This window comes from Saprospiraceae bacterium (assembly GCA_016712145.1).
Classification (GTDB): domain Bacteria; phylum Bacteroidota; class Bacteroidia; order Chitinophagales; family Saprospiraceae; genus Vicinibacter.
This window is the reverse complement of record JADJRO010000001.1, coordinates 1,672,472-1,730,142: the sequence shown is the minus strand read 5'-3', so window position 1 is coordinate 1,730,142 and position 57,671 is coordinate 1,672,472. Positions and strand designations below refer to the sequence as shown.

38 protein-coding genes (1 of these 38 cut by a window edge) are annotated in these 57,671 nt (G+C 37.8%); 28 read left to right on the top strand and 10 right to left on the bottom strand.

Features of this window, described 5'->3' with window-relative positions; genetic code table 11:
* A protein-coding gene (guaB, locus tag IPK91_07350; GenBank protein ID MBK8297081.1) for an IMP dehydrogenase crosses the window boundary here: on the bottom strand, positions 1 to 409 show its 5' end (the start). Its footprint begins 1,073 nt before the window's first position; the window shows 409 of its 1,482 coding nt (coding positions 1–409); the start codon lies at positions 407 to 409; the stop codon falls past the left edge of the window.
* A 41-nt stretch (positions 410 to 450) separates the two neighbouring features.
* Between guaB and IPK91_07345 the strand changes: the two genes are divergently transcribed.
* The gene (locus IPK91_07345) at positions 451 to 903 is read left to right on the top strand and encodes a nucleoside deaminase (protein MBK8297080.1); all 453 of its coding nucleotides are present in this window, start codon (positions 451 to 453) and stop codon (positions 901 to 903) included.
* Between the two features lie 140 nt (positions 904 to 1,043).
* Positions 1,044 to 1,586, top strand: a complete 543-nt coding sequence (locus IPK91_07340; protein MBK8297079.1) for a hypothetical protein — start codon at positions 1,044 to 1,046, stop codon at positions 1,584 to 1,586.
* Positions 1,587 to 1,630: 44 nt separating this feature from the next.
* Here IPK91_07340 and IPK91_07335 read toward each other — a convergent pair whose 3' ends face one another.
* Positions 1,631 to 2,974 carry a 4Fe-4S binding protein gene (locus IPK91_07335; protein ID MBK8297078.1) on the bottom strand — a complete coding sequence of 448 codons (1,344 nt, stop codon included), beginning with the start codon at positions 2,972 to 2,974 and terminating at the stop codon, positions 1,631 to 1,633.
* Positions 2,975 to 2,977: 3 nt separating this feature from the next.
* Complete coding sequence (locus tag IPK91_07330; GenBank protein MBK8297077.1) at positions 2,978 to 4,345, bottom strand: NAD(P)/FAD-dependent oxidoreductase; 1,368 nt, start codon at positions 4,343 to 4,345, stop codon at positions 2,978 to 2,980.
* A gap of 129 nt (positions 4,346 to 4,474) precedes the next feature.
* On the opposite strand from IPK91_07330, the gene IPK91_07325 reads away from it, so the two are divergent.
* On the top strand, positions 4,475 to 6,448 hold the full coding sequence (locus tag IPK91_07325; GenBank protein ID MBK8297076.1) for an Omp28-related outer membrane protein: 1,974 nt from the start codon (positions 4,475 to 4,477) through the stop codon (positions 6,446 to 6,448).
* A 177-nt stretch (positions 6,449 to 6,625) separates the two neighbouring features.
* A complete protein-coding gene (locus IPK91_07320; protein ID MBK8297075.1) occupies positions 6,626 to 7,318 on the top strand; it encodes a T9SS type A sorting domain-containing protein in 693 nt (230 codons plus the stop codon).
* Positions 7,319 to 7,368: 50 nt separating this feature from the next.
* Here the strand turns inward: IPK91_07320 and IPK91_07315 are convergent, their stop codons facing one another.
* Complete coding sequence (locus IPK91_07315) at positions 7,369 to 7,776, bottom strand: 6-carboxytetrahydropterin synthase (GenBank protein ID MBK8297074.1); 408 nt, start codon at positions 7,774 to 7,776, stop codon at positions 7,369 to 7,371.
* Between the two features lie 123 nt (positions 7,777 to 7,899).
* Here IPK91_07315 and IPK91_07310 point away from each other — a divergent pair, with 123 nt between their 5' ends.
* From IPK91_07310 to lpdA, 17 genes are all read left to right on the top strand, one after another.
* The gene (locus tag IPK91_07310) at positions 7,900 to 8,286 is read left to right on the top strand and encodes an NADH-quinone oxidoreductase subunit A (protein MBK8297073.1); all 387 of its coding nucleotides are present in this window, start codon (positions 7,900 to 7,902) and stop codon (positions 8,284 to 8,286) included.
* A 36-nt stretch (positions 8,287 to 8,322) separates the two neighbouring features.
* Positions 8,323 to 8,865, top strand: coding sequence for an NADH-quinone oxidoreductase subunit B (locus tag IPK91_07305; protein ID MBK8297072.1), 543 nt, complete (start codon positions 8,323 to 8,325; stop codon positions 8,863 to 8,865).
* Positions 8,865 to 9,371: an NADH-quinone oxidoreductase subunit C gene (locus tag IPK91_07300; protein MBK8297071.1), complete on the top strand. Its 507-nt coding sequence runs from the start codon at positions 8,865 to 8,867 to the stop codon at positions 9,369 to 9,371. The genes IPK91_07305 and IPK91_07300 overlap by 1 nt, the downstream gene beginning before the upstream one ends.
* A gap of 5 nt (positions 9,372 to 9,376) precedes the next feature.
* Positions 9,377 to 10,603 carry an NADH-quinone oxidoreductase subunit D gene (locus tag IPK91_07295; protein MBK8297070.1) on the top strand — a complete coding sequence of 409 codons (1,227 nt, stop codon included), beginning with the start codon at positions 9,377 to 9,379 and terminating at the stop codon, positions 10,601 to 10,603.
* Between the two features lie 89 nt (positions 10,604 to 10,692).
* The gene (locus IPK91_07290; GenBank protein ID MBK8297069.1) at positions 10,693 to 11,181 is read left to right on the top strand and encodes an NAD(P)H-dependent oxidoreductase subunit E; all 489 of its coding nucleotides are present in this window, start codon (positions 10,693 to 10,695) and stop codon (positions 11,179 to 11,181) included.
* A gap of 7 nt (positions 11,182 to 11,188) precedes the next feature.
* Positions 11,189 to 12,520 carry an NADH-quinone oxidoreductase subunit NuoF gene (gene nuoF / locus IPK91_07285; protein ID MBK8297068.1) on the top strand — a complete coding sequence of 444 codons (1,332 nt, stop codon included), beginning with the start codon at positions 11,189 to 11,191 and terminating at the stop codon, positions 12,518 to 12,520.
* A gap of 11 nt (positions 12,521 to 12,531) precedes the next feature.
* Positions 12,532 to 13,500, top strand: coding sequence for a (2Fe-2S)-binding protein (locus IPK91_07280; GenBank protein MBK8297067.1), 969 nt, complete (start codon positions 12,532 to 12,534; stop codon positions 13,498 to 13,500).
* Positions 13,497 to 14,513 carry an NADH-quinone oxidoreductase subunit NuoH gene (gene nuoH / locus IPK91_07275; protein MBK8297066.1) on the top strand — a complete coding sequence of 339 codons (1,017 nt, stop codon included), beginning with the start codon at positions 13,497 to 13,499 and terminating at the stop codon, positions 14,511 to 14,513. Before IPK91_07280 ends, nuoH begins: the two co-directional genes overlap by 4 nt.
* A 53-nt stretch (positions 14,514 to 14,566) precedes the next feature.
* The gene (gene nuoI, locus IPK91_07270) at positions 14,567 to 15,022 is read left to right on the top strand and encodes an NADH-quinone oxidoreductase subunit NuoI (protein MBK8297065.1); all 456 of its coding nucleotides are present in this window, start codon (positions 14,567 to 14,569) and stop codon (positions 15,020 to 15,022) included.
* On the top strand, positions 15,022 to 15,540 hold the full coding sequence (locus IPK91_07265; GenBank protein MBK8297064.1) for an NADH-quinone oxidoreductase subunit J: 519 nt from the start codon (positions 15,022 to 15,024) through the stop codon (positions 15,538 to 15,540). Before nuoI ends, IPK91_07265 begins: the two co-directional genes overlap by 1 nt.
* Positions 15,537 to 15,866, top strand: coding sequence for an NADH-quinone oxidoreductase subunit NuoK (nuoK, locus tag IPK91_07260; GenBank protein MBK8297063.1), 330 nt, complete (start codon positions 15,537 to 15,539; stop codon positions 15,864 to 15,866). The genes IPK91_07265 and nuoK overlap by 4 nt, the downstream gene beginning before the upstream one ends.
* Before the next feature lie 16 nt (positions 15,867 to 15,882).
* Positions 15,883 to 17,769 (top strand): NADH-quinone oxidoreductase subunit L, encoded by a 1,887-nt coding sequence (gene nuoL, locus IPK91_07255; GenBank protein MBK8297062.1) that lies wholly within the window; start codon positions 15,883 to 15,885, stop codon positions 17,767 to 17,769.
* Positions 17,770 to 17,772: 3 nt separating this feature from the next.
* The gene (locus tag IPK91_07250) at positions 17,773 to 19,227 is read left to right on the top strand and encodes an NADH-quinone oxidoreductase subunit M (GenBank protein MBK8297061.1); all 1,455 of its coding nucleotides are present in this window, start codon (positions 17,773 to 17,775) and stop codon (positions 19,225 to 19,227) included.
* 7 nt (positions 19,228 to 19,234) lie between these two features.
* Positions 19,235 to 20,593, top strand: coding sequence for an NADH-quinone oxidoreductase subunit N (locus IPK91_07245; GenBank protein MBK8297060.1), 1,359 nt, complete (start codon positions 19,235 to 19,237; stop codon positions 20,591 to 20,593).
* Positions 20,594 to 20,772: 179 nt separating this feature from the next.
* Positions 20,773 to 21,936, top strand: a complete 1,164-nt coding sequence (locus tag IPK91_07240) for a hypothetical protein (GenBank protein MBK8297059.1) — start codon at positions 20,773 to 20,775, stop codon at positions 21,934 to 21,936.
* A gap of 12 nt (positions 21,937 to 21,948) precedes the next feature.
* A complete protein-coding gene (locus tag IPK91_07235) occupies positions 21,949 to 23,109 on the top strand; it encodes a hypothetical protein (GenBank protein ID MBK8297058.1) in 1,161 nt (386 codons plus the stop codon).
* 29 nt (positions 23,110 to 23,138) lie between these two features.
* The gene (gene lpdA / locus IPK91_07230) at positions 23,139 to 24,542 is read left to right on the top strand and encodes a dihydrolipoyl dehydrogenase (protein MBK8297057.1); all 1,404 of its coding nucleotides are present in this window, start codon (positions 23,139 to 23,141) and stop codon (positions 24,540 to 24,542) included.
* Between the two features lie 89 nt (positions 24,543 to 24,631).
* On the opposite strand, the gene IPK91_07225 is transcribed toward lpdA, so the two are convergent.
* From IPK91_07225 to IPK91_07215, 3 genes are all read right to left on the bottom strand, one after another.
* A complete protein-coding gene (locus IPK91_07225; protein MBK8297056.1) occupies positions 24,632 to 25,519 on the bottom strand; it encodes a hypothetical protein in 888 nt (295 codons plus the stop codon).
* A gap of 155 nt (positions 25,520 to 25,674) precedes the next feature.
* Positions 25,675 to 27,849, bottom strand: coding sequence for a hypothetical protein (locus tag IPK91_07220; GenBank protein ID MBK8297055.1), 2,175 nt, complete (start codon positions 27,847 to 27,849; stop codon positions 25,675 to 25,677).
* 59 nt (positions 27,850 to 27,908) lie between these two features.
* On the bottom strand, positions 27,909 to 30,185 hold the full coding sequence (locus IPK91_07215; GenBank protein ID MBK8297054.1) for a hypothetical protein: 2,277 nt from the start codon (positions 30,183 to 30,185) through the stop codon (positions 27,909 to 27,911).
* 554 nt (positions 30,186 to 30,739) lie between these two features.
* On the opposite strand from IPK91_07215, the gene IPK91_07210 reads away from it, so the two are divergent.
* From IPK91_07210 to IPK91_07190, 5 genes are all read left to right on the top strand, one after another.
* Complete coding sequence (locus IPK91_07210; protein ID MBK8297053.1) at positions 30,740 to 37,132, top strand: SprB repeat-containing protein; 6,393 nt, start codon at positions 30,740 to 30,742, stop codon at positions 37,130 to 37,132.
* Positions 37,105 to 39,405, top strand: a complete 2,301-nt coding sequence (locus IPK91_07205) for a hypothetical protein (GenBank protein MBK8297052.1) — start codon at positions 37,105 to 37,107, stop codon at positions 39,403 to 39,405. The genes IPK91_07210 and IPK91_07205 overlap by 28 nt, the downstream gene beginning before the upstream one ends.
* Positions 39,402 to 48,467 carry a DUF11 domain-containing protein gene (locus IPK91_07200; protein ID MBK8297051.1) on the top strand — a complete coding sequence of 3,022 codons (9,066 nt, stop codon included), beginning with the start codon at positions 39,402 to 39,404 and terminating at the stop codon, positions 48,465 to 48,467. Before IPK91_07205 ends, IPK91_07200 begins: the two co-directional genes overlap by 4 nt.
* Complete coding sequence (locus tag IPK91_07195) at positions 48,416 to 50,392, top strand: T9SS type A sorting domain-containing protein (GenBank protein MBK8297050.1); 1,977 nt, start codon at positions 48,416 to 48,418, stop codon at positions 50,390 to 50,392. Before IPK91_07200 ends, IPK91_07195 begins: the two co-directional genes overlap by 52 nt.
* 246 nt (positions 50,393 to 50,638) lie before the next feature.
* Complete coding sequence (locus tag IPK91_07190; GenBank protein ID MBK8297049.1) at positions 50,639 to 50,992, top strand: four helix bundle protein; 354 nt, start codon at positions 50,639 to 50,641, stop codon at positions 50,990 to 50,992.
* Positions 50,993 to 51,294: 302 nt separating this feature from the next.
* On the opposite strand, the gene lon is transcribed toward IPK91_07190, so the two are convergent.
* The 3 genes from lon to IPK91_07175 all read right to left on the bottom strand — a co-directional run bounded on the left by lon (position 51,295) and on the right by IPK91_07175 (position 56,098).
* Positions 51,295 to 53,712 carry an endopeptidase La gene (lon, locus tag IPK91_07185; protein ID MBK8297048.1) on the bottom strand — a complete coding sequence of 806 codons (2,418 nt, stop codon included), beginning with the start codon at positions 53,710 to 53,712 and terminating at the stop codon, positions 51,295 to 51,297.
* Between the two features lie 218 nt (positions 53,713 to 53,930).
* Positions 53,931 to 54,554, bottom strand: coding sequence for a pyridoxamine 5'-phosphate oxidase (pdxH, locus tag IPK91_07180; protein MBK8297047.1), 624 nt, complete (start codon positions 54,552 to 54,554; stop codon positions 53,931 to 53,933).
* Positions 54,555 to 54,718: 164 nt separating this feature from the next.
* Entirely contained in the window at positions 54,719 to 56,098 is a 1,380-nt protein-coding gene (locus IPK91_07175; protein ID MBK8297046.1) for a TolC family protein, read from the bottom strand.
* 142 nt (positions 56,099 to 56,240) lie between these two features.
* On the opposite strand from IPK91_07175, the gene IPK91_07170 reads away from it, so the two are divergent.
* Entirely contained in the window at positions 56,241 to 56,576 is a 336-nt protein-coding gene (locus IPK91_07170; protein MBK8297045.1) for a cytochrome c, read from the top strand.
* Positions 56,566 to 57,540, top strand: a complete 975-nt coding sequence (locus IPK91_07165) for an NAD-dependent epimerase/dehydratase family protein (GenBank protein MBK8297044.1) — start codon at positions 56,566 to 56,568, stop codon at positions 57,538 to 57,540. Before IPK91_07170 ends, IPK91_07165 begins: the two co-directional genes overlap by 11 nt.
* The last annotated feature ends 131 nt before the right edge of the window (positions 57,541 to 57,671 follow it).

Here is a 57,671-nt window from a genome sequence, read left to right as displayed (position 1 = left end):
GTTTATGGGCCTCGTCGATGATCGGAATGCCTCCAATACGATGTTGCGACATCAGCAATAAGGCATCACTGACTTTTGCTTTGCTGTCTAAAGTGACCGGATCAATGATCATTCCGCTTTCTGACCGTTTTACACTCCGTACTTGCCTGGCCTGGGCTTCAATGCTCATGTTTTTATGGATGATTCCGACTCCGCCGGACTGTGCCATAGATATGGCCATGTCTTTTTCGGTGACTGAATCCATGGCTGCCGATAAGATGGGAACATTAATTTTAATGTCTGTGGTTAAACGACTGCTAATGTCCGTATCCCTCGGGAGTACATCCGAATAAGCTGGTACTAATAAGACATCATCAAATGTAAGCGCTTCCTGAATCGGAAACTGATTGGTAAAGAACTGGGTTTCCATGTGCAAAGATATAACTTTGTGCGGATTCTAAAAATGATCAGGTGATTAAGGTGTTTGATGACAAAGCTTTTATGAAAATGGCCCTGGATGAGGCTAAAAAAGCAATTGCAGCCGGAGAAGTCCCAATTGGTGCGGTCATTGTTTACAAGCAACAGATTTTGGCAAAAGCCCACAATCAAACCGAATTACTAAAAGACGTAACTGCCCATGCTGAAATTTTAGCCATCACGGCAGCTTCGCAACATGTAAACAGTAAGTATCTGAAAGATTGTACCATTTATGTAAGTCTCGAACCCTGCCCCATGTGCGCTGCGGCCCTCCGGTGGGCCCAAATCGGTCGACTGGTCTATGCAGCAGAAGATGAAAAAATGGGTTACATGCGATTTGGAAACGGCCTGCTTCATCCTAAAACTAAAATAGAATTTGGATTGCTTCGAACGGAAAGTAGCGAAATGCTCAGCGCATTCTTTAAAGCAAAGCGAAAACCCAAATAGGATCTCATGAATTAAGAGATTGATTTGACTCATCAAAAAATCTGTTAAATAAAATAAAACATTTTTTCAAATTAGGTTAAATAGTTTTAAAGTTTCCGAGTCTAATAACTATTTAACATACCTTCGGTAAAATGAAATCTATGAAACCAGTATTGTTCTTTTTTGCAGGACTCTTCCTGATCGGAATGTCTTGTTCACCCAGTTTAAGTCCATTCACCCAAAAATTGTATGATGACTATCATTGGAATGCAGATGATTTAAAGCAAATTCAATTTTACATTTCAGATGACATTGTATTGCGTCGCAAAGCCAGTGAAGGGGAAACCAAAATCCAAAATGGAAAAATTAAAACCATCAATGGTGAAAAAATTGAAGAATTGATTTTTAAAAGGGGCACCCCTTGCGTATATTTATTTTCACCAAAAGAAGAACGCTTTGCAATCAGTTTTGAGCAAGCAGATCCTCCACGGTATTTAATGTTTGGACCCAATCCAAAATACAGCAACCGCTACGTCATTTTGGCAAAAGAATGGGATCGAAATCGGGGGACCATCACCTATGAAGGATCGGAATGGTATACAACCACAGAATCTGCTTATGCTTGTTTATTAATTGACATCAAACGGGCGACCAGTGTTCAAAGAAAATCAACGGTTGTAAAAGGACAAAAAGTAGGGGAGTAATTCCATCCTTTTTTGTAAATTTTAATAATTCATTCTTAAATGACTTATTTAAATTTTTCAGCCAAACTTTGATCGCGGCTAAATAAATCCAGCGTACCATTTTCTAATTTTAGTACACCACGTGGACAAACAGCTGCGCAAATGCCACATCCAACGCATGAAGCGCGCACGATGTTTTTTCCATTTTGTGCATACGAACGTACATCGATACCCATTTCACAATAGCTCGAACAATTGCCGCAGGATATGCATTGTCCGCCATTGGTTGTAATGCGAAACCTGGAAAAGAATCGTTGTTGGATGCCAAGGATTGCTGCCATCGGACAACCAAAGCGACACCACACCCGGCTACCCATTAGGGGATAAAAACCGACACCGATTACTCCGGAAAATGCAGCACCAATTGCAAATCCATACACGGAGCGGATCTTTGCAGTTGAATATCCATAAAGGGTTTCTTCACCCGTTAAGTAGGTATATATTACACCGTAAGTCATTACAATTACAAAAACTAAAATGGAGTAGATTAAAACACGCTCCATGTTCCAGGCTGTTTTTGATTTATTTGAAAGTTGACGAAAGGAATCGCCGGCTGTTTCTGCAAGTCCGCCGCAACCGCAAATCCAGGAGCAATACCAGCGTTTACCAAATAGAAAAGTAAGGATGGGAGATCCTGCAATAATCATTAAGATACCGCCCATTAACATATAATATCCAATTTCACCCTGTGATAATAGTTGATCAATATGCCAGCCATCAAAGAAATAATAGTTCAAAGGCCAAATGTTTTTAAAATCGTGATAGGGTAAATTCATGCGCAACATCAGTTCAGGCAATATAAACGCAAAGGCAGTTTGAAAAAACATAACAGAAAGTGTTCGCAATATTTGATAGCGACTGTGTCTGTACTTTATTATAAATTTAATTCCAAAGAAAAAAATGGCCCAGGTATATAACACCCCATAAACAAACCATTGACTGGCGGGCTGATTTTTTATATAATAACTGAGTGGATCAAAAAATGCAATGAAACCCGTATTGCCTTTTACATCAAAACCCAAATAAGCTGGAAACCAATACAGGATACAATAAAACACGGTGAGCATGCATGCCAATAACCAGGCAAGCCATTTTCTGGAACTGACGGATTTAAACCAAACACCGTCATTTTTAATTCCTGCAGGTTTGCCCCAATACAAACTCAAACAGTATAAAATAAATCCGGCTGAAATATAAGATAAGGCATGTAGGATATAATTGAGATTATTGTATAAGATTTTATTACAAGCCAGGATGATAAGTGTGATTCCAAAAAGAATAACTCCAATCGCAGTAATTTGAATTAAATCACGATGGGTGAAACCAATTTTATTCAAGAGTAATTTCATTTGTTATTGCTTTTTAGAGCGTTTAAAAAATCTGAGTACACTGTCAAAAGAACCCCGTGATCTTAAATAGGAAGCTTTGCCAAATTCTATATTAAATTTTTTCATATACCGCCTCGCAATTCCTTTGTAAAATTCGGGTTCAAAAAAAGCCATTCGAATGGTTGAAACTACAGTTTCAAGCATCATTTTTTGGCTAATCCATTTTTCACAAACATCCTGACGAAATCGGTATCCCATCAATAAAAATCCTTTCACTACTTTGGTATCATGATCATAGGTGATTCGAATGCTTTGTCTGCCATTGGGCGATTCCAAATGTAAGCTGTTCAAGGGGTAATGAATTTGTGCGGGAACAAATCCGTAAACCTGATATTCAATGTCAAAAAATTTAGCTGAATTGTACCAGATGATTTGTTGATACGCAGTAGGTTCTTTGCAAATATGATGTGCGAGCGTTTTACCCATAGCCCGGGCGATGTACCATGCTGTTTCGATAGCTTTTCTGCCTAAGATTGGTTTTCGAAGTTGTGCACAATCTCCGATAGCATACACATGCTCGATATTGGTTTCAAGGAAATCATTTACAAGAATCCCCTGATCACATTCGAGCGTTGTATTTTGAACACACTCGATATTTGGTTTAACCCCAACAGCGATTCCAACAAAGTTGCAGGCTATTTCGTGTCCATTACTGGTGACAACCGCTCTCACACGACCCAAATCATCTGATAAGATTTCGGTTACTTGAGTTTCTAGGTGTAAATCAACGCCATGGTCCTGAATGTGCCTGGTAATCATACGAGCTTCGTCTTCCGGAAGTACCTGCGCCCAATAATCAGATTCACGAACCAACATGCAAACGGGTATTTTACGTGAACTCAACATTTCCGCCAATTCGATCGCAATGAGTCCGCCACCGATGATCACTGCCTGTTGAATCGAAGGTGTCAATTTTTCGATATGCTCCAAATCCTGTTTGTAATACAAACTACAAACCCCTTCCACTTGATTCCCTGGAATTTCGACCGTTTTGGAATTGGAGCCAGTTGCCAGGATTAAACGATCGTAAGCAAGCGGCTTTTCATTTTCAGTATGTACACATTTGGAGTTAAAATCAATGGACAAAACCTTGGTATGCAGTAAATCGATTCCGTTTTTGCTGTAAAAATCATGCGGATAGGGTTCAATATCTTTCCATCGCAAATGCCCCATATAGACATACATCAAAGCTGTACGAGAGAAAAAATAGGCTGATTCTGAGGATATTACACAAATTTTAACCTCGCTGAGTTTACGCAACTCGCGTGCGGCAGTTATTCCCGCAATGCCATTTCCGACTATTACAATTTGCTCCATTTCCTTTTCTGCCAATTTTTCTTTGGATTTATACCAAAATGCTAATTACGAAAAATACTGTAATTTGTTAAATTTCAAAATTAATTGGAATAATAATATAATTTTGTTGCCTTTAAACCTTATTCCACAACAAAACAATTCCATATGAAACAAATTTACATTCTTGTTTTCTTAGGAGTTTTGGCAAGTTCTATCGCATACAGTCAGGCTCCCCGCCGTGTTTTAGTAGAAGAATTTACCCAGGCTTCTTGTCCACCCTGTGCAGTTTACAATCCGGGATTCCATAAAATAATATTTACACCCGGCAATGAATCAAAGGTGACCTTATTGTGTTACCAGACCAGTTGGCCAGGTTCAGACCCAATGAATTCTCAAAATCCGACCGATGTACAAAGTCGTGTTACCTATTATGGTGTGAATGCAGTACCCGATTGTTTGGCAGATGGAGGCGTAACCCAGGCAGGTGCCCCCATTTTTCATGGAAATATTGCAGATTTTACTCAAGGGATAATCAATACCAGATCGGTTGTAACCAGTCCGGTAGAAATTACTGTTAATCATGAATTGGCAACCAAACTGGATTCTGTTACCATGACAGTAAGTGTTAAAAATGTAAGTGCCAATGTATTGCCTGCAGAATATACCATGCACGTAATTTTAATTGAGAAAGTGGTTGAATTTCATATTCCACCAGGTACCAATGGTGAGTTAGAATTTTATTCAGTAACCCGTAAAATGGCTCCAAATGCTTCTGGTACTAAATTAACAGCAATCGATCCAGGAGCAAGTTTGGATTATACCTTTAAAATTGCCATTCCAAGCTATATCTACAACTTGAGAAACTTAGGAGTCATTGCTTTTGTGCAGCATACTGCAAAAAAAGAAGTGATTCAATCAAACGAAAGTTTTCCAAAAGCAATTCCAGGTGCAAGTACCTATGTTGATTTAGGAACCTCAGCAACCTTATCAGGTTTTTCTGGTATTTGTGATAATAACATAGCTTTTAAAGTTGATTTTGAAAACCTGGGTACAGATACAATTCGTACCTTATCAGTTGATTTGATGATCAATAACGTAAAGAAAACCGGACAAACCAATTTGGCAGTAAATATTCCTGCTGGTGGAACTGGATTTTACGAATTTAAAAATGTAAACATTACACCTGGTAAAGCTCAAGTAAACTACCGAATTAACAATGTAAACGGTGCAAGTAAAGACATTGACAAACTGAACAATACCGGTCCACACAGATTTTTATATACAGTTGATCCAACTCCATTTACAGAAGAATTGCACGAATCATTTGAAGTAAGTGCACGCGGTGTCATTCCAATTCATAATTATGTTGAGAATTATTCTACCATGCGTGTATATCCTGCAGATAAAGCATTTTTTGGAGCACCTGAAGAAATTGGAGCCTTTGGAAATTCTGTGTATTCATTATTCTGGGATTTTTATTTCGGACCAGAAAATACAGAAGTAGGTTATTTCTTTGACAAAGTAAACTTAACCAATAGCAAAAACACAGCGTTTATGATGAGCCGTGCATTTGCTACCAAAAATAGTGAAGCAGTAAGTCTGATTGTTGAAGCATCTAAAGATTGTGGAGCCAACTGGACAACGATTTATTCCAAAGTAGGTGATGAATTGGCTACCGTTGCGCCAATACCCGGTACTTATTTTGCACCGAGTTCAGCAGATTGGATCCGGGATACAACAGACATCAGCCAATTTGATGGAGAAGCGGAAGTAATCTTCCGATTAAAAGGATTTAATCCTGCTGGTGGTTCCAATTTATTATTCCTGGACGATATCGATATCGCGCCTTTAACTCCGGTTGGTGTTGAGGATGCAGGAATTTTAACCAGAATGGAAGTATTCCCGAATCCTGTGAAAGATCAAATCAATCTTCAGGTAAATTCACAGGAAAAAGCAACAGCAAGCATTCAATTGTATGATGTTCATGGAAAAATGATCAGCATGCTAGACAGATCGCTGAACTTGTTTGCTGGTGAAAACCAAAAATCTTACAATGTTTCTGCTATACATGCAGGCGTATATAATTTGAAAGTTGTTACAGACAAAGGGGTTAGAAACCACTTTATTCAAATTCAATAAAATACATGACATAAAAGGGAGTTTTAGAGTTCCCTTGAATTTAAAAAAGCCGGTTTCTTTGAAATCGGCTTTTTTTATGTGTTTCAATGAAATTCACGAATTTCCTTTCAAAAAAAAGCCCTTTGAATTCATACTAAAAAAGTATATCTTTACAGATTAATGCTAAGCTTCAGGCCTATGAAATATATATACTTGACAATCAGTTTATTATGTGTTCAAATGCTGTCAGCTCAATCGGCAAAGGTGAGTGTTAACCCTAACCCAAACACCATTTTTTTTGTCCCTGACATGAGCGATCACAATGCGCATGGTAAAATGAAGAACCGCACCAATGCAACCCTTAACGTGCTTTGGACCCGTCAAATTGCTATGTTGCCAAGCGGCTGGAGTACTTACATATGCGATGCAAACAACTGCTACGCAGATTTTGTGGATAAATGTCCTTATAACAATCCCAATGTTATAAAAGCCAATGATTCTGCAACCCTAGATGTGCATATTTTTGATGACGGCAACATGGGTGAAGCGCATATCATCATGTGGGTTTATGAAAAAGAAGACACACTGAATAAGTTTAGAGCAGACTATTCTTTCAATAAAATTGTATCAAATAAAGACGTTAAAAATATAGCTATTAAAGTCTATCCAAATCCGGCATCCAATTCATTTTCAGTTGAATTTAACACCGGACTTACCAGAGTCGATTTATACTCTATATTAGGTAAAAAAGTAACTTCATATCCTGCAATTCAAAAAGGCTATTATGATATCAGCTGGTTAGATGATGGGCTTTATTTTGTAAAATTGATTGGTCCTAATGACCAGATGTTGCGCACCATCAGACTTCAAAAACGTTCTTACAAGCCCTAATTCATTGAATTAGAGGATTCTATAGGATCTGCATCCGTACAAAATACATTTCAAGCAGGGTATTCAACAAAATTCCTGGGTGTTTCTGACAATCTGATGTGAATGTCTAAGTGCTCTGAAATTACTTTTCGAAGAATTTCATAAATCAATATGCATATATTTTCTGCAGTTGGAACCCTGGATTTAAATTCTGGCAAATCCATGTTCAGATTTTTGTGGTCAAAATACAATTCGACATGCTGCTCTAAAATTTCCTTCAAGGTTTTCAGATCCATGAGGATTCCAGTTTCCGGATCCAATTCACCACTTATTTTGACATCCAGTTCGTAATTGTGGCCATGAAAATTAGGATTGCTGCAGATTCCAAAAATACTGCGGTTTTTCTCATCAGACCATTCAGGTTTATAAAGTCTATGGGCTGCATTGAAGTGGGCTTTTCTGATTATTGAAATTCGCATGGTGTGAAATTTAAACAAAAGTAAGAAGTTTCTAAAAAGCCTTGTTTTAATCGTCCAAAAGCACGGAAAATACTATCATTTGTGCTTAAGCGCCGTTATATTTGCGCCAATTATAATGGCCGTATGGAGGCACAACACGTACCTTTTGACTATATACCAATCTTAATCCAGTTGCTAGTTGCAATGGGTTTTGTTGTAATTACCTTAATTGGAACGCATTTATTGGGTCCAAAGCGGTCCGGAAAACGCAAAGATGCCAGTTTTGAATGTGGTTTAGATGCTGTAGGAAATGCTCGAAGCCCTTTTTCGATTCGATATTTTATGACAGCCATCTTGTTTGTACTGTTTGATGTGGAAATTATATTTATGTATCCCTGGGCAGTCAATTTTAGAAAGTTGGGCTGGTTTGGCTTTGCTGAAATGTTTATTTTTCTTGCTTTGCTGATGGCTGGTTTCTATTATGTATTGTTGAAAGGAATTTTGAAATGGGAAACAAACGAAGAACATTAAATTGGTTTCAATACAAGAATTGATTGACAGTTAAAAATGAGTACAGTAAAAATAGTTGAAGCACCGGAAGGAATTGGAGGACAAGGTTTTTTTGCAACCAGCCTGGATTCCGTAGTAGGTTTAGCTCGCAAAAACAGTATTTGGCCACTTCCGTTTGCCACTTCCTGTTGTGGAATTGAATTTATGTCCACGATGTCATCTCATTATGATTTGGCACGTTTTGGATCGGAGCGTTTAAGCTTTACACCTCGTCAGGCAGATTTACTTATGGTGATGGGGACGATAGCAAAAAAAATGGGACCCGTTTTAAGGCAGGTTTATGAACAAATGGCAGAACCGAAATGGGTCATTGCTGTCGGAGCCTGTGCATCAAGTGGAGGGATCTTTGATACCTACAGTGTTTTACAAGGAATTGATCGCATCATTCCAGTAGATGTTTACGTTCCCGGATGTCCTCCCAGACCTGAACAAATTATTGATGGTGTCATGCGCATTCAGGATTTAATTGGGAAAGAATCACTCAGAAGAAGAAATTCCGAAGAGTACAAAAAATTATTAGAAGAATATATTGTGAAATAATGGAACCCATCAATCTCGCAACAATTCAACAGCACATCGATGCGCATTTATCTATTGGAATCCAGATTTCTCAAGATGCATTTGGTGTATATACCTGCGAACTTGATATAAAACAGTTGTATCAGTTTGTTCATTTTTTATACAAGGATGAGGTGCTTGCAATAAATTTTTTAACAGATATCTGTGGCGTTCATTATCCAGATCAAACAGCAAAAGAAATAGGAGTTGTTTATCATTTGCAAAGCATGAAACATCAATTGCGCTTGCGAGTGAAAGTTTTTGTTTCAGAAAGCAAACCGGAAGTTCCAAGTTTAACTGGAATTTATGGATCTGCAAATTGGATGGAACGTGAAACCTATGATTTTTACGGTGTTCAATTTTTGGGTCACCCAAATCTTAAACGCATTCTCAATATGGATGAAATGGTAGCATTTCCCATGAGAAAAGAATTTCCTTTAGAAGACCCTAACCGGGAAGATAAAATTGATTACCAATTTGGAAGATAAGAGGGATGAAGACCAACTTAGAATTTTTAGCAAACATTAAATTGCCCGATAAACCGGAGATTCCATACAATACGCTTAATTTGGGTCCAACCCATCCTGCAACCCATGGTATTTTTCAAAATGTGCTTACTATGGATGGAGAGCGCATTGTACATGGCGAACAAACGGTAGGATATATTCACAGAGCTTTTGAAAAAATAGCAGAGCGCAGGCCTTTTTATCAAATTACACCGCTTACAGATCGATTGAATTATTGCTCTGCACCCATTAATAATACAGGTTGGTATTTAACAGTAGAAAAATTATTAGGAGTTAAAGTGCCAAAGCGCGTTGATTATATGCGTGTTATGGTTATGGAACTTGCTCGCATTGCAGATCATATTGTTTGTAATTCGATTTTAGGCGTTGATACCGGAGCACTTACTGGGTTTACCTACGTATACCAATGGCGTGAATTTATCTATGAAATCTATGAAGAAATTTGTGGTGCTCGTTTGACAACCAATATGGGACGTATCGGTGGATTCGAAAGAGATTTTAATGCCATCGTTTTTGAAAAAACAAATAAATTTCTAAAGGAATTTCCACCGGTTTGGCGGGAGTTTGAAAGCCTGCTTTCACGAAATCGGATCTTTATGGATCGGACCATTGATACTGGTGGACTCAGTATGGAACGCGCATTGAATTATGGGTTCACGGGTCCGAATTTACGTGCTTGTGGTTTGGATTACGATTTGCGTACAGCAGAACCTTATTGTTCTTATGAAGATTTTAAATTTGAAATCCCAGTAGGCACTACAGGGGATACCTATGATCGATTTGTAGTTCGAAATGAAGAAATCTGGCAAAGTTTGAGTTTGGTTGAACAAGCCATGCATAAAATTCAATCGTTGGAACCTGGAGTTTTTCATGCAGATTGTGATAAATATTATCTTCCTCCAAAACAGGAAGTTTATAAAAATATGGAAGCATTGATCTACCATTTTAAAATTATTATGGGTGAAATCGATGCTCCGATAGGTGAAGTATATCAAGCGGTTGAAGGCGCAAACGGTGAATTGGGTTTTTACTTAATCAGCGATGGCGGGAGAACTCCGTATCGTCTACATTTTAGAAGACCTTGTTTTATTTATTACCAGGCATTTCCGGAAATGGTCAGAGGACAATTACTCTCAGATGCCATTGTTGTAATGAGTAGTTTAAATGTAATTGCCGGTGAGCTGGATGCTTGATTGGATCAATTAGTAATTAACAATTAATAATTAAGAATTGATTTAGAAATTTTTTTTAGTTTGAATAATGGTTTTAGTGAAAAATAAATATGCCATTTACAAGTGAACGGTTAAAACAATTTGAGGATATTAAAAAAAGATATCCGGAAGGAAAGCATAAATCTGCTTTGCTGCCAATATTGCATTTGGTACAGGAAGATCATGGTTGGTTGCCGGTGGATGCAATGGATGAAGTAGCTGAAGTTTTAGATATCAAACCCATTGAAGTGTATGAAGTCGCTACGTTTTATACCATGTTTCATGTTAAACCGGTTGGTAAATATGTTTTGGAAATTTGTCGTACCGGCCCTTGCTGTTTAATTGGAGCAGAATCAATGATTCAATATTTGAAAGAAAAACTGAATGTTGAAGAAGGGGAAATCACGCAAGATGGTTTATTTACAATCAAACCCGTTGAATGTCTTGCTTCTTGCGGTACCGGACCTGTATTGCAAATCGGACCGGATTACAAATACCACGAACACCTAACAAAAGAAAAAATAGATTCATTGATTGACGAACTTAGGTCTAAAGGATAATAGAGGAATGAAATTATTATTAGAACATATAGATAAACCTGGAATCCAATCAATTGATGGATATTTAAAAAATGGAGGCTACCGCTCCGTTGAAAAAGCATTGAAACAATTAAGTCCAGATCAACTGGTTGAAGAAGTCAAGACTTCTGGATTAAGAGGTCGAGGAGGAGCCGGATTTCCAACTGGATTGAAATGGTCTTTTTTAGATAAAAAATCAGACAAACCGAAATACCTTGTTTGTAATGCAGATGAATCTGAACCGGGTACCTTTAAGGACCGTTTTTTAATGGAACATATTCCGCATTTGTTGATTGAAGGAATGATTGTTTCATCCTTTGCATTGACTGCAAAAACATCCTACATCTATGTTCGGGGTGAAATGATGTATATCATACGCATCCTCGAAAAAGCAATTGCAGAAGCCTATGCCAAAGGGTATCTTGGAAAAAATATTTTGGGTAGCGGATATGATTTGGATTTATTTGTGCAAGCCGGTGGAGGAGCCTATATCTGTGGAGAAGAAACTGCATTGCTGGAATCGCTTGAAGGCAAACGCGGCAATCCAAGAAACAAGCCGCCATTTCCAGCAGTTTGGGGATTGTATGGTTGCCCAACCGTAGTAAACAATGTAGAAACAATTGCAGCAGTGCCATGGATTGTCAATAATGGAGGCGCGGCCTATGCTGCAATCGGGATTGGCAAAAGTACCGGTACCAAATTAATTTCAGCATGTGGAAACATAAATAAACCAGGTGTATTTGAAATTGAATTGGGATTACCGGTTGAAGAATTTATATACGGCGATGACTATTGTGGTGGAATCGCAAATGGAAGAGAACTAAAAGCGGTTGTTGCTGGTGGTTCTTCAGTACCCATTCTCCCAAAAAATCTGATTTTAAAAACAGCCAATCAGGAAGCTCGTTTAATGAGTTACGAATCGCTGTCGGATGGTGGATTTGTTAGTGGAACCATGTTAGGTTCTGGTGGATTCATCGTGTTCGATGATCAATCCTGCATCGTGAGAAATTTGTGGAATTTCACTCGGTTTTATCATCATGAAAGTTGTGGACAATGCAGTCCATGCAGAGAAGGAACCGGTTGGATGGAAAAAGTATTACACCGCATTGAATATGGTCATGGCAAATTGACTGATATTGATTTATTGGTTGATGTAGCTAAAAAAATAGAAGGAAAAACAATATGTCCCTTGGGTGAAGCAGCCGCATGGCCGGTAGCCAGTGCAATTCGCCATTTTAGGGATGAATTTGAAGCGCATGTCAGGAATCCGGAATCGTGTAATGCCAGGCATTTACATTTTGAAACTGCAATGAGCCATTAAATAAAACTAGAATGGAAAATCTTTTTAAAGTAACCATAGACGGTAAAAGTATTGAAGTTCCACCTGGAACGACTATACTTCAAGCTGCAAGACAAATTGGAGGAACGTATCCACCCGCTATGTGTTATTATTCTTCTTTGAAAGACACAGGAGGAAAATGCCGCGTATGTTTGGTGAAAGTTGCTCAATCCAGTGAAGCCAATCCCCGCCCTATGCCTAAATTGGTTGCAAGCTGTCTTACACGCGTTGAACATGGGATGGTGGTTGAAAATGAAAGTTCTCCAGAAGTACTGGAAGCTCGCAATGGGGTCGTTGAATTTTTATTAATCAATCACCCGTTGGATTGTCCTGTTTGCGATCAGGCAGGAGAATGCGATTTGCAAAATCTTTCATACGAACATGGTACTGAAGGCACCCGATATGAAGAATCAAGAAGAGAATTTAATAAGATAGATATTGGACCTTATGTCCAATTGCACATGACCCGCTGTATTTTATGTTATCGTTGCGTTTATGCTGCCGAGCAACTTACTGATTCACGCGTGCACGGCGTACTAAATCGCGGAGACGTTTCAGAGATTAGTACCTACATTCAACATGCAATTGATAAAGATTTTTCTGGAAATATTATTGATGTATGCCCGGTAGGTGCATTGACAGATAAAACCTATCGATTTAAACAACGGGTATGGTTTTCAAAACCATTTAATGCACATCGTTCCTGTTCTAAATGTTCAGGCAAAACAATTGCCTGGATGAAAGGCGATGATATTATTCGAATTACAGCAAGAAAAAATGCATTTGGGGAAGTGGAGGATTTTATTTGCAACGAATGCAGATTTGAACATAAAGAAACAGCAGATTGGCACATTGAAGGTCCAAGAGACATGGGAGATGATTCTGTTATATCTGCAAATAAATATGAGTTGCCGGTGATTTCACCAGCAGTTAATGTGGACGCCAAATTTGTTTCAGAATGAGCGAACTGATTTTTAAATTGGTATTTATTTCAGTCATATTTGGCTTGTCTTTGTTTATCGCTATGTATTCTACATATGCCGAACGAAAACTGGCTGCCTTTTTACAAGACCGTTTGGGACCCAATCGGGCTGGACCTTTCGGATTGTTGCAACCACTGGCTGATGGGATTAAATTATTTTTTAAAGAAGAATTTATCCCAAGAGCCTCGGATCGATGGTTGTTTATTATGGGGCCTGGTTTTTTTATGATTACCGCATTGATGACAAGTGCTGTAATCCCTTTTGCACCCGATCTGCCGTGGAATGGCCAGATTTTTTCAATGCAAGCCACGGATTTAAATGTGGGCATTTTATATTTGTTTGGGGTCGTTTCTTTGGGTGTATATGGAATCTTGATAGGAGGATGGGCTTCTAATAATAAATTTAGTTTATTAGGTGCAATTCGTGCTGCATCTCAAAATATCAGTTACGAACTAGCTATGGGCTTGTCTATCGTTTCACTGATTATGGTTACATCCAGTTTGTCGTTACGCGATATAGTAGATCAACAAAGCGGCTGGCACTGGAATGTAATTTATCAGCCCCTCGGTTTTTTGATATTTATTATTTGTGCTTTTGCAGAAACCAATCGTGCACCATTTGATTTACCTGAATGCGAAACAGAATTAGTTGGGGGGTATCATACAGAGTTTTCTTCTATGAAACTTGGTTTTTATCTGTTTGCAGAATATATCAATATGTTTGTAAGCAGTGCAGTACTGGCAACTTTATATTTTGGTGCATACCAATTTCCTTTTATTAGTAGTATGGATCCGGGTTTGACTAAAACATTATTAGGAGCTGGTGTCATGTTTGGTAAAATTTTCTTTTTTATCTTTTTATTTATTTGGATCCGGTGGACATTGCCTCGGTTCAGATATGATCAGTTGATGAATTTAGGGTGGAAAGTTTTAATCCCACTGGCTGTATTAAATATTATTTTAACCGGTGCATTTATATTATTTAAATCGTAATAATGATTGAATATAAACTGACGAATAAAAGAAAAATCATGTTTCGTAAACCGATGACGTTTATGGAACGGATTTATCTTCCGGCCGTGTTGAAAGGAATGGCAATTACCTTAAGTCACTTATTTAGGAAAAAAGCTACGATTCAATATCCGGAACAGAAACGTCCGATGAGTGAAGTATTCAGAGGATTGCATATTTTAAAAAGAGATGATCAAGGTGCAGAACGTTGCACTGCTTGTGGGTTGTGCGCATTGGCTTGCCCAGCTGAAGCAATTACCATGACTGCGGCAGAACGGAAACCAGAAGAAAAGAAATTGTACCGCGAAGAGAAATATGCATCTGTTTATGAAATCAATATGTTGCGATGTATCTTTTGTGGTTTGTGTGAAGAAGCATGTCCTAAAGCTGCGATATTCTTGCAAAATGACGTCATGGCTCCGGCAAGTTTTGAACGAGAAGAATTTATATATGGAAAAGATCGTTTGGTTGAACCCTTGAAGTTAAATTGATGCAAAACCTGTTTTATATTTTATCCGGCTTAACCATTTTTGCAGCAATTATGGTTATCATTTCTAAACATCCGATCCGGAGTATATTATTTTTAGTATTTACTTTTTTTCTGATATCTGCACATTATGTGTTACTCAATGCTCAGTTTTTAGCATTGGTTAATGTGGTGGTTTATGCAGGTGCAATCATGGTATTGTTTCTTTTCGTTGTCATGTTTTTAAATTTAAATCAGGAAATTGAACGATTTAAATCCTGGATTCCTTTAAGTGCTGCTGCAATTTCAGGAGCTTGTTTGTTTTTAGTATTCTTCTCAGCGTTCCGAACTGCCGCATTGACACAACATGATAATACCGGTGGGTATCAACACGGTTTAGTAGAAAATTTGGGAGAGGTTTTGTACCGCGATTATTTATTTCCAATGGAAATTTGTTCCGTTTTGTTTTTAGTAGCTATGATTGGCGTTGTTTTATTAGGCCGTAAAGAACGGGTCCAACCAGTTAAAATTAATTTACCATGAATTCAATTCCGGAGTTAATTCGTACAGTTCCATTAGAGCAGTATCTCATGTTGAGTACCTGCTTGTTTTTTATCGGTATGATTGGCGTATTGGTAAGGCGCAATATTATTATAGTGTTTATGTGTATTGAAATCATGTTAAATGCTGTAAACCTATTGATGGTTTCCGTTTCAGCGTATCGGGGAGAAGCCTCCGGACAAATTATGGTTTTATTTATAATGGCAGTAGCTGCAGCAGAAGTTTCTGTCGGGCTGGCAATTATTGTGATGATGTATAAAAATTTAAAAACGACCAACATCGATTTATTTAATCAATTGAAAGGTTGAGCAAGAGGAAAACAGCATGGATGCAACACTAATATTACACATTATACTTTGGCCACCACTTATCGGTTTTCTGATAAATGGTTTATTTGGTAATTCATTTCCTAAATGGGCTGTAAGTATACTCGCATGTTTGGGACCGCTTACCAGTTTCGTTGGAACCGTTTTAGCCTATACCTATTTATCGGGTCCGGCTCATTCCATTCCACTCTACACCTGGTTTATTGTTGAAGGAAGTGCAAAAATTAATTTTGGCTTTTATATAGATCACCTGGCTATTATCATGTTATTTGTTGTGACAGGAGTTGGAAGTTTAATACATGCCTATTCCACTGGATACATGCATGATGATAAAGGCTATTCCAGGTTTATGTCCTACATGAATTTATTTTTATTTTCCATGCTATTGCTGGTCCTTGGTTCTAACCTGGTGGTTTTATTTGCAGGTTGGGAAGGAGTTGGATTGTGTTCGTTTTTATTAATTGGATTCTGGTTTGAAAATAAAGAGTACAATCGTGCTGCTGCAAAAGCCTTTATAATGAATCGAATTGGGGATCTTGGATTTTTAGTAGCTATATTTTTGATAATTAATAAGTTTGGAGGAATAGAATTTACAGACATCCATGAAACCATAATGGAAGAAGGTCAATTGCATGACCCGCAGATTTTATTAATATGCCTCTTGTTGTTTTTGGGTGTTTGTGGGAAATCTGCTCAAATCCCTTTATTTACCTGGTTACCGGATGCAATGGCTGGCCCAACACCTGTTTCAGCTCTTATCCACGCAGCGACCATGGTAACTGCAGGGATCTATTTGATTGCAAGAATGTACTTCCTGTTTGATTATGCACCACAGAGTTTAACCATTATTGCCATTACAGGATGTATTACTGCATTGGTTGCCGCAAGCATTGCATTAAAACAAAACGACATTAAAAAAATATTAGCCTATTCAACCGTCAGCCAATTGGGTTATATGGCTGTTGCCTTGGGTGTGGGTGCTTATATAACAGCAGTATTTCATCTGATGACCCATGCATTTTTTAAAGCTTTATTGTTTTTAGGCGCCGGAAGTGTGATTCATGGTTTACACGGTGAACAAGACATTAGCAAAATGGGTGGATTGAAGTCAAAGATGAAATGGACCTATACCGTTATGTTAATTGGAACCTTAGCCATTGTTGGGTGTCCTCCATTTGCAGGTTTCTTTTCTAAAGATGAAATTTTAGCTGCGGTATATTCTAAAAACTTTTGGTTTTTTCTTGTATTGGCATTTGCATCCGTTTTTACAGCATGGTATATGTTCCGCTTGTTATTTGCCACCTTTCATGGACAATTCAGAGGTTCGGAAGAAAAACTGAACAAGGTGCATGAATCTTCTTATAGTATGATAATTCCTTTGGTTGTGTTAGCTGTATTTTCTATCATAGGAGGCTTTGTCGGATTGCCAGAAATAACCGGAGGTGATCATAAATTATATAAATTTTTAGTTCAATCCATTGCCCATACTCGATTTAAAGTGTCCCATTTATTTGAATACAGTTTATGGGGTGTAACAGTTTTAGCCTTAGTGTCCATTGGTTATATTACTTTTAAAAAATACGCAACATCCGATACTAAAGTTTTTGAACCAGGAAATTCGCTAATTTCCAGAATCATTGTAAATAAATTTTATCTGGATGAATTGTATGCACTGCTTTTTGTTAATCCTTTAAAGAAAACTGGAAGCTGGATTATAAATCAATTTGAATATGGGGTGATTGATCGGTTGATTCGAATACCAGACACCCTTATTGAATCTTCAAGTTTTGCACTTAAAAATTTGCAATCAGGTAAATTGAGTTGGTACTTGTTAAGTACTGTAGTCAGTATATTATTAATTGTCTTAGTGTTTATTTACAGATAAGCTATGAATTCATCAGGAGTCCTTATATTAATTCCATTCATTTTTTCCTTACTGAGTTTTGTATCCGGAAAGAAATGGTCTTCCATAATTGCTTTGATTTCATCTGTTGGAAGCTTATTTTATTTTTTATTGCTATTAAGTGCTTATAATGTAAAAACAAATTACGTTGCTTTTGGATTTTATTACGATTGGATTCCTTCCATCCGTGCTTCATTGAGTTTTGGAATGGATGCTGCCAATTTATTGGTTTTGATGCTAACACAAATCGTAGTGTGTTTAGCAGTATTGGCAACGATGGTAAAGGGGAATGACCGGACCGCAAGTTATTATGGATTGATAGGCCTGACACATACGTTTTTAAATGCTTTTTTTAGCGCCCAAAATCCAATGACGTTTTTAATCTTTTTTGAAGCAACGCTGATTCCGGTTTATTTTTTAATTCTCAATTTTGGTGGGCCAAAACGAAAACAGGCTGTCTTCAAATTTTTTATATATACGGTATTTGGAGGTTTGCTTATGCTATTAGCAATCTTGTTTTATCAGTCCAATATGTTTCCTCAATTGCGATTGGATAGTTGGGCTGATTTTTATCAATACAAACTTTCATTGAAATATCAATATTGGTTGTTTGCAGCATTTTTTATCGCTTTTGCAATTAAAGCACCCCTCTTTCCATTTCATACCTGGCAAGCGGATTTGTATTCACAAGCAGATCGCCCTACATTAATGATATTGGCTGCCCTCTTATCCAAAATGGGCATTTATGGATTTGTTCGATTTAATTTCTTCTTTATTCAGGTTGTGTATGATTGGTTTAATTACATAACCCTGTTGTGTGTGATCGGAGTCGTTTATGGCGCAATCGTGGCATGGCGGCAAAAAGATATCATTCGACTCATTGCATATTCCTCCTTATCACATATCGGATTAATGGCTGCTGGCACCATGACTTTGACAAATATAGGAATGCAGGGTGCAATGTTTGCCATGTTGGCTCATGGTCTTGCTGTAGCAGGTTTAATATTTGTTGCGGATGTGATGATTCGACGTACCAATGAACATAGCGTGGATTCCTTTTCTGGAATTGCCAGAAATAATCCTCGTTTTGCAGTTTATTTTTTCATCATTTTACTTTCGGCTGTAGGCTTGCCACTTACCTGCGGTTTTATTGGTGAGTTTTATTTAATATGGGCATTGGTGGAATTTAAATTTTATATTGGCTTGGTCGCAGCATTGACTTTAATATTTGGAGCTGCTTACATGTTGCGTTGGTATCAAAAAACGATGTTTGGAATTCCTTCCTCTAATATTATAGGTTTCCAAAAATTAAGTCTCTCAGAAGACTATATTTTTCTGATCCTTGTTATGTTAATTCTTATACTAGGATTATTTCCTGCAGACTGGATTGGTTTTGGACAGTTTGCTTATAAATACATGAACTTCATTCCAGATAATTGATGAATCTATGATGCTTGCATTAATCATATTAACCCTCGCCGGATTGCTGATTCTTTTCTTAGGATTTAGCGGAATGCGGAATGTACTATTGCCGGTTGCCATCATTGCAATTTCTGCTGCTATTTTTTCATTGAGTTCACAACAAACCTTCTGGAATCATTATCTGGCAGACATGGTCCAAGTCGATGGACTTTCTAGAAAAATTTCATTGATATTGATGTTTGCTGCATTGGGTTTATTGCCATTTTTTAATTTATTTAAAAATCGGGGCCAGGAAGAGCTTTCTGATTTTTTAGGCATTTATTTATTTGCAATTCTAGGATCGATCTTAATGGTCAGTGCCTTAAATTATATGAGTTTATTTCTTGGGGTTGAAATTCTTTCCATCAGCATGTATGTATTAGCAGGTGCAAATCGAAGGAGTATTCTCTCTAATGAAGCATCGTTAAAATATTTTATCACCGGATCGTTTACCAGTGCAATCATGCTGTTTGGTATTGGTTGGATTTATGCTGAAAGTGGTTCACTTTCAATGATCCAGACCAGTGGAGTTGCAACAAGTATGATGAGTTTTGGATTCATATTTTTGTTTACGGCATTTGCATTAAAAGTTGCTTTGGTTCCATTTCATTTTTGGGCACCCGATGTTTACCAGGGAACGCCTACTTTATTTACAGCCTCTATGGCAACCCTCGTTAAAATTGCTGCCATCGGCGCTTTTTATAGATTGGTGCAATTGAATCACGCTGTATTGCCAGAATGGATCAATTGGTATTTTGTATTACTGATATTAGCCACGTTAATACTTGGAAATATCTTGGCCGTTACACAAGATAGTGTGAAACGATTGTTTGCGTATTCTGGAATCGTTCAATCTGGTTTTATATTAATGGGATTTTTATATCAAAGCGCTTATGTGGATTGGACCATGTTGTTTTATTTTATTGCTTATGCATCTGCTTCACTTGTTGGATTTATCGTGATTCATTTTGTAGAAGCGCAAAGTGGCTCTGACAGTTTGGATTCATTTGCTGGTTTATCAAAAAGCAATCCGGGATTGGCACTCGTTTTAAGCATATCATTAATTTCTTTGGCTGGAGGTCCTTTGACTGCTGGTTTTATGGCTAAAATATTTATACTCAGTCAATCAATTCAAAATAATTTTACAGCTCTTGCTATGGTTGCAGTAATCAGTGCTGTAGTTTCAATGTATTATTATTATAAAGTGATTAACGCTATTTACAGCAAAAGTTCGGACCAACCATGGTCTGTTTCGATCTATTATAGGGGACTTTTATATGTATTTACAATCATTACCCTGGTAGCCGGTTTGCTTCCGTCTGTATTGATAGGACTGCTAAAATAAAGGGAGGCATTTTTTAAAATTTGAATGTAGTGGGGTTTTAATTACCCATGCCACGATGTAATGGCTTGAATCTTAGATCAATATCTATGATAATATTATATTATTTAATATATAAATAACTATAAATCAATTTATTAATTAAATTTATTTTTTCCTAATTTTGTGAATTAGGTATTAGCATGCTTTTTGGTAAAGAAGATATGATTTTGAATGTAAAGCAGGACCGGTGGTCCGACCAACTGGTTTCTCAGCATCACTTGTTTGAGAAGCTCAACCGGTCCATTCAACAAAATCGTTTTCCGCATTTTAGTTTGTTGTTGGGAAGACCTGGCAATGGTCAACTTTTACTAGCACTCTCTGTGGCTCAATCCATTTTATGTATTTCAGATGAAAAGCCTTGCGGAACCTGTGATGCTTGTTATAAAGTTAGCAAACTGATTCATCCGGATTTGCATTTTTCATTTCCACTCAACAGTCCAAAAGAAACGTGTCAACAACATTATAAAGAATGGCGATCCGCAATCCAGGAAAAACCCTTTATGGGAATATCCCAGTGGTTTTCATATTTGGAAGGCGACAGTAAAAATGCTAATATATCTGTAACTGAAATTTCAAATGTATTAAATACGCTTTCCTTAAAACCTTTTGAATCTGAAAATTCAGTATTAATTGTTTGGCTTCCTGAATATCTGGGAAGAGACTCAAACAGATTATTAAAATTTTTTGAAGAACCACCGGATCACGTCTTTATTATTTTAGCTTCAGAGAATCAAGAGTTAATCTTACCAACCGTATTGTCGAGAGCGCAGATCTTTAGAATGAATGCAATCCAAATGGATGATGCAATTCAGACCCTTTCAACCAAAGAACCTTCATACAAGCAAGATGAGTTGGTTTCAGCATGGTTAGCCGGAAATGGCAATATGCAGCAGACCTTGAATGTTTTAGAAAATCAAAACAATCCATCTGTTGAATATCTACGAAAATTATTGCAAAGTGCGTTTACTTATAATGCCATCGAATTAACGGAATGGGTCGAACAATTTGCAGGCTTAAACAAAGAAGAACAGAAAAACTTTCTGCAATGGATTCAGCAATTTTTATCTCTGGTGATCCGGGAGAAATTTAAATTAAATCCAGACCAGGAATTTCAAAACAATCCCGTGTTGCAATATGCAAACAAACTTTCAAATTCTTTGAGTGTTTCTCAAATTGAACATTGGGATGATTTACTTAATGATACTTTATTGTATTTACAGCGAAATGCAAATGTAAAATTGATGATGACAAATTTTAGCATCAAACTTTCACACATTTTAAGAAAAAATAAACCCTTGAATTAAATACTAATTATTATGGGATGTACGAGTTGCGGCACGCAGAAAAATGGAATGCCTACCGGTTGTGGGGATAAGGGCCATTGCGCCAGTGGTGGATGTAATAAAATGAATACCTATGATTGGTTGACTGTATTGGATTTAGAAGATCCACAGGAAGTAAAATTAGCAGAAGTAAGTTTTAAAAATGGTTCGCGTAAAACATTTTATAGGATTCCGGATTTTCAACGCTTTACTACAGGCGACCTGGTAGTTGTAGATACCGGATACGGTGGCTATGATGTTGGGCGCGTCAGTTTGATGGGCGACTTGGTAAAACTTCAAATGCGTAAGAAAAATTTTCAGGAAAACCGGATTACGTTTGATATACTAAGACGTGCAAATCAAAGGGATATTGAACGTATGGAAGAAGCACGAGCACTCGAGCGTACTTTTTTAGTCAAAGCGCGTGTAATTTCAAGAAATCTCAAATTGGATATGAAAATTGGAGATGTTGAAGTACAGGCTGATTTAAAAAAATCCACTTTTTATTATACCGCAGACGGTCGGGTAGATTTTCGTGAATTGGTTCGATCGTATGCAAAAGAATTTAGAACCAAGATTGAAATGTGGCAGATCGGTGCGCGACAAGAATCCGCACGAATCGGAGGGATCGGGTCCTGCGGTCGGGAATTATGTTGTTCAACCTGGCTTTCTGATTTCAAAACAGTCAATACGAATGCAGCACGTTATCAGAATATTGCAATCAATCAATCTAAATTAACAGGTCAATGTGGAAGATTGAAATGTTGTTTAAATTATGAATTGGATTTGTATGTAGATGAGTTAGACAAGTATCCATCAAATGTAGACGAATTGTATTCCATGAAGGGTAAAGCCAGCCTGGTGAAAGTTGATATTTTCAGAGGCGTATTATACTATGCCTATGAACCTGAGAAAGGTCGCTCCATGGTAATGCCTTTGACCCCGGAATATGTTCGTGAAATAAAATCCATGAATGATAAAGGACAGCGTCCGGATGAAATTATTGCAAAGGAAGATACGAGTGAAGCTGCTAAAAAAGTAGAAAATGAATATGTGGATGTGACTGGTGAAATTGAATTGCCAGATAATAAAAAGAAAAAGAAGAAAAAATTCAGAAAAAGACCGTTCGATAAGAACAATCCATCTGCGAAGTAGTTTCTTTTTTATACTGTAAATATTTTAATATGAATGTCGTGATCATCGGATCGGGTCCGGGTGGATATGTAGCCGCTATACGTTGTGCCCAATTGGGGATGCAGGTCAAATTAATAGAAAAGTATGATACCTTGGGAGGTACCTGTTTAAATGTTGGTTGTATCCCATCTAAGGCCTTGTTGGATAGCAGTGAACATTATTACCAGGCTCGCAAAAATTTTAAAGTGCATGGGATCCAATTTGAAAATTTAAAAATTGATTTACAACAATTCATTCAAAGAAAAAACGATGTAGTATCTCAAAATGTAAAAGGCATTTCGTTTTTAATGAATAAAAATAAAATTGAAGTAATCCATGGAGTTGCTTCATTTGAAAATGCTTCCTCAATTAAGGTTTTGAAACAGGATGGAACCACTCAATTGATTTCATTTGATAAATGCATTATTGCAACTGGGTCAAAGCCTCAGGTACCGGCCAAATTTAATTACGATAAAAACCGGATCATTAGTTCAACGGAGGCATTAAACATAACAACCTTACCAGAGAGCATGACCGTGATAGGTGCTGGTGTGATCGGTTTGGAATTGGGATCTGTATATGCCAGATTGGGAACCCAGGTTACAATCGTTGAATACATGGATCGAATTTTACCGGGTATGGATTTAGATTGTGCCAAAGAGCTGCAAAAATCTTTGAGTAAAACCGGAATTACATTTCATTTGAATCGAAGTGTAAGCAAGCTAGATTATAATAAAAAATCTAATAAGGTAAAACTTTCACACCAATCGAAGGATCAAAAGGATACTTCTGAAATTGAATCTGATTATTGTTTAATTGCGATCGGACGTCGTGCATATACCGATGGCTTGAATTTAGATCACATTGGTGTGCAAACCGATGAGAAAAACAAAATTGTTGTAGACAAAAATTTGCAAACCACACATGCTAATATTTTTGCAATTGGGGATGTAATTTATGGACCCATGCTTGCACATAAAGCAGAGGAGGAAGGTGTTTTTGTTGCAGAGTTTTTAGCTGGACAAAAACCACATATAGATTCTCATTTGATTCCAGGTGTTGTTTATACCTGGCCTGAAATGGCTGGCGTTGGATTTACAGAAGAGCAATTAATAGAAAAAAATCGGGCGTATAAAATAGGAAAATTTCCATTCAAAGCACTTGGTAGAGCCCGCGCTAGTATGGATTTAGATGGCCTGGTTAAAATATTGGCTGATAAAACAACCGATGAAATTTTAGGAGTACACATGGTAGGTGCACGCGCTGCAGATTTAATCATGGAAGCTGTTGCCGCAATGACCTATCGGGCCAGTGCTGAAGATTTAGCCAGAATGTGTCATCCACATCCAACCTTTACGGAAGCATTAAAGGAAGCAGCCCTGGATGCGAGTGGCTTGGGTGCTATTCATGTATAGTATGATCAGACCTTCAGATATGCTTTTACTTTTGAATTGATTTTTATTTAATACAAATATCAATTTTAAATCTGTTTATAATTCTATCATCACTTAAACGGTACAGTAATACCCAACCATGGAAGCACAAAAAGACGTTCGATTTCACTGGTTACTGGAATAAATCCTCCAAAATCTATAGCCAGTTTACGACCCATATAGCGGGCGCCACCACTGATAAAGCCAAATGAATCAGAATCACCTACAGCAAGTAAATAATTCTCAGTAAGTAGGGCCCATTTTTTTGAAGTTCGGATCATTGCACTTAATGAAACTGTAGGCGTGCTGGTAATGCCCCCGTTGGATGAATAGCCATATCCTAAACCGAGTGTCAATTGTTTATCACGAGTACCAAAGGTATTCGTTCCATAAAGAATTCCTGCAAATTCTGATGAAGCTCCGAGCACTCCAAAAACAATGGTTCCAACACCGTAAGCGCCTTTTCCATTTTTATAATTAAAATTAAACTTAGGAGTAAGCCATAAAGGAGTTTCTGCAACGCCTCCAAAAATAAACAAGGGGATAATCCCAACACCCAGAGTAAAATGATCAGAAAAACCATAACTCACTTGATTAAAAAAGATCCAGGAATTTTGATAATAGCCTTCTCCTTTTCGCAAACCATACGAACTGGGTCCCCAGAAATGTCGAGTGGAGTGGGGATTTTCAGGCCAGTATTCACCATGTACCAATTGATATTTTTCTGGATGCGTTATGGATCGAATGGTATTTTTTGGAATCTTGAGGATTCCAATTTTTGTATTGATCTCAATTGGATCTGTATTAAAAGTAGAAACAGTTCCAATATAAGTATTTCCATCAGTCGTTTCAATTACCCAAATACTGTCCTTGGACCCGGAAGTTTGAGAATGGCAGGTTGTACTAAATCCAATAAGTAGTAACACAACGAAGTAGTAAAGGAGTATAAGTGGTTTCATGGCTTTCATTTAATTACTCTAAGATAGAGGGAGAATTGCTAATTACATAATGATTGTAATCAGAATGGAATTGAATGAATTTTAAATTGAGAGAAATTGTTTGAATGCATGACTCTAAGCTTGCATGCTTTTATATTAAAGAAGTAGATAGCTGTTTAACGGTTATCTAAAACAATTACTTTAAGTGTTTTCTGAAAACGTGTATTATAAAGATTTAATAAATAAATTCCTGGAAATGGAGGTGATTGTATTTCAAATATTGGTGTACCTTCTAAATTGTTTATGAGTCCATCGAATTTAGAATAATTCACAAGTTGAATCCAGGAATACTGAATCGGCTCAACTTGTTTTTCAGCTGTTGTAAATACAGTGAATACTTCATTCGTTAAAACAGGATTTTTAATTTTATAATCAATTTCAAAATTCAGTTTGTTTTGAACGAACTCCGAATCTTGATTTTTTAATAAGTCTAATGTGGCTTGATTCAGTCTTTTTGGCAAGGTATAAAACTCAACTGCTACCGTATCTTTTCCAATACATTTTGAATTGTCTGTTGCCCATTCAAATAAATAGACTCCTTTTTTTGTTACAGTCACACTGCTGTTGGGATTGTTTTTATTTACAAAAACAGCGAGTCCGGTGCCGGAAATTGTTTTCCAGTTTCCTGATTGATTTGGATCGGCAGCTAATTTTGTTTTTAATCCAAGGATTTTTTGATCTTGACCGGCATTGGAATTTGACTTGACAAAAGTCTGAATGCAATACCGACAGGATAACATGTTGTTTTTAACATACCGAACGCAAATATTTTTTAAACCTCCTGAAGTCCAATGAATATCTATTGAACTTTTCGTGTTTGGATTGGGTGTAAGGATACTTCCCGTTCCACTAATTGTCCATTCATACTGTTTTATATCCGCCGTATCCATTCTATTTAAGTAATAATTGGATTTATCAGAAGCGCAAATACTATCTTTTCCAATAAGAATTGATTTGCCTGGTATGGAATCTAAATTAATTGTGTAACAATAGCTTTTATTACAATAAGCACTTTGGTTATCCAATTCTGCTTTTGTTCCAATATTTAAACAATAACTGCCTGAATGATTAACGTTCAACATAAGATCTGTAGAAAGGGTTTTTTTCAAAGGATCCGATTGGTCATACCAATTGTAGTCAAATTCAAATGTTTCTCCTACAGAACAAATTTTATTATAATCCCAGACCGGTTTGATTTGAACAATTCCATTCGTACAAGCAATGTCCCAATATCTAATCTCGCGATTTATGGTTGCAGTGGTGAGTAAAATCGAACTATCACAATGATAGGGAATTGTTGATTTAGGGAAGTAAATTTCGAATTTTTGACGACAACCAGGCCACGAATGACCCAGCATATCAACATAAGGTTCTTCACCACATGAAATAAAATATACATCTACAGGTTCCGGTAAATCTAAGACATGATAACTTCCCCCATTACAACAAACGATGCTGTTTCGGTTCTCATAACAATAAATGCTTGGTGGAGATGGAAAGGGTTTTGCATCATGCACCATCAATTTAGTACACACCGGACCCGATATACTGCAATTTAGATTATTAAATCCAATAGATTCCCTTACTTCAACACATAAAGTAAAATCACCCTCATTTGGTAAGTCCAATTTAATTTGATTCGAATTCCAGGGGAGATCATCTCCATCTAAAGTCCATAGATATTTAAAATTACACGCATTCTTTACCGGATGTATGTAAAATTCATAACCACAAACGCCACTGCAAATGGGTTGTATTAGCTTGCTGGTATCATTATTAATATAACCTAAAGGATAGGGATCGGGTGGAACTTGTGAATTGGTATTAATAGTGAAATCACAGACATCGCCGGAACAGCCATCTACCCATAAATAATAGGTCTTACAGGCAGTTAAATTAACAGTGATTTTTTGGACAGATTTTGCTGCTACACAGGGATTGTATTTACCGGCAATGTGTTTGCCACAGGGACAATCATCCATAATTCCAAATTCAAGTCCCATATTTTTTTGACATAAGCCAGTCGTAATGCTAATGCTTACCTCACCCCCTTTAGAGTTAAAGGCCCACCAATCTGTATTCTCACCTATATAATCTGGAAGACATTCTGATGCAATCTTGCTATTGTTAGTGCATGCGTACCCATTTAAATCATCGATACTGCAAAGCGTTTCGGATAGGATGCACTGAGTTGCTGTGGGTGGTGTGCATTGTGCTTGGAAGGATTGATGTGCCCCAATTCCAGAAAATAGGGAAATAAAAAAGGATACTAACAGTTTATGTATGTGCAATTTTATTTTTATTTATGCGTACGATTCGAGTTTCTGGATATATTTAGTATAAAATAATATTAATAAATAAGCACTTTTTGTAATCCCCAAACACCATCGGCTTCAATTTGTAGCAAGTATAAACCAGATTTGACCGGAGCCTTGATTTCACAAATCGAATTACAATCAGCATTAAATGCGATTCCATTTAATACAATCGAACCAGTAAGATCAATCCAACGATAGTGGATGCGTTCGAAAAGTAAGGATTCATTGAATTCAATGCTGGTTTGCCCTGTACACTCAATCGGATTGGGTGTTTGAAATTTAATGAATGATTCTTTCGTTAAAATTTGTTGATTGCGTTGATCAAGTTTATCGGTGACGAATGGTGTCTTCTTAACTAAAATTTTAGGATAGGTAAAAAATTCGACTTGTACCGTATCCAGATCACGACATCCATAATTTGTTGCATCCCATTCTAATTGGTAAATTCCAGTTTTACTGACAGTGATCCGAGATTTAGGATCTCTTGGATTGGAAAATGCTACTGCACCCGGACCACTGATTTTCCGCCATAATCCGGAATTCACTTTATTTGCATTTAAATTTGTTTTTAATCCAAATACTTTAAAATCAGCACCGGCTTGAGCGGCTTTAATAACTGTAATTTGTTTGCATAAAAAGCAAGTATTTATAGAGTCGTTTTTAAAACTCAGGCATACTTTTTTTTGTCCTTGAGTAGTCCAGCTGGCTTCAATGGAATTAGATAATTCAGGTATTGGGGAAACGATGTTTCCATCCGGACTTAATTCCCAAAAGAAGTGAAGGATTCCCGGAACTTGTGAGGTATCAAAGGATATCCTGTTTGTTTCATTTATACAAACAGTATCTTCAACTGCAATTATTAAATTTAGGTGACTGGTATCAATTTGTACCTCATAACAAAAAGTGGATGCGCAGGTTTTACTTTGACCTTCAAACAGCGTAGTTAATGATACTTCAATACAATAGGTTTCAGGTTTTGTTATAAAAATACGATCATCTGTCCCAATGCTTTTTTTAGTGGGATCCAACTGACGATACCAAAAATAGGAATAACTAAAACTTGCATTGGAATTACAAGTATCCTGAATCGTTAAATTAGAAGCGATGATTGCGATTCCTTCATTGCAAGTTTGCGTAAAGTGAGGAATCACTGTTGGATATATTGCAGTTAATAACCCGGTACTGTCGCAACGGTAAGGGCCCTGCGTTTTTCCTGCATTGAATTCCGAATTCGTTTTGCAACCGGGAATTGTTATGCCCTGTGGCGATTTATAGACTTCCCCATTGCAGCCGATGTATGTTATTTTTTGTGGTACGGGTCTTGGCAAAACTGTAAAATTGACCACCGAATCAAATTTACAGCAGTTGGCATCTGTAAACTGTTCACGATATTCGCCTGTTTGAAAAATGCGTTGTGAAAACCAGGTGTATCCACCGGGATTTGCCTGTTCATAACAAAGGGTCCTTGGCAAACCTATTCTGTCTGCAATTGGACGAACTTGAACAGTAGCACAAACGGGACCTTCCTGCGAACAAATCGAACCACTTGAAGGATTTCCAATGTATGCTGTAACACAAAGTACAAAATCACCCTGATCCGGAAAATCAAGCCGTATTTCATTTGAATTTCCCCCAAGCTCATCTCCATCCAGAGTCCAAACGTAGGTTGGTTCACAACCTCCTGGCTGCGGATTTACAAAAAACAAATAGTTGCAAGCACCTACACAAACAGGTTTTATTATTCTGCTAGGCACATTATTAATTGGATTTAAAGGTGTTAATTGCGGTGGCCCACCACCAGAAGTATGGAGTGTAAAATCACATATATCCCCCGAGCAGCCGTCCACCCATAAGTAATAGGTTTTACAAGCTGTAAGGGTTACATTAATCGTAGAAGTTGAATTAGGAGGTATACATGGAATCGAGCGACAAACAATTTCCTGACTGCAGAGACAGTCTCCCCAGATTCCATATTGGAGTCCTTGGGAGGTCGTGCATCCACCAATTTCCATGGTTATCGTAATATTGCCACCATTCGTCACAAATCCCCACCAGGAGGTATTATGGCCGACACCACCTTGTGAGCACAGTGGATTGCAAGGACTTGGAACTGTACTTGGATTGTTGCATTCATATCCGTTCAATTCATCAAGTGAACAAAGCACGCTCGATTGATCACATTCTTCTGCCATCGGAGGCGTGCATTGTGCAAAGCCGTTGCGATCAAAATTCAATAGCAGAAATAAAATGAGATGAATTAATAAGAAGAAAGATCGAATGAGATGGAAAGAGGGGAGTGCATTTTTCATAAGCTCGTAGGGTTGGTTAATTAAAATCTGATTTCCAGGGATCTGAGTATGCCTTAATATCAGGAGGCATTAAATCAAGGATTTGTTGCCTGGGGTTAGGGCAGCTACACAAAATCTCCTGTAAGTTAAACGAATTCTCAGATAGAAACGCTGCAAGCAATATAAAAAGCAATGGACTTGAACGATCAAAACTTCATACAAAGCACTCAGGACCAGTCATATACAAATATAATATAATATGTTTATACATTATAATAATAAATAATATAAATACATATAATTATAAATAATTTATAATAAATTGTATATCAATATAATAAAGATATAATTAAAAAATTATATTTAAAATATTAAAAAAATATGTAATATGTATTTATGTTTGCCTGAGTTTGTGGAAACCGACTACGGCAAAGCATTGTATTTGATATTTTTTGATTTCTGGTACAATATTTGATTTTAAGATTTCCGCAGACTGAATTCTGGTGTAGAAGATAGCTTCATGTGCTAAGTGGGTAAGAAGGATTCTCAAGGATCGAATTGTAAAGTCTCAATATATGAAAACTACAACAACGCAATCATTGCGTATGTGGATGCTATGCATCGTATTATTTACTGCTGCTGTCCTTTTAGCAGCAAGTATAAATTATTCGGATTTTAATCTTTCCGGATCTTTTCTAAATCTTTTATTTAATCCCGGCTTATTCACAGCTTTTGTTGCAGGCAGCTTAATCCTATACAGCTGTATGTACCTTTTTAGTTTTCTATTTCAAATAAAAGATGGATTTTATAAACAATGGATTAAACCGGTTTCCTGGGATTCAGGATCTCTAACTGGAAATTCATTTCAATCAAAAGCATCCAATTCAATTAATTCAAACATCAACGTAACTAATAGTATGTCAAAGTTTACATTCTTACTCGTCGGCTTAACAATTTGTATTGTTGGCTTTACTTCAAATTTACAGGCACAACTTGTAGCAGAAAATCCATTGGAAACCAGAGTCAAAGAAACCTTGAAGCAAAATGCAGAGGTATTGCGATTTATGGAAAACAAGGGCCAATTGGAAAATAAAAATATTCTCTATTACCTCAATGGGAAACAAGGTTCCATTTATATAGAGAAGGATAAAATCCGATTTGTAGCCAAGGACTATCTGTTTGTAAAGAATGAAAAAACAAAAGAGACGGATCGTTTCTTTAATGGCGCACACCAATTTACCTTAAACATGGAGAATTCGAATCCGAATGCAAAAGTAGTTTTAGGTAAATCCTTTGGAACGAAATACAATTTCTTTATTGGAGAGGATCAGTCCAAATGGGTTTCCGGTGTTCAGGCGGCTAAAGACATTACGCTGGAAGAAGTATATCCTGGTATTGACATTCGATTATATAGTAATCAAGATGGTTCTTTGGAATTTGACTGGATAGTTGATCCAGGAGCAGATTATAAAAATATTGATCTTCGATTTGAAGGACAAGATAAATTATCTGTATCTAAAGATGGTAGTTTGAATGTAGGTCTTCGCTTTACCGATGTGAAATTTCACATTCCTGAAACATACCAGGTAACAGAAGCAGGTAAAGTACCATTAGACTTTGCTTTTAATGTAAAGAACAATAAGAATGTAAGCTTTAAATCTAAATCAAAAATAGATCCAAATTATCCAACAGTAATTGACCCGGTTTTAAGTTGGGGTACGTTTATGGATGGCAATGATCCGGATTTTGACCAATATCTTTTTGCAATTCAAGTGGATCCCAATAACGGGATGGTGTATTGTGCAGGTGCAACCAATAGAAACATTCCAACCGGTTCTGCACCCTATGATGCTGATGGATATTTAAATTCTATTTCTGGTTTTGGTACAGGTGCAACACCCCGTGTTGCTATTGTGTATCGAATCAATAGCACCGGTTCGGATTTAGTAGACTTAACCATGTACGGTCCAAGTACGGTTTCTGGTACAAATACGGTTGTAGCATATGGATTGAGTCTTTCAACGAATCGTGTATTTATAGGTGGAAGAACCACGGTAGATGGTTTACCTATGGGTGGTAGTCCATTTGATAATAGTTTTGACAATAACGATGGCTTTGTTGCAGTATTCTCAAGGGATTTAGGAACGCTACATTATTCAACATATTTAGGTGGAACGGGTTCTGAAGATTTAGGAGTTACTTCCATTCGGGCTATAGATGACAATACCTTTGTATGCGGTTTGACTGCTGAAGCTGCTTTGCCTGGTGCATATATTTCAGGGGGAGCTGCTCAAACAGGATTTGGAGGTGCCAGCGATATGTGGGTAGGAAAATTTACTACTTTAAATAATTTAAGTTTTGGTACCTATATCGGTGATAGTGGAACAGAAATTTTTAACGACCTGGAATTATTTGCTGACGGTCGGGTTGCATTTGCGGGTTCAGGTACAGGATCTTTGACAGAAGTAAATAGTGCTGCAAGTCGATCAACGGGATCAGATTTTGATGGTATCGTAGGTGTCTTGAATTCTACAGGTACTGGCTTTAATTATTTGGATGAGATTGGAGGCGCAGGGGATGATAAAATTAATGACTGTGGAATAAACAGCAGTACAATTTTTTGGACAGGTTCCTCAGCTGATGGGTTTCCAACCTCTTCAGGAGCTTATGATGCCACTAATAATGGGGGATTGGATGTAGTTGTTGGTTCTGTTAGTGATGTAGGTGGAGCTGCTTCATATAAAGCGACACTTTATGGTGGTGGTGGTGATGATATTGGTAGCGCTATAAAACGAGTCATGCAAACGCAGTGTGATGGTACAGAAGATGCCTTTTTACTCGTATTTGGTACAACTGGTAACAATGCTATTGGGATTCCAACCGTAAATATTAATGGAGATCCATTTTACGATGCAACCAATAATGGTGGTTTGGACATCTATTTTGCAGGTTTTAATGACAATGTAACTTCGCTTGTGTATGCAACCAATATTGGTGGACAGTACAATGACTATTTAGGAGATACAGGTGAGCCTCGGGGTGGAAACCATTTGTGGGTGAAAGGTGCTAATATTTATTGCGGTACTACCACACACAGTGCAACGCATTCACCAACAATTGTTGCGAATACGGGATTTGACCAAGTAAAAACTAACAATGCAAATCCGACATCTGATGATACGCATGTACTTTTTTCAATTCAATTTACCTCATTGTTTGAAACGGATTATTCAGATGCTCCTTCCTCTTATGGTGTTCCATCACATATTTTGGACTGTGCGCATATTCGGATTAATACCTTAGATCCTGAAACAGGTGCAACTCCAGGTGTCAATGCCAATGGAGATGATAATGCAGGGATCGATGACGAAGATGGTATTTCAACATTTCCAATTTATCAATCCGGTGGTCCACAAAATATCAGTGTAACAGTAAACAGTGTAATGAATTCAACAGGTTTTTCAGCTACACTTTACGGATGGATCGATTTAAACAACGATGGAAATTTTGACAACAATGAAATTGCAACAACTGCAGTTGCCAATGGATTTAGTGGTTCAAAAACCTTGACTTGGTCAAGCGTAACCGTTTCAGGAAATCCATCCAATCAATATTTAAGATTACGACTTACAACCGATGCGCTTGCTGATGATGTCAGTACAACGGGCTTAGATGAACGGTCAACAGAAAGTGCTGAGAACGGTGAGGTTGAAGATTATTATATATGCGTTAAACCAAAAGCAGGTGCTGACAAGAGTGTTGATTGTGTAACAAATTTCCCAGGTGGAACCGCAACAATGGCTGCCAGTGGAACAGGAACCTGGTCTGCAGGTGCTGGAAATCCAGGTACCGCTTTGATTGTAACTCCCGGTTCACCAACTACAGTTATTAATAGCTATAGCGCTGCAGGTACCTATACCTTTGTATGGACCAATGCAACCAGTTGTGCTACCGATACGGCTTTGGTTACCGTAACTGCAAAACCAAATGCAGGTGGAAATCAAACGGTAAGTTGTGTGCCATCATTTCCTGGTGGAACTGCAACCATGGGAGCAACTGGCGTTGGAACCTGGTCTGCACAAGCTGGAAATCCGGGTACCGCTACGATCACATCTCCAAATTCGCCTACAACGACTATAAAAGATTACACAGTTGCTGGGTCTTATAATTTTATCTGGACAAACACGAGCGGTTGTAATGATACGGCGACGATTACCGTAACAGCTAAACCAAATGCTGGCGTTGATAAAAACGTGAGCTGTGTTCCTTCATTTCCTGGAGGTTCCACTGCGATGGCTGCTTCTGGTTCAGGAACTTGGACAGCACATCCATCCAACCAAAGTTCAAACATCGTTACCCCTTCTTCACCAACAACTACTATTAATACGTTTGCTGGAGAAGGTACCTACTTATATATATGGACTGTAGGCAGTTGTACAGATACTGCCGCAGTAATCGTTACGAAAGGGCCTGTTGGTTCTGCTTCACCACAATCAATTTGTAGTGGAAATACCAGCAGCGTGGCTTTAAATTCAACGGTTCCGGGATCTACCTTTACCTGGACCGCTGCACAACAATCAGGTGCAACCATAACTGGATTCAGTGATTGTAATTCAGCCTGTGGAACCACGATTGCCCAAACATTAACAAATACAACCAACAATGCTTCAGGTGTTGTTAGATATACAGTCATTCCAACGTCACCAAATGGTTGTGTTGGAAGTTCATTTACAGTGGATGTTACAGTAAATCCAAAGCCATCCGGTTCTGCATCCAATCAATCGATCTGCAGTGGATTTACAACATCAGTGACTTTAAGTTCAACAGTTCCAAGTTCAACATTTACCTGGACCGCTGCACAATTATCTGGATCTACGATTACTGGATTTTCAAATTGCGCAGCAGCATGTGGCACAACGATTGCTCAAACTTTAACAAATACAAGCAACGCAACTCCAGGAGTTGTACGATATACGGTGACACCAATTTCACCAAACAATTGTCCTGGAAATACTTTTACAGTTGATGTAACAGTAAATCCAAAACCAATAGGATCTGCAAGTCCTGAAACAATTTGCAGCGGCGCTACTACAAGTGTAGCATTAAGTTCAACAGCAGCTGGAACTACATTTACATGGACCGCTGCACAACAATCTGGTGCTACAATCACTGGATTTTCAAATTGCGGAGCAGCATGTGGTACTACCATCGCTCAAACATTAACCAATACAACGAATAATAATGCAGGGGTTGTAAGATATACCGTCACACCAACTTCAGCAGATGGTTGCGTAGGTGCAACATTCCAAGTAAACGTAACGGTTAATCCAAAACCTGGAGTTTCAGTAACAACTACACCAGCTTGTATTGGATTCAGTAATGGAACTGCAACAGCAGTTGTAACAGGTGGATCTGCACCATTCTCTTACGATTGGAGCAATGGTCAAACTTCAGCGACAATTACCAATTTAGCCAATGCAACATATACTGTTACTGTAGAAGACAATAATAATTGTACCAATACAGCAAGCGGTACCGTTCAACAGCAAGGCATCAGTGCCATGACTGCAAATCCAAGTGCATGTAATCCCGCAAATAATACTTATAGTGTATCAGGAAGTTTAACTTTAGTGAACCCTCCAACAAGCGGTACATTAACGGTAAGTATTGGTGCAAGTCAACAAGTATTTAATGCACCATTTAACTCACCTACAAATTATACCATAACTGGTTTGACAGCAGATGGCGCCGTGCATACTGTAAATGCAGTATTTAGTGGCGGTACGCAATGTTCGAAGAGTGTAAATTATACAGCTCCTGTAAATTGTCAACCAATTATTACGCATAGCAAAAGCTTTGTTTCTGCAACACAAACAGGTGCACATAGTTTTTCAGTTGTTTATACAATTACTGTTGGAAACACTGGAGGCGATGGTCAATATGATTTAAAAGATGTTCCTGGTTTTGATGATGATATCGCAATTACTAGTGCATCCTTTATTACAAATGCTCCTGGAAATCCAGGAGGAGCCTTAGCAGGAACAGGTCCTTGGACACTTGCTAACGATCAAGCTATTTTAACAGGCCAAACACATACCTATACCTTAACTGTAAATGTTTCAATTGATTTAAGTGTAGGAAGTAGTGGAAATAATAGTTATACAAAATGTGGAACAGCTACTCCAGGAAATCCAACATCTGGAGAAGGTTTATACAATGAATCAAGATTAGATACAAACAATGACGGAACTCCGGAAGAAACTAAAAAGGCTTGCGGTGATATTCCATATTTAGATATGACGAAATCCGTTGCATCCATTAATCCATTAGGAGGTAATATGTATAATGTATTGTATACAATTACTGTAAAAAATCTAGGTGGTGCCAATGGACAATATGATTTGACAGATGCTCCTGCATTTGAAAATGATATCAATATTGGAAGTGCATCGTATACTTCCAATGCACCGGGTAATGCCGGAAGTGCATTAGCTGGAACAGGTCCTTGGATTTTAGCAAGTGATCAGGGAATTATAGTAGGCGCTACGCATACCTATACCTTAACAGTGAAAGTAACTTTAGATCTTGCTGGCGGCGGTGGTGACAATGTCTACACGAAATGCGGTGCAGCAATTCCAGGTGATCCAAGCAGTGGAGAAGGATTATACAACCAATCGAAAATGGATACCAACAACGATGGTACCATTGATGAAACGGACGAAGCATGTGGTGATTTACCTTATGTTACTACAACTAAATCTGTTTCAAGTATAGTTGCATTGGGTGGTAACATGTATAATGTAATTTATTCAATTACAGCTCAAAACTTAGGGGTGCAACCGGACAATATGATTTATCAGATGTTCCTGGTTTTGATGACGATATTACAATCGGCAGTGCCAGCTTCACCACCAATGCTCCCGGGAATCCAGGCGGTGCATTGGCAGGAACGGGTCCATGGACTTTAGCAAATGATCAAAATATAAGTGCTGGTGCAACACATACTTACACTTTAACTGTAAAAGTTACTTTAGACTTGCGTGCAACAAGTGGAGGAAACAATGTATACACTAAATGTGGAACGGCTACACCGGGAGACCCTGCAGCTGGTGAAGGTTTATACAATCAATCCAAAATGGATTCCAATAATGATGGAACACCAGAAGAAACACGCGAAGTTTGTGCAGATTTACCTTATATAGTAAATACAAAATCAGTGGCTAGTATTTCACCTCTTGGTGGAAATATGTACAATGTCGCTTACACTATACAAGTAAGAAACTTGGGTGGAGGAAATGGTGCATATGATTTGGTAGATGCTCCGGGTTTTGACAATGATTTTGCAATCAACAGTGCAGCATATACATCCAATGCACCAGGTAATCCAGGATTAACTTTAGTTGGTACTGGACCTTGGACCTTAGCAAACGATCAGAATATAGTTGCAGGTGCAATTCATACGTACACATTAACCGTAAAAGTTACACTTGATCTTACTCCAGGAAGTGGTGGGGATAATGTGTATACTAAATGTGGAAATACCAATCCAGGAGATCCACAAAGTGGTGAAGGATTGTACAACCAATCACGTGTAGATTCTAATAACGATGGCATCGCAGAAGATACCAGTGAAGTATGTTCTGATGTGCCTTATGTGACAAGCAATAAATCCATATCAACAATCAGTCCACTGGGTGGAAATATGTATAATGTAAATTATACAATTACTGTACAGAATCTTGGTGGTGCCAATGGTCAGTATGACTTAAAAGACATCCCTGGATTTGATGATGATATAACAATTAATACAGCATCCTATACTTCCAATGCTCCTGGAAATGCGGGTTCTGCATTGGCAGGTACCGGACCATGGACTTTGGCAAATGATCAAGCAATTCTGGTAGGTGCTACGCATACTTATACACTTACAGTAAAAGTGACTCTTGACTTAACTGCAGGAACCGGTGGAAATAATACCTATACAAAATGTGGAACTGCAATTCCAGGTGATCCATCATCAGGAGAAGGACTCTACAATCAATCTACTATTGATACAAACAATGATGGCGTTGTAGAAGAAACAAAAGAAGCTTGTGGTGATTTACCATATATTGTTTCAAATAAAACATTGACAAGCATTTCACCTTTAGGAGGAAATATGTACAATGTAGTTTATTCTATAACAGCTCAAAATCTTGGTGGAGCCAATGGACAATATGATTTGACAGATGTACCTGGTTTTGACGATGATTTTACAATAAACAGTGCATCTTATGTTTCGAATGCACCAGGAAATGGTGGGTCTGCATTGGCAGGCACTGGACCATGGACATTAGCAAACGATCAAGCAATTACCGCTGGTGCAACACATACTTATACCTTAACTGTAAAAGTTACACTTAATTTAAGAACAGGTACAGCTGGTGATAATACGTATACTAAATGTGGAAATGCAATTCCTGGTGATCCAACAAGCGGTGAAGGATTGTATAACCAATCTAAATTAGACACGAATAATGATGGTACACCTGAAGATGTTGATGAAGTATGCGGTGACGTACCTTATATTACAAATGTTAAATCAGTAAGCAGTGTTACACCATTGGGTGGCAACATGTATACCGTTGTTTATCAGGTATTGGTTAAAAACTCAGGGGGTGCAAATGGTCAATATGATTTAATTGATGCACCTGGATTTGATGATGACTTTACTATAAATAGTGCTTCATATGCATCAAATGCTCCTGGTAATCCGGGCGCTGCATTAGCTGGAATTGGACCATGGACTTTATCAAATGATCAGGCTATTCTTGCTGGGGCTACTCACACATATACCCTTACCGTTAAAGTGACTTTGGATTTGACTGCGGGTAGTGGTGGAAATAATGTTTATACAAAATGTGGTACGGCTACACCAGGTGATCCAACAAGTGGAGAAGGCTTGTATAACCGTTCAACAGTTGATGTAAATAATGATGGCATCCCAGAAGACACTTCAGAAGTTTGTACAGATTTATCTTATATTACAAGTAATAAAACAATTGCTAGTATCATCCCATTGGGTGGTAATATGTACAATGTGACTTATAATATTGCTGTACAAAATTTAGGTGGTATCAATGGGCAATATGATTTAACAGATGCACCTGGATTTGACAATGATTTTACATTAAATTCTGCTTCTTATACCAGCAATGCTCCTGGAAATCCAGGAAACGCACTGGTTGGAACGGGCCCTTGACCTTAGCAAATGATCAGGCAATTAATGCAGGATCTACACACAATTATGTGTTAACTGTTAAAGTTACATTGGACTTAAATGCAGGAACAGGTGGAGACAATGTATATACAAAATGTGGTAATGTAACACCTGGAAATCCAAACGCAGGTGAAGGATTATACAATGAGTCCAGATTAGATATAAATAATGATGGAATTGCTGATGAGTTAAAAGAAGTTTGTGGCGATGTTCCATATGTTACAACCAACAAATCAATTTCTAGCATCAACTCATTAGGTGGTAATATGTATAATGTTACCTATAACATCACCGTTCAAAATCTTGGTGGCACAACTGGTCAATATGATTTATCAGATGTACCAGGTTTTGATGATGACATTACAATTAATAGTGCATCTTATACATCGAATGCTCCAGGGAATGCTGGTGCTGCTTTAGCAGGAACGGGTCCATGGACTTTAGCAAACGATCAATCCATTGTTGTCGGTGCAACGCATACCTATACTTTGGTTGTTAAAGTTACTTTAGACTTAAGAACAACAAGTGGTGGAAATAATAGCTACACAAAATGTGGTACTGCAACACCGGGTGATCCCACAAGTGGAGAGGGATTGTACAATCAATCTAAGATGGACACCAATAACGATGGAACTCCAGAAGAAACGAAAGAAGTTTGTGGTGATCTTCCATACATTACAACAGTTAAAACTGTAAACAGCATTACCCCATTGGGAGGTAATATGTTTAATGTTTCATATCAAATTCAAGTTAAAAATATCGGCGGTGCTAATGGTACCTACGATTTAATAGATGCACCAGGTTTTGATAATGACTTTGCAATCAACAGTTCGTCTTATACTTCGAATGCTCCGGGAAATGCCGGATCAGCATTAGCAGGAACAGGACCATGGACTTTAGCAAATGATCAGGCAATCCTTACAGGTGCAACGCATACGTATACTGTTGTTGTTAAAGTTACATTAGATTTAACAGCAGGTAGTGGAGGTGATAATATTTATACAGCATGCGGAAGTGCAACTCCAGGTGATCCAACTTCTGGTGAAGGTTTGTATAACCGTGCTCGAGTGGATATTAACAATGATGGAATTCCTGAAGATACCAGTGAAACCTGTGCGGATGTTCCTTATATAACCAGTAATAAATCGTTGACTACAATTGCTCCTTTGGGTGGCAATATGTATAATGTCACTTATACGATAACAGTTCAGAACTTAGGAGCTTCTGCAGGACAATATGATTTATTGGATGTTCCTGCATTTGATAATGATATTACCATTGGTTCTGCTTCTTATACAACAACTGCTCCTGGAAACGCAGGTGGTGCATTAGCAGGAACCGGACCATGGACCCTTGCAAATGATCAGGCAATTGTTGCCGGTGGTACACATACGTATACCCTGGTTGTTAAAGTTACCTTAGACTTAACAGCTGGTACTAGTGGAGATAATATCTATACGAAATGTGGAAATGCAATACCAGGAAATCCAACAGCCGGAGAAGGCTTATACAATGAATCCAGAATGGATTCAAACAATGATGGTACACCGGAAGAAACCAAAAAAGCTTGTGGTGACTTACCTTATATTGTAACAACAAAAACATTTACATCCAAGACCGATCTTGGTGGAAATATGTATAATGTAAACTATACAATAGCAGTTCAAAATCTTGGTGGTGCTAATGGTCAATACGACTTGACGGATATTCCAGGATTTGATGATGACATTACAATTAATAATGCTTCGTATACTTCAAATGCTCCAGGTAATGGAGGTGCTGCTTTAGCAGGTACAGGTCCATGGACCTTAGCAAATGATCAGGCTATTTTAGTAGGAGCTGTTCATACCTATACGTTGACAGTGAAAGTAACTTTGGATTTAAATCCTGCAAGTGGAGGAAACAACACCTATACAAAATGTGGTGCTGCTATACCAGGTGATCCAGCTGCAGGCGAAGGTTTATACAACCAATCTAAAATGGATACCAATAATGATGGCATTCCAGAAGACGTTGATGAAGCGTGTGGCGATTTACCTTATGTAAGTACAACTAAAACAGTTGCAAGCATTGCTGCTTTAGGTGGCAATATGTTTGAAGTAAAATATACGATTAAAGTAACCAATTCAGGTGGTGCCAATGGTCAATATGACTTAACAGATATTCCTGGATTTGATGACGATATTGCAATAAATTCTTCGTCCTATGCTTCTGATGCTCCGGGTAATAGCGGAGGTTCTTTAGCAGGTGTTGGACCATGGACGCTTGCAAACGATCAGGCAATAGGTATCGGTGCAATTCATACGTATACCATTACTGTAAAAGTTACGATCGATTTAAATCCTGGATCAGGTGGAAATAACGTTTATACAAAATGTGGTTCCGCAATTCCTGGCGATCCAGCTGCTGGTGAAGGTTTATACAACCAATCTAAAATGGATACCAACAACGATGGTATACCAGAAGATACAGATGAAGCATGTGGTGATTTACCTTACATTACTTCTAACAAATCCATTTCAAACATTGCGCCTTTAGGTGGCAATATGTATAATGTTACATACAATATTACAGTTCAAAATCTTGGAGCTGTTAATGGTCAATATGACTTAACAGATATTCCTGGATTTGATAATGACATCAGTATAGGTTCTGCTTCTTTCACAACAACGGCTCCTGGAAATCCTGGAGGTGCTTTGGCAGGAAGTGGACCATGGACACTTGCAAATGATCAGGCGATTACAGCAGGCGCAAGTCATAGTTACACAATTACTGTAAAGATTACTTTAAATCTTGAACCAGGTAGTGGTGGCGATGATGTGTACACAAAATGTGGTGCAGTGACACCAGGGGATCCGAATGCCGGAGAAGGTTTATACAACCAATCTAAATTAGATTCAAACAACGACGGTGTTGCAGAAGAAACGAAAGAAGCTTGTGGTGATATTCCATATGTTTCAGCAACTAAAACAATTACAAGTACAGCCCCATTGGGCGGAAATATGTATAATGTTACCTATTCAATCGTAGTTCGTAATTTAGGTGGCGCTGTTGGTCAATACGACTTGAGCGATGTTCCTGCTTTTGACAACGATATCGCAATAGGATCTGCTTCCTTTACAACAACAGCTCCTGGAAATCCTGGAGGTGCTTTAGCTGGAACTGGACCATGGACATTAGCAAATGATCAATCGATAGGAATCGGTGCAACGCACACTTATACATTGACTGTTAAAGTTACATTGGATTTAAATCCAGGTAGCGGTGGTGATGATACCTATACAAAATGTGGAGCAGTAAATCCAGGGGATCCAAATGCGGGTGAAGGTTTGTACAACCAATCTAAATTAGATACAAATAATGATGGTACTCCTGAAGATGTTGATGAAACTTGTGGTGATCTTCCATATGTAACTTCTACTAAAACAATCACTACGATTACAAATTTAGGTGGCAACATGTATAATGTGAGCTACGCAATCGTTGTAAAAAATCTTGGTGGAGTTAATGGAACATATGATCTTTCAGATGTACCAGGATTTGATAATGACATTGCAATAGGATCAGCCTCTTATACATCAACAGCTCCTGGCAATCCAGGTGGTGGTTTAGCAGGTGTTGGTCCATGGACTTTAGCAAATGATCAAGTGATTGGTGTTGGTGCAACCCATACCTATACATTGACTGTGAAAGTAACTCTTGACTTAAGAGTGGGAACAACTGGTGATAATATTTACACAAAATGTGGAAATGCGATTCCAGGTGACCCAAGCAGTGGTGAAGGATTATACAATCAGTCTCGTTTAGATTCAAACAATGATGGTACTCCGGAAGAAACAAAAGAAGCTTGCGGTGATTTACCATACATCGTTAATACAAAAACTGTAAACAGCATTACCCCACTTGGTGGAAATATGTTTAATGTGAAATACAATATTGCTGTTAAAAATATTGGCGGCGCAAACGGTCAGTATGATTTAACAGACGTACCGGGATTTGATAATGACTTTGCAATCGGTTCAGCTTCTTATACCTCTGATGCTCCTGGAAATGCAGGCAATGCTTTGGCAGGTAGTGGACCATGGACCTTAGCAAATGATCAAGCCATTACGGTTGGCGCAACACATAATTATACCGTTACTGTAAAAGTTACCTTAGACTTAAGTCCAGGTAGTGGTGGTGATAACATATATACAAAATGTGGTTCGGTAAATCCGGCAGATCCAAATAGTGGTGAAGGTTTATACAATCAAACGCGGGTGGATATCAATAACGATGGTATTCCGGAAGATACTTCTGAAACATGTGCAGACATTCCTTATGTAACAAGTGCTAAAACAATTAATAGCATTACTTCTTTGGGAGGTCATATGTACAATGTAGTTTATAAAATTGTTGTAAAAAATCTCGGAGGTGCAGCAGGCCAATACGATCTGTTGGATGTGCCAGGTTTTGACAATGATATTACAATAGGTTCTGCTTCTTATAGTTCTGATGCACCAGGCAATGCCGGCGGTTCTTTAGCTGGAGTTGGTCCATGGTCATTAGCAAATGATCAGGGAATTAATGCCAATGCTACGCATACCTATCTGGTAACTGTAAAAGTTACTTTAGATCTGAATGCTGCAAGTGGTGGTGATAATATTTATACGAAGTGCGGACAAGTAAATCCAAATAATCCACAAAGTGGAGAAGGATTATACAATGAATCCAGAATGGATTCAAACAATGACGGAACACCTGAAGAGGTGAGTAAAGTATGTGGTGATTTACCTTATGTTGTAAGTAGTAAATCTGTCACAAGCGTTACTCCATTGGGTGGAAACATGTTTAATGTAAGCTACAAAATGGTCGTTCAAAACTTAGGTGGAATCAACGGTCCATATGATCTTACCGATGTACCAGGTTTTGATGATGATATTACAATCAACACCGCAAGCTATACAACCGATGCACCTGGAAATCCAGGAGGTCCATTAGCTGGAGTAGGACCATGGGTGCTTGCAAACGATCAGAATATTGTAAACGGTGCAGTTCATACGTATAACTTGACTGTAAAAGTTACCTTGAATTTAGATCCTGCAAGTCCTGGTAATAATACTTACACGAAGTGTGGTGCTGCTACTCCTGGGGATCCAACAACTGGAGAAGGTTTATACAACCAGGCTAAACTGGATATTAATAATGATGGAGTACCAGAAGATGTTGATGAAGCATGTGGTGATGTACCTTATGTTACTGCAAGTAAATCAATTGCTTCTATAACTCCGTTGGGAGCAAACATGTATACAGTTAAGTATCAAATAAATGTTCAAAACTTAGGTGGAACTGCAGGCATGTATGACCTGGTAGATCAACCTGGTTTGGATGATGATATTACAATGGGTTCTGTATCCTATACATCAGATGCACCAGGTAATTCTGGCGGTTCGTTGATTGGTACAGGTCCTTGGACTTTAGCTAACGATCAGGCGATTGGTATCGGTTCAACACATAGTTACATCATTACTGCAAAAGTTACTTTGGATCTTACAATTGGAAGTAGCGGTGATAATGTATATACAAAATGTGGTAACGCAATACCTGGTGATCCTGCTGCTGGTGAAGGATTATACAATCAATCCAAACTGGATAACAACAACGATGGTATTCCAGAAGAACTTGATGAAGTCTGTGGTGATTTACCATATGTAACAACAACCAAAACACTTACCAATATTTCTAATTTAGGTGGTCACATGTATAATGTAACCTACCAGTTAGAAGTTAAAAATTTGGGAGGTGCAAATGGTCAATATGATTTAACAGATGTGCCAGGATTTGACAATGACATTGCAATTGGTTCAGCATCCTATGTATCAACGGCACCTGGTAATCCAGGATCGGCCTTGATCGGTAGTGGTCCATGGAACTTAGCAAATGATCAAAACATTGGTGCATTCTCGACACATAATTATACGCTTACTGTTAAAGTCACCTTGAATCTTGAAACAGGAAGTGGTGGTGATGATATTTATACTAAATGTGGTGCCGTTACACCGGGTGATCCAACAAGTGGAGAAGGATTGTACAATCAATCAAAAATGGATTCCAACAATGATGGAATTCCAGAAGAACTTCGGGAAACTTGTGGTGATTTACCATATGTTGTGAATGCAAAAACAATTGCTTCAATTACACCATTGGGTGGCAATATGTATAATGTGGTTTACCAATTGGTAGTTAGAAATCTTGGAGGTGCAGGAGGTATTTATGACTTGACAGATATTCCTGGATTTGATAACGACATTGTAATCAACAGTGCATCCTTTACAACAACAGGCCCAGGTGCTGCAGGTGCATTAGCTGGAGCAGGTCCTTGGACTTTGGCAAATGATGCAGCAATTGCTGCAGGCGCTACACACACGTATACCATTACAGTGAAAGTAACCATCCAAATGGAAGGTGGAGCTGGTAATGATGTGTATACAAAATGTGGAAATGCCACTCCAGGTGATCCAACAGCTGGCGAAGGATTATACAACCAGGCTAAATTGGATATCAACAACGATGGTACACCAGAAGATGTTGATGAAGCTTGTGGGGATCTGCCTTATGTTACTGCTGCTAAAACAGTTGCGAACATTACAAATTTAGGTGGACATATGTATAATGTTACTTACAATGTAGTTGTAAGAAATTTAGGAGGAGCAATTGGTCAATATGACTTAAATGACATTCCTGGATTTGATGATGACATTACAATAAACAATGCATCCTTTACTTCAAATGCACCTGGAAATGCAGGTGGACCATTAGCAGGTTCTGGTCCTTGGAATTTAGCCAACGATCAAAATATTAATGCAGGTTCAACGCATACCTATGTATTAACAGTAAAAGTGACCATTGATTTACGTGCAACAAGTGGAGGCGATAATATTTATACTGCTTGTGGTCAACTTGCTACACCTGGAGATCCATCTCCTGGGGAAGGCTTGTACAATCAATCAACCATGGATTCCAACAATGATGGAATTCCAGAGGAATATGATGAAGCTTGTGCGGATCTTCCGTATGTAGTTTCTAGTAAAACAATTACAAGCATTATCCCTCTTGGCGGTGGAATGCATACCATAAATTATCAGTTAAAAGTTCAAAATCTTGGTGGTGCTATCGGACAATATGATTTGACAGATGCTCCTGGTTTTGATAATGATTTAACAATAAATACAGCTTCGTATACAACAACAGCTCCAGGAAATCCTGGCGGTGCATTGGCTGGAAGTGGTCCGTGGGTACTTGCAAATGATCAATCTATTGGAATTGGTTCAACGCATACCTATAACCTAACAGTTAAAGCAACGCTTGATTTCAGACCGGGATCTGGCGGTGATAATGTGTACAGTGAATGTGGTAAAACAACTCCTGGAACTCCAAAAGCTGGAGAAGGTGTGTTTAACCAGTCCAGAATGGACATCAACAACGACGGTACTCCTGAAGATGTGGATGATGTATGTGGTGATATCGATATCGTCGATATGGCGATCCGTAAAACTACGGTTACCGCTGCACCATACAGCTATGGACAATTGATTACGTTTAATTTGGAAGTGTTCAATCAAGGTAATATTCCATTGACAAGCATTGTTTTAAATGATTACTTGCCAAGTGGATTTACTTTCAGCCCTGCTGACAATATCGCAGGATGGAGTCAAATCAATCCGGCATTATTAGAATACAATGCAGTGGCAAACGTTCCAAAATATTCATCTGTAATTGTTCCGCTTAAATTAAAAGTGGCCATGAGCAGTGGATACAAAGCGTGGTTCAATTATTCGGAAGTTAAATCTTATAAAGATGTTTCTGGAAATGACAGAACGTTTGAAGAATTAGATAGTAAACCAAACTCCAATACACCTGCTGAGTTGGCAGTATTACCAGGTGATCCAGGTGATGACAATATCAATACCATGGATATTGGAGGAAATGAAGATGATCACGACCCTGCAGGATTTAATGTGTTTGACCTTGCATTACGCAAAATAGCTAAAGGTGCAAATCCATTAACCTACGGTGAGGTGGTTCCGTTTGAAATTACCTTGTTTAATCAGGGAAGTATTTCAGCGATGAATCCTCAAGTAACGGATTATGTTCCAGTAGGATTCCAGTTTGTACAAGCAAACAATCCATCTTGGACATACAATGCCGGTACTCGTGAAGCATTGACAACCTATTCCGGAAAAATTAAACCGGGTGATAGTGCGAAAATCACCATCAATTTAACCTTGTTGCCTAACCTTGGCAATCCAAGAGCATGGGATAACATTGGTGAAATTGAAACGGTAACAGATACTTTAGGTAACGTATTGACTGATTTTGATAGTAGCCCTGGTGGTACTAAAGATGATGATGGTCCTGCGATTGATGATGCAATCAATGATCCAAATGATCAAGATGATCACGATCCATCAATAGGGCCAGTGTTTGACCTTGCCTTAAGAAAATATGTTAAAAACAAATTACCATATTATGCTCCGGGTGATGTAGTACCTTATACCATTACTGTTTTCAATCAGGGTAATATAACTGCTAAGAATATTCAGGTTAATGATTACATGCCTCAAGGATATGTCTTTGAAGCAGGTTCAAATCCTGGATGGGGTTTTGTTGGTTCGACTTTGGTATACAATAGCATTGCAAAATTGTATCCGGGTGATAGCGTTCAGTTGACATTAAATCTGAAAGTACAGATCGCTGCAATTCCAACTTTATTAGATTGGGATAATTATGCAGAAATTCGTACAGCGAATGATACATTGAATGTAAACAGAGACAACGATGATGCAGACAGTAAACCAAATACTAACAGTGCTTGGGAAAGACAAGTTGTTGAAAATCATCCTTGGGATAATGTGATTGATGGAAATGGTCAAGTCGAAAATGAAGATGAAGACGACCATGACTTTGAAAACGTAAAAGTAACCGGTGCAATTGGTGACCGTGTGGGGATGATTTGGATGGAGATGGTATTCAAGATCCAGGCGAACCAGGATTACCAAATGTAATCGCTAACTTATACGATTGCAGCACATTAGCTCTGGTTAAAAAGGACACAACAGATGCAAGCGGTATGTATTTGTTTGATTTCTTATTACCATTGAAATCATACTTCGTGAAATATGACTTTGCATTAGTTCCTCCAGGTTATGGATTTACATTCCAAAATCAGGGTGGTGATGATACAAAAGATAGTGATGTAGATGCAAATGGAGTTGGTCCATGCTTGACCATCCAACCAGGTAAGAGAGATTCAACTTACGATGCTGGTTTGGTTAAATTAGGTTCCTTCTCTGACTTTGTTTGGGATGATAAAGATGGAGATGGAATTCAGGATCCGGGTGAAGGAGGTATTCAAGGTGTTGTTGTAACAGTGTACAATGCAGTTACTAAATTACCTGTGAAGAATACGGTTACAGATGCGACAGGATACTGGATATTAAAAGACTTATTACCTCAAGATTATTATCTTAAGTTTGAAGCTCCGGCTGGATTTGTGTTGACACTTCCTAATTCGACTACAGATTTTAAGGATAGTGATGTAGATAATAGCAATGGACCAGGTACAACTGCTACCACGCACTTATCACCGGATGAAGATGATACAACAGTGGATGCTGGTTTCTACAGATGCATTATGGTATGTGGTGATGTTTGGTATGATTTCGATATGGATGGTATTTACGATGCAGCAGAAAAAGGAATTAACGGATTGCGTGTTTATATCATCGATGCAATCAGTGGTGCAACGGTTTCTACCTTAACTACCAGTGTAAAACCAGGTACACCTTCTGATGATGGTTACTTTAAAGCAGCTTGTCTGAGACCAGGTACGTACTATATACGTTTTGAAAGACCTGGACATTTAGGTGCCAGTGAACCATACAAAGGAACGAATCCAAATAAAGACAGCGATATCTCTCACGAAAATGGTGTCAACACCACGAAGAAGTTTACTGTAGTGAGTGGAGATATGGTTTGTGGATATGGTGGTGGATTCCAGGTTAAATCGATCGTAGGGGACCGTGTTTGGGTTGACCAAAACTTCAACGGAATCCAGGATCAGGGTGAAGCACCATTATCCGGTGTAAAAGTAGCAGCCTATAAGAGTACTGGAACGATGGTAAGTGAAGGCTTAACTGGTACTGATGGACAATTTACTTTGGATGGTATGATTCAAGGAGACTACTATGTTAAATTTGAATTGCCAGGAACAAGCTATGGCTTTACAAGACCTCACGCTGGTTTTGATGAAGTAGATAGCGATGTAGATGGAACATTCGGATACGGTAGTACCCAAATGTATAGAATTCAAAGTGGTGAAGTAAGACCGACTATTGATGCGGGTGTAGTATCTCAAGTACTTGCCGTTGAATGGTTAAGTTTTGATGGAAACTACAATGGCAGCTTTACTGAATTGGATTGGACGACCCGGGTAGATATCAATACAGATCACTTTGTTGTAGAAAGAAGACATGAATCCGAAACTGACTTCAAAGAAATCGGACAAGTGGAAGCTAACAGCGACATGACATTGACTTCACATGAATACAACTTTGATGATTTTGATGTGACGCAATCAGGTGTTTACTATTATCGCTTGAAACAATTTGATAAGAATGGCAGATTTACTTACAGTAAGATCATTTCAATCCGCGTAACCACAGAAGATGAATTAAATGTATTCATCTATCCAAATCCGGTAAATGACTTATTGAAAGTTGAACTCTGGATACCACAGGATACTGAATTGGATGTAAGAGTATTTGATCAGAATGGAAAAACGGTCTTGTATGCTCCTTTTAGTGAATACAAAACTAAAGGTAAATACAGCGAACTTTTAAGTACCGCCAATTTGATTCAAGGTCAATATGTATTACAAATCAAAACGGTGTCAGGTGTAATTAACAAGAAGTTTACCGTTTCGAGGTAAAAAAATATAGAACAAGATGAAAGGGCCTGCTTCAATTTATTGGAGCAGGCTCTTTTTTTTAAATTGACGACTGAAGGTCTGAAGGACTGGGGGTCTGGAAATCTGGACAGATAAAGATCTTAAGTGTTAAAAAACTATATGAAAGTAGGTTTCAAAGTGAATACAAAATAGTAGTCAAAATTTTGAATATAAGTAAATTCAAAGGATTTATTAAATTTGAATATTTAACACCTAATAATTAATACTATGAGAGATTACACAAAACTTGATGCATTTAATTTGTCCGATGATTTAGTATTGGAAGTTTATAGACTGACCAGCCAGTTTCCAAAGTTTGAACTATATGGCTTGACTTCTCAAATAAGACGGGCTATTATTTCTGTGCCATCAAATATTGTCGAAGGAAACTACAGAAATAGCCAAAAAGAATATTATAGATTTCTTGAAATAGCCTTCGCTTCATTAAAAGAATCTAGATATCAAATGAATCTTGCATCTAGACTTAATTACCTTGAACTTAAAGATTTTCAATCATGTGATGAAAAGTTTCAAAGAGTTGAACATGTTTTATTTGCTCTGGTTAGGAGTATGAAATGTTAGTTCCAGGCACATGGCCAAATTTTATGGAATGTAAGGGATAAATAGAATTTTTCAGTTTTACAGGCCCCCGAAAAAACATAAATCATTTAGGTCCACCTTTCAGCCGTCCAGCCGTCCAGACCTCCAGTCGTCCAGACCTCCAGTCGTTCAGTCGTCCAGACCTCCAATCGTACAGTCCATCCTCCAGTCCTCTAGTCGTCCAGTCGTCCAGACCTCCAGTCGTCCAGCCGTCCAGTCGTCCAGACCTCCAGTCGTTCAGTCGTTCAGTCGTTCAGTCGTTCAGACCTCCAGACCTTTTCCGACTAAAACATTCCAATATTCAAAGTATGCTGCAACACTTCATTCATATCTTTAACATAAACAAAATCTAAACCTTGCAGATGTTGAGGATTTACCTCTTCTATATTTGCTTTGTTTTCAGCACACAATATGATGGTTTTAATACCAGCTCGTTTTGCAGCCAATACTTTTTCCTTGATTCCACCAACTGGTAATACCTTTCCACGCAAAGTAATTTCTCCGGTCATTGCTAAAAAAGATTTGATCGGTTTCTTTTTAATTGCAGAACAAATTGAACTCAACATGGTGATACCAGCTGAAGGGCCATCTTTAGGAATCGCACCTTCCGGAACGTGGATATGAAAATCATAATTTTCAAAAAAGTCAGTTTCAATTTGCAATTCTTCTGCATGCGCTTTAATAAAACTCAGCGCAGTGCTGGCAGATTCTTTCATTACATCACCGAGATTTCCAGTCAGCACCATTTTACCTTTACCCTTTGAGATACTCGTTTCGATATATAAGATATCACCTCCAACACGGGTCCATGCCAGTCCAATTGCCACACCGGATGGCAGATTCTCTTGATAATTATCGTTACTGAATCGAGGTATGCCGAGGATTTCTTTCAGCCCTTCTTTTTTAATCGTAACATTTTTCTTTTTATCCATCGCAATGGTACTTGCAGCTTTGCGCATCAAGGATGCCAATTGCCTGTTGAGTCCACGCACACCGGATTCCCGGGTGTATTCCTGTATAACGCGTTCCAACACCTCATCACTTAATTTAACCTGATTTGCTTTGAGTCCATGATCGCTCAATTGTTGTGGAATCAAATGATCTTTAGCAATTTCTATTTTTTCTTCGGTACTATAGCCCTGAAGTTCTATAATTTCCATGCGATCCATTAAAGCGGGTTGGATAGTACTCAATGAATTAGCCGTTGCAATAAACAATACTTTTGACAAGTCAAATTCTAAGTCCAGATAGTTATCATGGAAACTGGAATTTTGTTCGGGATCCAACACTTCCAATAAAGCAGAAGATGGGTCTCCTCTAAAATCTTTTCCAACCTTATCAATTTCATCTAAAATAAAAACAGGATTTGCCGAACCTGCTTTCCGAATGGATTGAATGATTCGACCCGGCATGGCACCGATATATGTTTTTCGATGTCCTCGAATTTCAGATTCATCGTGCAAACCACCTAATGACATGCGAATGAATTTTCGATCCAAAGCTTTTGCAATTGATTTTCCCAAAGAAGTTTTACCAACTCCCGGTGGACCAACCAGACACAAAATCGGAGATTTCATATCTCCTTTTAATTTTAGAACTGCTAAATGTTCGATGACCCGTTGTTTAACTTTTTCCAATCCTTTATGATCGGCATCTAAGATTTCCTTGCTCTTTTTTAAATCATAATTATCAGTAGTGTAATCATCCCAGGGAAGGTCAACCAATAAATCCAAATAATTCATTTGCACCGAATATTCGGCAACCTGGGGATTCATCCGTTTTAATTTTGCAACTTCTTTGTCATAATGATCTCTGACTTGTTTAGTCCATTTTTTTTCAGATGCCTTTCTGTTTAATTCTTCTATGTCTTGTTCTTGTGGATCTTGACCAAGCTCTTCTTGAATTGTTTTTAATTGTTGATTTAAATAATAATCCCGTTGTTGCTTTTCTAAATCTGTGCGTACTTTGGATTCAATCTGGTCTTTGACTTCCAACAATTGCATTTCATTATTTAAGTAAACCATCAAGGTTTCAGCTTTTTTATGTAAGTCATCCATTTCCAACAACTCTTGTTTTTGTTCGATTGGAATGTTGAGATTGGAAGAAATAAAATGCAATAAAAACCGATCGTTGTTGATATTCTTTAAAAGCAGTTGCGCTTCATTGGGTATCTGTGGAGATAGTTCGATAATTTTACGAGATTTTTCCTGAATCGAACTGATCATCGCTTGATATTCCAGATCTTTCGAACTAGCGGTATGTTCTTTTTTTGCAATGCGCGCTTCCAGGTAGGGTTCTTCTTTGGTCCATTCGCTAATCTGAATGCGTTTCCGACCCTGAAGAATAACAGTTTGTCCACCATCCGGCATTTTAAGCAGTTTCACAATGCGCGCAACCGTTCCTGTTTGATATAAGTCCTTAAATCCAGGATCTTCTGTCCGATGATCGAGTTGGGTTAATACAGCTATGTATTTATCAGTTTCTTGGGATTTTGCCAATGCACGAATGGATTTATCTCTTCCTACTGTGATCGGAATGATCACTCCAGGAAACAAGACCGTATTTTTTAAGGGCATTACCGGCAAGACATCGCCATATTTATCTTCTCGTACCGGTTCTTCATCTTCCGCAACTGCAACAAAGGGAAGTAACTCTTCATCTTCTTGCAGTTTTGAATCAAATATTATATTATTAAAATTCATAATGTATAATTCGTTGTTATTTATTAAACTCGAAAGGCAGTTTAATTTTATAGTCAACAGCCGTGCCATACGAGTTAAGGCCGAATTAAATGACAAAAAGGCCAATTATTTAAGACAAAATGACAAGATTCAATTACGATTTACAAATTACGAATTGAAAATTTCAGTTTTTAATAGCTTTAAATTTGTAATCCGTAATTTGTAATTCGTAATTGATTTCAAGGTGCCAAACATGCAATCGTCCAAAGTCCACCCTCAAGGCTGTATTGAAATCGATCGTGCAAACGATTTTCTCTGCCTTGCCAAAATTCAAAATAATCAGGGATTAATTTATACCCGCCCCAATGTTCGGGACGTTGCACTTTATCTGGATTTTCTTCAAAAAATTTAATCGCCATTTCCAATTCATCCCGGTGTTGGATCAATTGACTTTGAGGAGATACAATGGCTCCAATCTGACTAAAAAATGGACGCGACTTAAAGTAAATTTCAGATTCCTCCGAACTGATTTTTTCAATCATGCCTTCGATACGAACCTGACGTTCAAACTCTTTCCAAAAAAACAATAAACAGGCATTGGGATTTTGAGCTAGTTGCTTTCCTTTTCGACTGTTATAATTGGTAAAAAAGTAAAAATGACCGTTTTCTACATTTTTAAGTAAAACAACCCGAGAGGAAGGACGTCCTCGATCAGATACTGTTGATAAGATCATCGCATTCCCATCCGGCAACTGGTTTTTTAAAACTTCTTCAAACCAACTGGCAAACTGATCCACCGGATCCAATAACAACTGATTAAATTCTAATGTCGAATGTTTGTATTCTTTGCGTAAAGGATCCATGTTAAATAAATTACGAATTACGAATTACGAATTACAAATTACAAATGATTTAATAAATGTAGTATAAAAAATTATTTTTTATACTACATTTTTAATCGAATCCCAATTCCCAATTCGTAATTGATTCCTCCATTCGTAATTCGTAATTTGTAATTCGTAATTGACTATATCCTTCCCATGCTCTTATCCAAATCTACTTTCGCCTGGATCAAATTAATTTGTGCATCCAGTAAATTAGCTTGAGCCTGGTAGAGATCCCGTTCAGCATTACTTAATTCTAAACTGGAACCAACCCCTTCTTTAAATTTTATTTTGGAAGAATTGTAAATACTTTCCGCAAGTGTTACCGTTTTCTTTCTGGATTCAATGGTTACACTGGCATTTAAGTATTGAATTCTAGCATTTTCAAATTCCAATTGTGCTCCGCTTTCAAATTCTTTTTGTTGTAATTTCGTTTTATCCAACAACATTTTCGCACGGATGATTTTACCTTTTTTATCAAAGCCATCAAAAATCGGAACGCTTAAATTCAGTCCTACTAAACTTGTTGGAAACCAATCATTGTCTTTTGAATCAAACAATTTATTGCGTTGTAAACTTTCTTGAATACTTGCAAATCCATACAAGGAAGGCAGGTAAGCCGTTTTGTAACGTTTGATATTTATTTCTGCCAATTGCAATCCTTGTAAAATGACTGGGTATTCTGGTCGAGCATTGTAATTCAATTGGATGGACGGATCCATAATTTCCAGATAGGAAGTATTCAACAGGTCATTAAGGGTTTCACTGAGTGTAAGCTCTTGTTCATATGGAAAATTTATCTGAAACTTCAATACGTTAATAGTGATGTTTGCCAATCGCTGCAATTTTTCTTTTTCCGTATTCAGATTTTGAAGGGACAATTCGGTACGATCAACATCTAATTTTTCAATCAAACCGGATTTATAAAATTCATTCAGATCTGAATTTACTTTTTGTAAATTGGAAATATTTTTAGTCAGTATTTTTAAATTTTCCTGAATAGCCAATGCTCCCAAATACGCTTTGGTTACATGATATTTAACTTCAGACTCCGTTTGGTTGATTTGTTTTACGATCAGGTCTTTATACAATCGTTGTGCTTTTAATCCAACAAAAAAGGAACCATCAAACAAGAGAGTAGAAAATTCCAAACCTGCAGTCAGATTGTTTTTAGTTCCAAATTGCACAGGTACGCCGGGTCCGGCATCAATATCCCGTCGAGGTAAAAGATTTTCATCAAATAACACATCATAGATTGCCGGACTAATAAAATTAGGGAATATACTGGTGGGCAATTTTAAAAAGTAATTATAGGAAACGGATCCGGATAGTTTGGGCAAACCAATCGCATAATATTCTTTTAGCTGTCCTTCAACATCCTTAATATTTAATTTTTGAATGTTTAAATGTTGATTATTGATTTTTGCATACTCAATGGCTTCTTTGAGACTAAAACTTTTTTGTGCAGTTGCCTGATTTAATATCGAAAACACAAAAACTGCCAGAATTAGAAAATGCTTCATTCAGAAAATTTTACAAAGATGATTAGAAACCGTTTGAATCAGACTTTATTAAATTCTGATTAACGTACGGATAGTGACTTTTATAAAAAGCCATGGAATTAAAACTAATTTTACGCCCTGATGTTTACAAAAACAGCTGAAAATGAGGATTTTTTTAGTCAGTTGGGCTATTTTGACAGGTGTTTGGCTATTTGGATGCCAGGAATCTGCTTCCAAAAGCGATCAACGTTCTGTGCCTGACGGATCAAGCTTGTTTCGTCGCTATTGTGTCAATTGCCATGGTCTTGATGGATCCTTGAAAACCAATGGAGCCAAAGACCTCCGGTATTCAATATTAAGCCTGGAAGAGCGGATTTTAATAATTTCTGAGGGTCGAAATGTGATGACTGGTTTTAAAACCATTTTAGAAGAATCTGAAATTCGGGCACTGGCAAAGTTCACACAGAGTCTAAATCAAACTCCGGCGAATGGACAATAAGTCAATATTTTTGACAGGTGCCAGTGGCTTGTTAGGTAAGGAGATTCTAAACCAATTGCTAGCTTCCAGTTATTCTGTTAAACTACTTACCAGAAAGCAACGGGGAACGACCTCACCTACGCAGGGAATTATTGGAGATTTATTGGATCCGGTTTCTTATGATTTCGCATTGGAAGGCGTTGATACCATCATCCACAGTGCTGCAATGATATCCTATAATTCAAAGGATCGCAAGCAATTGTATCAGGTCAATGTTGAAGGCACCCGCTCATTGATCAATGCGGCGCTATTTTATGGTATCAAGAATTTTATTTTTATAAGCTCCGCAGCGACCATGGTTCGCTCCGCAGATGAATTGTTGGTATCTGACCAGGCTGTTGGACAACCCGTTTTCAGAAGCTATTATGCAGAAACTAAATACCTAGCAGAATTGGAAGTTTGGCGCGGGGCAGCAGAAGGATTAAACGTATGCATCCTCAATCCAAGTTTAATTCTAGGGGATGCATCCTGGGATCAATCTTCCATGCAGATTTTTCAAAAAGTTAAGGCCGGTCTTTCCTTTTATCCTCCCGGAAATGTGGGTTTGATCGCAGCTGATGACATTGCAAACATTGTATTGAAAGTCCTCAATGAAAATCTATGGAACAAACAATTTTTACTCAATGCAGAAAGCTGGACTTACCAGAAATTTTTAAACACCATTGCAAAATCTTTGGGTCAAGCACCCATTAGTAAAAAAGCGAATAAATTTACTGCACACCTCTTGTCTTTTATCGACGGGATTGCAGCACGAGTGGTAAACAAAAAATCATTGATAAATCAGGAAACCATTCGGACTAGTTTCAGCAGCTTACGTTACGTGGACCAGTTCAGCCGAACGATTCTACAACCGGAATACCAACCAATCGAAGATTTGATTTACAAACTTGGCAAGAAATCAACTTTAGATTCTAATTTAAATTAAGCTTTTTAATTTAATTTTTATACACAAATTATAGAAATTCAATATAATATATATATTATATAATAAAATATGATTGCGATCTTCCTGCATTCGTTAATCAATTGTAAATTTATAGTTCAATCAAAAAACTA

What these genes read in the sequence shown, in the direction of transcription:
- IPK91_07320 (MBK8297075.1), top strand. Translation starts at nt 6,626, where the DNA reads ATGAAATATATATACTTGACAATCAGTTTATTATGTGTTCAAATGCTG.
- IPK91_07170 (MBK8297045.1), top strand. Translation starts at nt 56,241, where the DNA reads ATGAGGATTTTTTTAGTCAGTTGGGCTATTTTGACAGGTGTTTGGCTA.
- IPK91_07325 (MBK8297076.1), top strand. Translation starts at nt 4,475, where the DNA reads ATGAAACAAATTTACATTCTTGTTTTCTTAGGAGTTTTGGCAAGTTCT.
- lpdA (MBK8297057.1), top strand. Translation starts at nt 23,139, where the DNA reads ATGAATGTCGTGATCATCGGATCGGGTCCGGGTGGATATGTAGCCGCT.
- IPK91_07310 (MBK8297073.1), top strand. Translation starts at nt 7,900, where the DNA reads ATGGAGGCACAACACGTACCTTTTGACTATATACCAATCTTAATCCAG.
- IPK91_07190 (MBK8297049.1), top strand. Translation starts at nt 50,639, where the DNA reads ATGAGAGATTACACAAAACTTGATGCATTTAATTTGTCCGATGATTTA.
- IPK91_07300 (MBK8297071.1), top strand. Translation starts at nt 8,865, where the DNA reads ATGGAACCCATCAATCTCGCAACAATTCAACAGCACATCGATGCGCAT.
- nuoL (MBK8297062.1), top strand. Translation starts at nt 15,883, where the DNA reads ATGGATGCAACACTAATATTACACATTATACTTTGGCCACCACTTATC.
- nuoH (MBK8297066.1), top strand. Translation starts at nt 13,497, where the DNA reads ATGAGCGAACTGATTTTTAAATTGGTATTTATTTCAGTCATATTTGGC.
- IPK91_07175 (MBK8297046.1), bottom strand. Translation starts at nt 56,098, where the DNA reads ATGAAGCATTTTCTAATTCTGGCAGTTTTTGTGTTTTCGATATTAAAT.
- IPK91_07340 (MBK8297079.1), top strand. Translation starts at nt 1,044, where the DNA reads ATGAAACCAGTATTGTTCTTTTTTGCAGGACTCTTCCTGATCGGAATG.
- IPK91_07335 (MBK8297078.1), bottom strand. Translation starts at nt 2,974, where the DNA reads ATGAAATTACTCTTGAATAAAATTGGTTTCACCCATCGTGATTTAATT.
- IPK91_07240 (MBK8297059.1), top strand. Translation starts at nt 20,773, where the DNA reads ATGCTTTTTGGTAAAGAAGATATGATTTTGAATGTAAAGCAGGACCGG.
- IPK91_07280 (MBK8297067.1), top strand. Translation starts at nt 12,532, where the DNA reads ATGGAAAATCTTTTTAAAGTAACCATAGACGGTAAAAGTATTGAAGTT.
- IPK91_07225 (MBK8297056.1), bottom strand. Translation starts at nt 25,519, where the DNA reads ATGAAACCACTTATACTCCTTTACTACTTCGTTGTGTTACTACTTATT.
- IPK91_07235 (MBK8297058.1), top strand. Translation starts at nt 21,949, where the DNA reads ATGGGATGTACGAGTTGCGGCACGCAGAAAAATGGAATGCCTACCGGT.
- IPK91_07245 (MBK8297060.1), top strand. Translation starts at nt 19,235, where the DNA reads ATGATGCTTGCATTAATCATATTAACCCTCGCCGGATTGCTGATTCTT.
- nuoK (MBK8297063.1), top strand. Translation starts at nt 15,537, where the DNA reads ATGAATTCAATTCCGGAGTTAATTCGTACAGTTCCATTAGAGCAGTAT.
- IPK91_07165 (MBK8297044.1), top strand. Translation starts at nt 56,566, where the DNA reads ATGGACAATAAGTCAATATTTTTGACAGGTGCCAGTGGCTTGTTAGGT.
- IPK91_07210 (MBK8297053.1), top strand. Translation starts at nt 30,740, where the DNA reads ATGAAAACTACAACAACGCAATCATTGCGTATGTGGATGCTATGCATC.
- IPK91_07215 (MBK8297054.1), bottom strand. Translation starts at nt 30,185, where the DNA reads ATGAAAAATGCACTCCCCTCTTTCCATCTCATTCGATCTTTCTTCTTA.
- pdxH (MBK8297047.1), bottom strand. Translation starts at nt 54,554, where the DNA reads ATGGATCCTTTACGCAAAGAATACAAACATTCGACATTAGAATTTAAT.
- nuoF (MBK8297068.1), top strand. Translation starts at nt 11,189, where the DNA reads ATGAAATTATTATTAGAACATATAGATAAACCTGGAATCCAATCAATT.
- IPK91_07265 (MBK8297064.1), top strand. Translation starts at nt 15,022, where the DNA reads ATGCAAAACCTGTTTTATATTTTATCCGGCTTAACCATTTTTGCAGCA.
- IPK91_07315 (MBK8297074.1), bottom strand. Translation starts at nt 7,776, where the DNA reads ATGCGAATTTCAATAATCAGAAAAGCCCACTTCAATGCAGCCCATAGA.
- IPK91_07295 (MBK8297070.1), top strand. Translation starts at nt 9,377, where the DNA reads ATGAAGACCAACTTAGAATTTTTAGCAAACATTAAATTGCCCGATAAA.
- IPK91_07250 (MBK8297061.1), top strand. Translation starts at nt 17,773, where the DNA reads ATGAATTCATCAGGAGTCCTTATATTAATTCCATTCATTTTTTCCTTA.
- lon (MBK8297048.1), bottom strand. Translation starts at nt 53,712, where the DNA reads ATGAATTTTAATAATATAATATTTGATTCAAAACTGCAAGAAGATGAA.
- IPK91_07305 (MBK8297072.1), top strand. Translation starts at nt 8,323, where the DNA reads ATGAGTACAGTAAAAATAGTTGAAGCACCGGAAGGAATTGGAGGACAA.
- IPK91_07290 (MBK8297069.1), top strand. Translation starts at nt 10,693, where the DNA reads ATGCCATTTACAAGTGAACGGTTAAAACAATTTGAGGATATTAAAAAA.
- nuoI (MBK8297065.1), top strand. Translation starts at nt 14,567, where the DNA reads ATGACGTTTATGGAACGGATTTATCTTCCGGCCGTGTTGAAAGGAATG.